Annotated in this window: 50 protein-coding genes, 1 tRNA gene and 1 pseudogene; 30 read left to right on the top strand and 22 right to left on the bottom strand. The window is 67.8% G+C overall.

The annotated features are described in order from the left end of the window. The first annotated feature begins 23 nt into the window (after positions 1-23). Together ACFYTS_RS25945 and ACFYTS_RS25940 are read left to right on the top strand one after the other, a co-directional pair. Positions 24-1,160 (top strand): CapA family protein, encoded by a 1,137-nt coding sequence (locus ACFYTS_RS25945; protein ID WP_387307758.1) that lies wholly within the window; start codon positions 24-26, stop codon positions 1,158-1,160. A 163-nt stretch (positions 1,161-1,323) separates the two neighbouring features. Next, positions 1,324-1,869, top strand: a complete 546-nt coding sequence (locus ACFYTS_RS25940; protein WP_387307756.1) for a hypothetical protein — start codon at positions 1,324-1,326, stop codon at positions 1,867-1,869. A 54-nt stretch (positions 1,870-1,923) separates the two neighbouring features. Here the strand turns inward: ACFYTS_RS25940 and ACFYTS_RS25935 are convergent, their stop codons facing one another. Then, the gene (locus ACFYTS_RS25935; protein ID WP_387307754.1) at positions 1,924-3,114 is read right to left on the bottom strand and encodes a Fic family protein; all 1,191 of its coding nucleotides are present in this window, start codon (positions 3,112-3,114) and stop codon (positions 1,924-1,926) included. A gap of 290 nt (positions 3,115-3,404) precedes the next feature. Here ACFYTS_RS25935 and ACFYTS_RS25930 point away from each other — a divergent pair, with 290 nt between their 5' ends. The 5 genes from ACFYTS_RS25930 (at position 3,405) to gcvT (ending at position 8,972) form a co-directional block, all read left to right on the top strand. Continuing rightward, a complete protein-coding gene (locus ACFYTS_RS25930; RefSeq protein ID WP_387307752.1) occupies positions 3,405-4,949 on the top strand; it encodes an alpha/beta fold hydrolase in 1,545 nt (514 codons plus the stop codon). A 357-nt stretch (positions 4,950-5,306) separates the two neighbouring features. After that, positions 5,307-5,930: a hypothetical protein gene (locus tag ACFYTS_RS25925; RefSeq protein WP_357286437.1), complete on the top strand. Its 624-nt coding sequence runs from the start codon at positions 5,307-5,309 to the stop codon at positions 5,928-5,930. Between the two features lie 291 nt (positions 5,931-6,221). Next, positions 6,222-6,761, top strand: coding sequence for a hypothetical protein (locus ACFYTS_RS25920; protein WP_387307750.1), 540 nt, complete (start codon positions 6,222-6,224; stop codon positions 6,759-6,761). A gap of 2 nt (positions 6,762-6,763) precedes the next feature. Then, a complete protein-coding gene (locus ACFYTS_RS25915) occupies positions 6,764-7,849 on the top strand; it encodes an exonuclease domain-containing protein (protein ID WP_387307748.1) in 1,086 nt (361 codons plus the stop codon). A 22-nt stretch (positions 7,850-7,871) separates the two neighbouring features. Further along, a complete protein-coding gene (gene gcvT, locus ACFYTS_RS25910) occupies positions 7,872-8,972 on the top strand; it encodes a glycine cleavage system aminomethyltransferase GcvT (RefSeq protein ID WP_357286445.1) in 1,101 nt (366 codons plus the stop codon). Between the two features lie 78 nt (positions 8,973-9,050). Here gcvT and ACFYTS_RS25905 read toward each other — a convergent pair whose 3' ends face one another. After that, positions 9,051-9,887, bottom strand: coding sequence for a hypothetical protein (locus ACFYTS_RS25905; protein WP_387307746.1), 837 nt, complete (start codon positions 9,885-9,887; stop codon positions 9,051-9,053). A 100-nt stretch (positions 9,888-9,987) separates the two neighbouring features. Here ACFYTS_RS25905 and ACFYTS_RS25900 point away from each other — a divergent pair, with 100 nt between their 5' ends. Further along, positions 9,988-11,088 (top strand): branched-chain amino acid aminotransferase, encoded by a 1,101-nt coding sequence (locus ACFYTS_RS25900; RefSeq protein WP_387307744.1) that lies wholly within the window; start codon positions 9,988-9,990, stop codon positions 11,086-11,088. Between the two features lie 318 nt (positions 11,089-11,406). Here ACFYTS_RS25900 and ACFYTS_RS25895 read toward each other — a convergent pair whose 3' ends face one another. The 3 genes from ACFYTS_RS25895 to ACFYTS_RS25885 all read right to left on the bottom strand — a co-directional run bounded on the left by ACFYTS_RS25895 (position 11,407) and on the right by ACFYTS_RS25885 (position 13,743). Next, entirely contained in the window at positions 11,407-12,123 is a 717-nt protein-coding gene (locus ACFYTS_RS25895; RefSeq protein WP_379107653.1) for an MBL fold metallo-hydrolase, read from the bottom strand. A gap of 169 nt (positions 12,124-12,292) precedes the next feature. Then, positions 12,293-13,264, bottom strand: coding sequence for a carbohydrate kinase family protein (locus tag ACFYTS_RS25890; RefSeq protein ID WP_357286456.1), 972 nt, complete (start codon positions 13,262-13,264; stop codon positions 12,293-12,295). 128 nt (positions 13,265-13,392) lie between these two features. Beyond that, the gene (locus tag ACFYTS_RS25885; RefSeq protein ID WP_040815950.1) at positions 13,393-13,743 is read right to left on the bottom strand and encodes an iron-sulfur cluster assembly accessory protein; all 351 of its coding nucleotides are present in this window, start codon (positions 13,741-13,743) and stop codon (positions 13,393-13,395) included. Between the two features lie 321 nt (positions 13,744-14,064). Here ACFYTS_RS25885 and ACFYTS_RS25880 point away from each other — a divergent pair, with 321 nt between their 5' ends. After that, the gene (locus ACFYTS_RS25880) at positions 14,065-14,712 is read left to right on the top strand and encodes a DUF3043 domain-containing protein (RefSeq protein ID WP_357286458.1); all 648 of its coding nucleotides are present in this window, start codon (positions 14,065-14,067) and stop codon (positions 14,710-14,712) included. Positions 14,713-14,715: 3 nt separating this feature from the next. Here ACFYTS_RS25880 and ACFYTS_RS25875 read toward each other — a convergent pair whose 3' ends face one another. Beyond that, entirely contained in the window at positions 14,716-14,946 is a 231-nt protein-coding gene (locus ACFYTS_RS25875; RefSeq protein WP_387307741.1) for a hypothetical protein, read from the bottom strand. Next, complete coding sequence (locus ACFYTS_RS25870; protein WP_379107649.1) at positions 14,943-15,065, bottom strand: hypothetical protein; 123 nt, start codon at positions 15,063-15,065, stop codon at positions 14,943-14,945. The genes ACFYTS_RS25875 and ACFYTS_RS25870 overlap by 4 nt, the downstream gene beginning before the upstream one ends. Positions 15,066-15,151: 86 nt before the next feature. On the opposite strand from ACFYTS_RS25870, the gene ACFYTS_RS25865 reads away from it, so the two are divergent. From ACFYTS_RS25865 to ACFYTS_RS25840, 6 genes are all read left to right on the top strand, one after another. Continuing rightward, positions 15,152-16,120, top strand: coding sequence for a helix-turn-helix domain-containing protein (locus tag ACFYTS_RS25865; RefSeq protein ID WP_357286467.1), 969 nt, complete (start codon positions 15,152-15,154; stop codon positions 16,118-16,120). Positions 16,121-16,149: 29 nt separating this feature from the next. Next, positions 16,150-16,422, top strand: a complete 273-nt coding sequence (locus ACFYTS_RS25860) for a hypothetical protein (protein WP_387307738.1) — start codon at positions 16,150-16,152, stop codon at positions 16,420-16,422. A gap of 65 nt (positions 16,423-16,487) precedes the next feature. Further along, positions 16,488-18,461, top strand: a complete 1,974-nt coding sequence (cobT, locus tag ACFYTS_RS25855) for a nicotinate-nucleotide--dimethylbenzimidazole phosphoribosyltransferase (protein ID WP_387307736.1) — start codon at positions 16,488-16,490, stop codon at positions 18,459-18,461. Positions 18,462-18,464: 3 nt separating this feature from the next. Beyond that, positions 18,465-19,211 carry an adenosylcobinamide-GDP ribazoletransferase gene (locus tag ACFYTS_RS25850; RefSeq protein WP_387307734.1) on the top strand — a complete coding sequence of 249 codons (747 nt, stop codon included), beginning with the start codon at positions 18,465-18,467 and terminating at the stop codon, positions 19,209-19,211. A gap of 145 nt (positions 19,212-19,356) precedes the next feature. After that, the gene (locus tag ACFYTS_RS25845) at positions 19,357-20,160 is read left to right on the top strand and encodes a DUF4239 domain-containing protein (RefSeq protein ID WP_387307732.1); all 804 of its coding nucleotides are present in this window, start codon (positions 19,357-19,359) and stop codon (positions 20,158-20,160) included. Between the two features lie 78 nt (positions 20,161-20,238). Then, positions 20,239-21,150, top strand: coding sequence for a hypothetical protein (locus ACFYTS_RS25840; RefSeq protein ID WP_387307730.1), 912 nt, complete (start codon positions 20,239-20,241; stop codon positions 21,148-21,150). Between the two features lie 17 nt (positions 21,151-21,167). Here the strand turns inward: ACFYTS_RS25840 and ACFYTS_RS25835 are convergent, their stop codons facing one another. After that, entirely contained in the window at positions 21,168-22,580 is a 1,413-nt protein-coding gene (locus tag ACFYTS_RS25835; protein ID WP_387307728.1) for a DUF1254 domain-containing protein, read from the bottom strand. A 74-nt stretch (positions 22,581-22,654) separates the two neighbouring features. Then, positions 22,655-24,622, bottom strand: coding sequence for an asparagine synthase (glutamine-hydrolyzing) (asnB, locus tag ACFYTS_RS25830; protein WP_387307726.1), 1,968 nt, complete (start codon positions 24,620-24,622; stop codon positions 22,655-22,657). A gap of 568 nt (positions 24,623-25,190) precedes the next feature. On the opposite strand from asnB, the gene ACFYTS_RS25825 reads away from it, so the two are divergent. The 3 genes from ACFYTS_RS25825 to ACFYTS_RS25815 all read left to right on the top strand — a co-directional run bounded on the left by ACFYTS_RS25825 (position 25,191) and on the right by ACFYTS_RS25815 (position 28,475). Next, positions 25,191-26,189 carry a cytochrome c oxidase subunit II gene (locus ACFYTS_RS25825; protein ID WP_357286709.1) on the top strand — a complete coding sequence of 333 codons (999 nt, stop codon included), beginning with the start codon at positions 25,191-25,193 and terminating at the stop codon, positions 26,187-26,189. A gap of 12 nt (positions 26,190-26,201) precedes the next feature. After that, complete coding sequence (locus ACFYTS_RS25820) at positions 26,202-26,618, top strand: cytochrome c oxidase subunit 4 (RefSeq protein ID WP_379171300.1); 417 nt, start codon at positions 26,202-26,204, stop codon at positions 26,616-26,618. A 1,716-nt stretch (positions 26,619-28,334) separates the two neighbouring features. Beyond that, on the top strand, positions 28,335-28,475 hold the full coding sequence (locus tag ACFYTS_RS25815) for a cytochrome c oxidase subunit 4 (RefSeq protein ID WP_387307797.1): 141 nt from the start codon (positions 28,335-28,337) through the stop codon (positions 28,473-28,475). A 669-nt stretch (positions 28,476-29,144) separates the two neighbouring features. On the opposite strand, the gene ACFYTS_RS25810 is transcribed toward ACFYTS_RS25815, so the two are convergent. Further along, the gene (locus tag ACFYTS_RS25810; protein WP_387307723.1) at positions 29,145-29,588 is read right to left on the bottom strand and encodes a hypothetical protein; all 444 of its coding nucleotides are present in this window, start codon (positions 29,586-29,588) and stop codon (positions 29,145-29,147) included. Positions 29,589-29,773: 185 nt separating this feature from the next. On the opposite strand from ACFYTS_RS25810, the gene ACFYTS_RS25805 reads away from it, so the two are divergent. Both ACFYTS_RS25805 and ACFYTS_RS25800 read left to right on the top strand, forming a co-directional pair. Then, positions 29,774-30,991, top strand: a complete 1,218-nt coding sequence (locus ACFYTS_RS25805; RefSeq protein WP_387307722.1) for a helix-turn-helix domain-containing protein — start codon at positions 29,774-29,776, stop codon at positions 30,989-30,991. Positions 30,992-31,038: 47 nt separating this feature from the next. Beyond that, positions 31,039-31,126 (top strand) — tRNA-Phe (locus tag ACFYTS_RS25800). Positions 31,127-32,094: 968 nt separating this feature from the next. Here ACFYTS_RS25800 and ACFYTS_RS25795 read toward each other — a convergent pair. From ACFYTS_RS25795 to ACFYTS_RS25770, 6 genes are all read right to left on the bottom strand, one after another. After that, complete coding sequence (locus ACFYTS_RS25795; protein ID WP_387307720.1) at positions 32,095-33,189, bottom strand: hypothetical protein; 1,095 nt, start codon at positions 33,187-33,189, stop codon at positions 32,095-32,097. Continuing rightward, entirely contained in the window at positions 33,186-35,828 is a 2,643-nt protein-coding gene (gene cas3u, locus ACFYTS_RS25790) for a type I-U CRISPR-associated helicase/endonuclease Cas3 (protein ID WP_387307718.1), read from the bottom strand. The genes ACFYTS_RS25795 and cas3u overlap by 4 nt, the downstream gene beginning before the upstream one ends. Further along, entirely contained in the window at positions 35,825-37,396 is a 1,572-nt protein-coding gene (gene csb2 / locus ACFYTS_RS25785; RefSeq protein ID WP_387307716.1) for a type I-U CRISPR-associated protein Csb2, read from the bottom strand. Before csb2 ends, cas3u begins: the two co-directional genes overlap by 4 nt. Then, entirely contained in the window at positions 37,393-38,589 is a 1,197-nt protein-coding gene (locus tag ACFYTS_RS25780; RefSeq protein WP_387307715.1) for a type I-U CRISPR-associated protein Cas7, read from the bottom strand. The genes csb2 and ACFYTS_RS25780 overlap by 4 nt, the downstream gene beginning before the upstream one ends. Before the next feature lie 208 nt (positions 38,590-38,797). Then, positions 38,798-39,613 (bottom strand): SDR family NAD(P)-dependent oxidoreductase, encoded by an 816-nt coding sequence (locus tag ACFYTS_RS25775; protein WP_387307713.1) that lies wholly within the window; start codon positions 39,611-39,613, stop codon positions 38,798-38,800. Positions 39,614-39,735: 122 nt separating this feature from the next. Beyond that, positions 39,736-40,995, bottom strand: coding sequence for an FAD-dependent oxidoreductase (locus ACFYTS_RS25770; protein ID WP_357286495.1), 1,260 nt, complete (start codon positions 40,993-40,995; stop codon positions 39,736-39,738). A gap of 55 nt (positions 40,996-41,050) precedes the next feature. On the opposite strand from ACFYTS_RS25770, the gene ACFYTS_RS25765 reads away from it, so the two are divergent. Continuing rightward, entirely contained in the window at positions 41,051-42,247 is a 1,197-nt protein-coding gene (locus tag ACFYTS_RS25765; protein WP_387307711.1) for a hypothetical protein, read from the top strand. Positions 42,248-42,399: 152 nt separating this feature from the next. Continuing rightward, positions 42,400-42,954: an NADAR family protein gene (locus tag ACFYTS_RS25760; RefSeq protein ID WP_357286501.1), complete on the top strand. Its 555-nt coding sequence runs from the start codon at positions 42,400-42,402 to the stop codon at positions 42,952-42,954. Here the strand turns inward: ACFYTS_RS25760 and ACFYTS_RS25755 are convergent. Further along, the gene (locus ACFYTS_RS25755) at positions 42,895-43,788 is read right to left on the bottom strand and encodes a M50 family metallopeptidase (RefSeq protein ID WP_387307709.1); all 894 of its coding nucleotides are present in this window, start codon (positions 43,786-43,788) and stop codon (positions 42,895-42,897) included. The two genes, ACFYTS_RS25760 and ACFYTS_RS25755, sit on opposite strands and share 60 nt — an antisense overlap. Positions 43,789-43,853: 65 nt before the next feature. Here ACFYTS_RS25755 and ACFYTS_RS25750 point away from each other — a divergent pair, with 65 nt between their 5' ends. Continuing rightward, on the top strand, positions 43,854-44,396 hold the full coding sequence (locus ACFYTS_RS25750; RefSeq protein WP_387307707.1) for an NUDIX domain-containing protein: 543 nt from the start codon (positions 43,854-43,856) through the stop codon (positions 44,394-44,396). Between the two features lie 388 nt (positions 44,397-44,784). On the opposite strand, the gene ACFYTS_RS25745 is transcribed toward ACFYTS_RS25750, so the two are convergent. Then, the gene (locus tag ACFYTS_RS25745) at positions 44,785-45,534 is read right to left on the bottom strand and encodes an SDR family oxidoreductase (RefSeq protein ID WP_387307705.1); all 750 of its coding nucleotides are present in this window, start codon (positions 45,532-45,534) and stop codon (positions 44,785-44,787) included. Positions 45,535-45,618: 84 nt separating this feature from the next. On the opposite strand from ACFYTS_RS25745, the gene ACFYTS_RS25740 reads away from it, so the two are divergent. After that, entirely contained in the window at positions 45,619-46,446 is an 828-nt protein-coding gene (locus tag ACFYTS_RS25740; protein WP_357286516.1) for a helix-turn-helix transcriptional regulator, read from the top strand. A gap of 112 nt (positions 46,447-46,558) precedes the next feature. Then, positions 46,559-47,731: an FAD-dependent monooxygenase gene (locus tag ACFYTS_RS25735; protein ID WP_387307703.1), complete on the top strand. Its 1,173-nt coding sequence runs from the start codon at positions 46,559-46,561 to the stop codon at positions 47,729-47,731. 864 nt (positions 47,732-48,595) lie between these two features. Here the strand turns inward: ACFYTS_RS25735 and ACFYTS_RS25730 are convergent. After that, positions 48,596-48,700, bottom strand: a pseudogene (locus ACFYTS_RS25730) (helix-turn-helix domain-containing protein); the annotation flags it as partial. Between the two features lie 396 nt (positions 48,701-49,096). On the opposite strand from ACFYTS_RS25730, the gene cysD reads away from it, so the two are divergent. From cysD to ACFYTS_RS25705, 5 genes are read left to right on the top strand one after another with little or no spacing between them, the layout of a single operon-like run. Continuing rightward, on the top strand, positions 49,097-50,002 hold the full coding sequence (gene cysD, locus ACFYTS_RS25725; protein WP_357094822.1) for a sulfate adenylyltransferase subunit CysD: 906 nt from the start codon (positions 49,097-49,099) through the stop codon (positions 50,000-50,002). Further along, positions 50,002-51,864, top strand: a complete 1,863-nt coding sequence (cysC, locus tag ACFYTS_RS25720) for an adenylyl-sulfate kinase (RefSeq protein ID WP_387307701.1) — start codon at positions 50,002-50,004, stop codon at positions 51,862-51,864. Before cysD ends, cysC begins: the two co-directional genes overlap by 1 nt. After that, a complete protein-coding gene (locus tag ACFYTS_RS25715) occupies positions 51,864-53,060 on the top strand; it encodes a hypothetical protein (protein ID WP_387307699.1) in 1,197 nt (398 codons plus the stop codon). Before cysC ends, ACFYTS_RS25715 begins: the two co-directional genes overlap by 1 nt. Beyond that, positions 53,057-53,854: an SDR family oxidoreductase gene (locus ACFYTS_RS25710; RefSeq protein ID WP_357286530.1), complete on the top strand. Its 798-nt coding sequence runs from the start codon at positions 53,057-53,059 to the stop codon at positions 53,852-53,854. The genes ACFYTS_RS25715 and ACFYTS_RS25710 overlap by 4 nt, the downstream gene beginning before the upstream one ends. 12 nt (positions 53,855-53,866) lie before the next feature. Then, positions 53,867-55,006 (top strand): sulfotransferase family protein, encoded by a 1,140-nt coding sequence (locus tag ACFYTS_RS25705; protein ID WP_387307795.1) that lies wholly within the window; start codon positions 53,867-53,869, stop codon positions 55,004-55,006. Positions 55,007-55,057: 51 nt separating this feature from the next. On the opposite strand, the gene ACFYTS_RS25700 is transcribed toward ACFYTS_RS25705, so the two are convergent. The 3 genes from ACFYTS_RS25700 to ACFYTS_RS25690 form a co-directional block, all read right to left on the bottom strand. Continuing rightward, the gene (locus ACFYTS_RS25700) at positions 55,058-55,540 is read right to left on the bottom strand and encodes a hypothetical protein (protein ID WP_387307697.1); all 483 of its coding nucleotides are present in this window, start codon (positions 55,538-55,540) and stop codon (positions 55,058-55,060) included. Positions 55,541-55,584: 44 nt separating this feature from the next. Further along, positions 55,585-56,052 (bottom strand): hypothetical protein, encoded by a 468-nt coding sequence (locus ACFYTS_RS25695; protein WP_387307695.1) that lies wholly within the window; start codon positions 56,050-56,052, stop codon positions 55,585-55,587. 120 nt (positions 56,053-56,172) lie between these two features. Further along, a complete protein-coding gene (locus tag ACFYTS_RS25690) occupies positions 56,173-56,322 on the bottom strand; it encodes a hypothetical protein (protein WP_387307693.1) in 150 nt (49 codons plus the stop codon). Positions 56,323-56,438 lie beyond the last annotated feature (116 nt).

Genomic DNA, 56,438 nt, shown 5'->3' with positions numbered 1-56,438 from the left:
CATTACAAGCCATGAGATAAACGATGACGCATACGAGCGGTCCACCGAAGCAGAGTCCGATCACCGTGCTGCTGGGCGGTGATGTGATGCTCGGTCGCGGCGTCGACCAGATCCAGCCGCATCCAGGTGATCCACTGTTGCACGAACCGTGGGTCGATGACGCCCGGCGCTACGTCGAGTTGGCCGAGAAGACGAACGGGCCGATACCGTACCCGGTCGACTTCGACTGGCTGTGGGGCGACGTCGGGCCGATGCTCGACCAATTGGCGCCCGAGGTCCGGCTGATAAACCTCGAAACCTCGATCACCGCCGACGGCGTATTCGCGCCCGCCAAGGGCATCCATTATCGGATGAACCCCGCCAATATCGCGACGCTGAAAGCGTTTCGGCCCGACGTCTGCGCGTTGGCCAACAACCACATCCTCGATTTCGGAAACCGCGGTCTGCGCGATACGTGCGCCGCGCTCGACGCGGCGGGCATCGGCACAGCCGGGGCGGGAACGAGCATCGACGCAGCCTGCCGCCCGGTGGTGGTGGTGGAGTCCGCCCCCGGGCTGCGGGTGGTCATCGTCTCGGTGGCCTGCACCAGCAGCGGCGTGCCGCCGGCGTGGGCCGCGCAGCATGATCGGCCGGGAGTATGGCTGTTCGGTGATCCGCCGGGCCGTGACATTGCCGACCATGTCGCGGCGCAAGCGTTGGTGCACAAGCATCCCGGCGATATTCTGATCGTGTCCGTGCATTGGGGCCCGAACTGGGGCTACGGGATCGGGCGGAGCGAAATCCAGTTCGCGCGACGGCTCATCGACGCCGGCATCGACATCGTGCATGGGCATTCATCGCACCATCCTCGCCCCGTCGAGATCTACCACGGCAGGCCCATTTTCTATGGCTGCGGTGATGTCATCGACGACTACGAAGGCATCCCCGGATATGAGTCCTACCGTCCCGAACTGCGGCTGCTCTACCTGATTTCGGTCGAGCCCGGCGGGCAGCCGACCGGAATCCGGATGTTGCCCATGCGGATACGCCGCATGCGGCTCGAACATGCTTCCCGGGCCGATGCCGATTGGCTGGGTAAGACGCTCACGCACGTCAGCCGCCGGTTCCACACCCATATCGACCGCGGAGCGGACGACCTGCTCGAGATCCGCTGGGGCTGAGCCGAACTCACGCCCATAGCCGACGCTGATCTACAGTCCAGGGCCTGCGCTCGCCGCAGCGGCACCGAGCCGTCGGTTTCGACGAGACGGTCAACTCGTTGCCTACGGCCGGCTCGAGATGTCGAGCCTCGGCAGTTCGGTCCGCTGTTCACGGGACGAGGTCATGCCGGAGCTGGAGGGAATTCCCGGTTGCATCGGGCTTTCGTTGCTGGTCGATCGGAAAACCGGCCGGTGCATTGTCACGACCGCGTGGGATTCCGAGGAAGCGCTGAGGGCGAGCGCCGAGCAGGTGATCCCGATTCGCAATCGCGCGGCTGAGAAATTCGGCGGTAGTCCGATGGTCGAGGAATGGGAGATCGCGGCCATGCATCGCGCGCATCTGGCGCCGGAGGGTGCGTGTGCGCGCGTTACCTGGGTGAAGACCGATCCCAGCAGGCTGGGCAGCGCCATCGAGGTCTATCGGGACCACACCTTGCCCGGTATGGAGCAGCAGCTCGATGGATTCTGCAGCGCGAGCCTGATGGTGAACAGGTCCTCGGGTCGTGCCGTCTCGTGCAGTGTCTATGACAATGCCGAGGCGATGGAGAGTAACCGGATCGCGTCGGCCGCGCTGCGCGTGGACGCCGCCCGGCAGGCGCGCGTCGAAGCCGTCGACGTCCGCGAATTCGACTTGGTATTGGCGCAATTGCGCGTCCCGGAACTGGTCTGACCCAGGCCGGTTCTACGCGCCGGCGGCGGACCTGAATCCGTCAGCTACGGGCGGCTACAAAAGCTCGATGGTGCGTCGCCCGATGGCTGCGCTCAGCGCATCCAACTCTGCGAGCACGTCGGTCGCGGCCCAGACGCGATTGCGCTTGCTCTCCGAGAGAAGCTCGAGGATCCCTGCCTCGGTCAAACGTCCCAGTGCGCGGTACGTACTGGCGTCCGTGGTGCCGGCAATGCCCTGCGCGGTGTCGATGTTGAAGATCGGGGTCTCGAGCAGCGCTGCGAGGATGGCCTCGTCGGCGGAGTTCGCCCGCGGGCGTGCGATGTCGCGCCAGCGACTCGGCAGGTCGGCGAGAGCCATCGCCGAGTCTTGGGCGGCCTCGCTGGCGTGGATCGAGCCGACTGCCAGATACTCGACGAACGCGTCGACATCGCCGCTGCGAAATCGGTTGAGGTGCATGAAGTATCGACCGGTGTCGGCGAGCATGACCGAGGCAAGCGGAACGGTCACACGGCGGGTGAGGCCGCGGCGGCGCAGCACGGCGCTGATCAGTGCCCGCCCGATGCGCCCGTTTCCATCGGTGAACGGGTGGATGGACTCGAACTGGGCATGGGCGATGGCGGCCTGCGCGAGGATCGGCAGATCGTCCCGGTTGACGAAGACCAGTAGATCGGCGATCAACTCGGCGACCAGCTCGGGGGGCGGTGGCACATGAGCGGCATCGATTGGCGTGTAGTCGCTGCCGCCGACCCAGTTCTGAACGTCTCGCAGTTGCCCCGCATCGCGGGCGGTGTAGTAGTCGGTTGCCATCAATAGCCGATGAGCTTCGAGGAGGTCGTCGAGCCCGATGTTGCCCGAGCCGGCCGCGTCGACCATCGCGATCAGGGCCTTGACCGCGGCCAACTGTGACTTTGCCTCGTCGCTGGCCTTGCCGCCGACGACCGCCTTGCCGAAGGCTCGCCAGCCCGCATCGATGTGTTCGATCTTCGAGGACGCGACGGACTCGCTGCGCAGCAGGAAGTCGGCCAGCGGTGCCAGATGCTCGCCGAAACCGGCTTCGAGCCGGGCGATCGCGATCAATGCGGCTTCGTGGGCGCGGGCGACAGCCCCGGTCGGGTCGTAGGCGAGCTCCCCGATTCGGGGCGGGATAGCGACCGTGATCCGATCGAGCGTCCGATCCGCACGTGAACCCTGACGCTGACGCGAGGTCCAGACTCGCTGTTCGCTCCGGTGTGGTGGCCAGTTCACGCGGTCTCCTCTGGAAAAGTTGACCAAATCCGCTCTTACTCTACTTTAGAGCCAGAAAACGCAACTAACCACGATACTGTTGTACTTTCTCCGTCAAGCATGTCGCTTGCGCAGATCTGTGGGTCATTCGGCTGTTGATCGATCCGGCCTGCGCGGCGTACTACAACAGCCTCGGAGTGTGGTGGCTGCCCTGGAGTGGACCCGTTGCCGCGCCGTGGCACTTCCCCCGGTTCAAGGCTGTGACCAGCTACGATTCTGATCCGATCGAGCATTGTTGACTTCGGACAGGAATGTATTCGATGAGCGCACCGCGAAGCTTGCTCGCCACGGCAGTGTTCGCCGCGGTTTCTGGCCGGGTCGATCCAGTAGGGGTGGCGCCTCTCGTGCGGGCCGCACCTACGTGTGATCGGGCGCCGACGGGGGTCGAGGCGTCCGACTACAACCTGGATTTTGTGGTTCCGCCGCACCTGATGCCCGATACGAGGTTCGACGGGCGGCCCGCCACAATCCGGGTGCATCGTGTGGCGCCGGCCTACGCGCACGGTAGGTGCCCCGGTGTGCAGACCACGGCGATGGTGCTCGTGCACGGTCGCTCGATCCCCGGATCGGCCACCTTCGACCTGCGTCACCCGACCACGCAAGATCCCGGCGGTGGGGCCATTAGCCTCCAGGAAGCGCTCGCTCGGTCCGGGATCGACACCTTCGCGCCGGACCTGCTCGGCTACGGCAAGTCGACCCGATTCGCCGATGGCCTCGACGATCCGGCCAACGCCAGTCTGCCGGGGTTCGGAGCCGACAACAGCTGTGCGACACCGGAAGTCGGGTGTGGCCGGACCAGGAACGCTGGCATCTTCCCGCTCAACCAGCAGGCGCGTTATCTCGGCGACGGCAAGAATCCGCCGGTCGATGGGCTCGGCGTGAATCCGCTGCACGGCGAGTTGCGCAAGCACACGAGCGGCCATTACTTCGCCACCGCCGACGTCTGGGCGCGCGATATCCTGCAGGTCATCGATGACGCCATCGCCAAGGCTCGACCGCGGGCGGGCAAGGTGGCCGTGCTGGGCTATTCACTCGGTGGGGCGCGCGTCGCCCGAGCGTTGTACCGCCTCGGGGAGCACGCCCGCCGCAAGGTCAGTCGAATCCTGTTGCTGGCCTCGGTTTTCAACCGTCTGCCCGGTGTGCCCGGCGATGTCAACCTCCCCACTGAGGAGGCCGACCTGCCTGACGTGGAGAAGTCCACGTCGTTCCCTCTCGCAATCGGTCGCACCGGCGGCGGGGACGGCGTGCCGCCGGATCGTGAGTCCGTCTGCACCGGCCGCGTGCCGGTCGGTGGACCCCAGGATCTGCAACGGCAGGTGCTCGACCTCGATCCGCTCGGCAAGTCTTGGGGCGGAAGCGATTCCGCCCACCCGAGCGGGGTGTTCCGGCTGCCGACGTTCACCAACTACGGCTGGAATCCCGCCGTCGCCGCCACCTTCACGGTGCCGACGCTGATCCTGCAAGGCTCGGACGACCTGGCCAACCCACCGGCCAACGCCGACAACATCTTCGACTCGCTCACCGGCGTCGCGAACACAGTGATGGTGAAGATCGAATGCGGCGGCCATTTCATGCACAGCGAGGGCTGCGCCGACGCCCGCTGCGACGACCACAATGATGCGACCATCCCGTATGGGCAAACCGCACAGACTTGGCTCGGCCCGCACAGTACCGTCGCGGCAGCACTGACCGAATGGGTCGAACACGGCACCTTCGATCGCGAGGAATGCGGCCGATTCACCTTCAACGCAAGCGGAATCGCTGCCCAAGGGGCCACGGCAGGGTGCCCGGCGTGACGGCCTCGGGCAAGGAATTGCACGAAGGGACGGCCATGAATCCTCGCACCGCGGCGTTCTGGGATGCGCATCTGGGAGCGACGGCTGGCGACCGAGGTCGTCGGTCGTGGCCCATGCGCGGATGTGTCAGCGACGGTAGCGACGAATTCGATCGGCAGGTCAAGGGCCTCGTCGATGCTCGATCCGCAATTTCGAGGTTCTTGGCGGCGCTTTGATTCGCGGCGGAAGTGCCGGTCGGGTCATGGCCGATTGCTGTGGAATAGCCACAGGCTATTGCCCTGGTGATCGGGAGGGAGGACTGTGAAATATGCCGGTGGCGCCGCCGGGCGCTGCCTCTGTGCAGAAAGGAGGTGGGTCGTGTACGCACGGTCTACCACGCTTCAGGCGCAATTATCTGCTTTGGAATCCGGGATCGCGCATGTGCGGGACGAGGTCATGCCGGGGCTTCAGGGGATTCCCGGGTGTGTCGGGCTTTCGTTGCTGGTTGATCGGCACACCGGGCGGTGCATCGTGACCAGCTCGTGGGAATCCGAGGAGGCGTTGCGGGCGAGCGCCGCGCGGGTGAATCCGATTCGCAATCGTGCGGCGGAGATATTCGGTGGGAGTCCGGTCGTCGAGGAATGGGAGATCGCGGCCATGCATCGGGCGCATATGACGCCGGAGGGTGCGTGTGCGCGGGTCACCTGGGTGAAGACTGATCCCAGCAGGATCGACAGTGCGATCGACGTGTATCGGGGGCATACGTTGCCCGGTATGGAGCAGCAGCTCGATGGATTTTGCAGTGCGAGCCTGATGGTGAACAGGGCGTCGGGGCGTGCTGTCTCGTGCAGTGTGTACGACAGTGCCGAGGCGATGGAACGCAATCGGATGGCGTCGGCCGCGTTGCGGGTGGATGCCGCCCGGCAGGCGCGCGTCGAGGCTGTCGACGTTCGCGAATTCGAGCTGGCCTTGGCGCATTTGCGGGTTCCCGAACTGGTTTGACCTCGGGCTGGAGTTGGCGGAACGGCTCATCGAGGCACGGCCGCAGGGCGCGGCCGTGCTCGGTCGGCCGGCGGCGAATCGGGCATTGATCCTGCTGCGATCGGGGGCCGCGGTCCACGCAAGCTGATTCACCTGGGAGGTGGGGTCGGGCGCGCGGCGAGTTGCGTAGTGGAACACCGGTCGGTCGGAACTGTTTGGCTCCGTTGATGATTCGCGTGGGGGTTTACGGAAATCTGTCGGCGGGATGCTCTAACGTAGCGCGGGACCTGTTCGCCGCGACCGTGGAGCGTTATGGCTTCCTCCTCCGACCTTCATTCCCTCGTGGTGCTCGGCGCGGCCGGGGAACGGATGGTCATCTGGCATGTGAATGTGGGCGCGGCGGTGGGGGAGTCGCGGCTATCGGGCGCTTGGGTGCTGGATCGGTCGTGTGTGGCGGAGATCGAGAGTCTCACGGCTGGATATCCCGTCGTGGTGGCAAAGGGCGGCGCAGCGGATGCCGGGAGTGCGCGGATTGTCGACATCGACGCGACAGTTGAAACCGTCCGCGCGGCAGTCGAATCCGCGGATGCGCGGTTCACCGAGCACCAGGACGCGGGCGGAAAGCTGACGCGGCCGCAGTGGCCGGTGATCGCGGAGGCCGGTGGGGTGCCGTTGAGGCGGTACCAGGTCGATGTGGTGGACGACCATATTCGGCCGGTGCTGACGTTGGCGCGCGAAGTCGCGGAATTGGCCGATGCCTGGGCGGCATTCGAGTCGTTGCGGCTGGCTCGGCCGTTCCTGGTCGAGCTCGGTGGGCCCGAGGCGCGGTCGCTGCCGCTCGCGGTGCGGTGAGCATGGCGGGACTTTCGTTCGCCGCCATCGATGTCGAGACCGCCAACTCCTCACGGGGGAGTATCTGCGCGGTCGGAGTCACCGTCGTGCGGGACGGTCGTCGTGCCGAGGAGGCGGCGTGGCTGTGCCGGCCGCCCGCGGGGCTCGACTTCTTCAACTGGCACAACATTCGCGTGCACGGGATCTCGGCGGCGATGGTCGCCGACAAGCCGGAGTTCGCGCACCGGTGGCCCGAAGTGGTGGGCCTCATCGGTGACCTGCCCGTTATCGCCCACAATGCGGGTTTCGACAGCGGCGCGATCCGGGAAGCCTGCGCCCGCAGTGGGATTCACCCGCCCACGTGGACCTACAGCTGTAGCCTCGCGCTGGCCCGCCGCCACCTCGCCCTCGACAGCTACCGCCTGCCGCATGTCGCGGACGCCCTGGGCATCGACTTCACCAACCACCACGACGCGGCCGCCGACGCCGCCGCGGCCGCCGACATCGTGATCGCCCTGGCCAACCGGGTGGGTACCGACTCCCTCGCGGCCCTCGAACGCATGATCGTCGATCGGCCGCTGCGGACGGAACGGACACCTCGGCCATTGCGGACCGAGCCCATCGCCGCCGAGCGCGCGCCCCGTCGATCCTGGTTCGCGCGTGAGGAATTGGTGCTGCCGACGGTCACCGGCACCGACCCGTCCCACCCGCTGTACGGCGAGGTCATCGTGTTCACCGGCGATCTCGCGGCCATGACCCGCCAGCAGGCGTGGGACGCCATCGCCGCGTGCGGGGCGACCCCGGCCCGCAACGTCACCCGGCGCACGACCGGGCTCGTGATCGGTGACGGCTTCCGTGGTGGCGACGCCGCCGCGTTCACCACGAGCAAGGCCCGGCGGGTCGCCGAATTGCGGATACGCGGGCAGCGAATCGAGGTGATGGATGAGGCGGTGTTCGTCGCGAGCCTCGGCGCACGGTCCGGCCCGGCAGCCGCGGCAATCTCCGAACCCCCGGCAACAGCCGCGATCGCATCAGAGTCGCTGACCGGTGGCGATCCGGCGTTGCAGGCGGTCGGTTCCGATGTCACCCGGCTATCGGCGGACGGATAAGCCGGACGGATAAACTGCCCCGGTGACCGACGAGAAGCTGCTGCAGGGACCCATCCACGCCGTCCATGTCGAGCTGGGCGCTACCTTCGCTCCGTTCGGGGGGTGGGAGATGCCGGTTTCGTACGCGGGGACGGTCGGCGAGCACACCGCCGTGCGCACCACCGTGGGGCTGTTCGACGTCAGCCACCTCGGGAAGGCGACGGTCAAGGGCGCGGGGGCCGCGGCGTTCGTGAACTCGGCGCTCACCAATGACCTGAACCGGATTCGGCCCGGCAAGGCGCAGTACACCCTGTGCTGCACGCCCGAAGGCGGGGTCATCGACGACCTCATCGCCTACTACGTGAGCGACGACGAGATCTTCCTCGTGCCGAACGCGGCGAACACCGCCGCGGTTGTGGCCGAGATGCAGAAGGTCGCGCCGGAGGGGCTCACCATCACCGACGAGCACCGCGGGTACGCCGTGTTCGCGGTGCAGGGGCCGCGGTCGGCCGAGGTGCTGGCCAAGCTGGGGCTGCCCACCGACATGGAGTACATGGCCTACGCCGACGCCGAGTGGGACGGCCGACCGATCCGGGTGTGCCGCACCGGCTATACCGGCGAGCACGGCTACGAGCTGCTGCCCCGCTGGGAGGACGCCGAGGCCGTGTTCCGGGCGCTGACCAGCGAGGTGCAGGCCGCCGGCGGCCAGCCCGCCGGGCTGGGCGCGCGCGACACGCTGCGCACCGAGATGGGTTACCCGCTGCACGGACACGAACTGTCCGTGGACATTTCGCCGCTGCAGGCCCGTACCGGCTGGGCGGTCGGCTGGAAGAAGCCGGAATTCTGGGGCAAAGAGGCGCTCGACGCCGAGAAGGCCGCCGGTCCGCGCCGAACCCTGCTGGGCCTCAAGGCCATCGACAAGGGTGTGCTGCGTCAGGGCCAGGCCGTGATGCGCGGTGACGAGCAGGTCGGCGAAACCACCTCCGGCACCTTCTCGCCCACCCTCAAGGTCGGCATCGCCCTGGCCCTGCTCGACACCGCCGCGGGCCTCGAGCCCGGCGACCAGGTCGAGGTCGACGTCCGCGGCCGTCGCCTGCGCTGCGAGGTCATCCGCCCGCCGTTCGTCGAAACCCGCACTGCCTGAAGGAGCTTCGCTCGTAGCGATGAACGCCGCAGTCGAGACAACCGGCTGCGGCGTTCATCGTTCGGCGTCCGGGTGAACTCACCCGCACCAGGTGCCGACGACCTCGTTGTCCTGCTTGCAGTCCGCGACGGCCAGTCCGGCCGGACGGAGCGTGTTGTACATCTGCCGAAGGGTGTCGTCGGTGACCGCGCCGTCGACGTTCTGGTCGGCGTAAATGACCATCACCACGGATTGGCCCTTGTTGCCGGGGACAGCGATGGTGTGGACGACTGACGCTGCGGGGTGGGAGCAGTCGTTCGGGCCCGGATTGGCCAGGGTGGCGGTGACGTGGGCGGCGGGTTTGCCCTGGACGGTGAGGGTTTCGGCGGGGGAGAGGGCGTAGGTGGAGTTGGGGCGGTCGTCGTTGGAGGCCGCGACCTTGGCCCAGCTGGTCGCGATGTCCTTGGCCGCGGCGGCGGTGTCGCCCAGTTTGGAGCCGGTCACGCCCGCGAGGGCCATGGTGTGATGGCCGTCGCAGGACTTGGGTTGCCATTCCGCCGCGCCGCTCATGACCACGCGGCCGCCGCCGCCCTCGTAGCCGACGATGGTGTCCGGGCTCGGGACCGTCCAGTTCTGGGGTGTGTCGTAGCCGGCGTTGCGGTTGATGGAGTAGGCGGTCTGCCAGCCGGGGGTCAGGGACGCGATCTGGGGTTTGGCGGCGCCGGTCGTGGTGGTGGTCGGCGCGGTGGTGTGGGTGGCGGTGTCCTGGGGGCCGTAGTCGTCGGCGGGCAGGGCGGTTCCGGGGATGGTGTGGGCGGGGGTGAGGGCCGCGACGACGAGGATGGCGACCAGGCCCAGCACGCTGACGGCGATCAACGCGATCACCAGGGGGCGGTTCGAACGGGGCGGCTGCGTCAGCGGAGGCTCCGGATACACGCCGCCCACCCTAGCCAGCGGCCTGGGCGACGGCGGGAGGGTGAACGGTCCGTAAGGGCCCGCACCGGCGTGTCGAGGGCGGCGAATTAGACTCCCGGTCATGACACTTGCCGCGCAATTCACCCGTGTCCCGCATCCCGCGCCCGTTTCGGCGCAGCGGCGCCAGGAGATTCTCGCGGAGCCCGGGTTCGGGCGGTACTTCACCGATCACATGGTGTCGCTGGATTATGTGGACGGACAGTGGACCAACGGTCGCGTCGAGCCCTACGGGCCGATGGCGATGGACCCGGCCACCATGGTGTTCCACTACGGCCAGGCGATCTTCGAGGGTCTCAAGGCGTACCGGCAGGCCGACGGCTCCATCGCGACCTTCCGCGTCGACGCCAATGCCGCGCGTTTCCGCCGGTCGGCGGCCCGCATGGCGATGGCGGAGCTGCCCGAGGAGCTGTTCGTCGAATCGATCCGCCAGCTGCTCGAGGTGGACGGCGACTGGGTGCCCGCCGCGGGCGGCGAGGACGCGCTGTACCTGCGGCCGTTCATGTTCTCCACCGAGGTCGGCCTGGGCGTGAAGCCCGCCTCCGCCTACAAGTACCTGCTGCTCGGCGGCCCGGCCGGCGCGTACTTCCCGCGCGGGCTGAAGCCGGTCAAGGTGTGGCTGTCCACCGAGTTCGTGCGCGCCGCTCCCGGCGGCACCGGCGAGGCCAAGGTGGCGGGCAACTACGCCGCCTCCCTGCTCGCCCAGCAGCAGGCCTCGGAGAAGGGCTGCGACCAGGTGGTGTGGCTGGACGCGTGTGAGCACCGCTACGTCGAGGAGATGGGCACCAACAACCTGTTCTTCGTCTTCGGCAGCGGCTCCGACGCGCGGCTGGTGACCCCGGAACTGTCCGGCTCCCTGCTACCCGGCATCACCCGCGACTCGCTGATCACCCTGGCCGCCGACTCCGGCTACAAGGTGGAGGAGCGCAGGATCTCCGTCGAGGAATGGCGCGAGGGCGTCGAATCCGGTGAGATCACCGAGGTTTTCGGCTGCGGCACCGCCGCCGTCGTCATCCCGGTCGGTTCGGTCCGCTCCGCCGAGGGCGAATTCACCATCGGCACCGGCGAACCCGGCGAGGTCACCATGGCCCTGCGCGACACCCTCACCGGCATCCAGCGCGGCACCTTCGCCGACAGCCACGGCTGGCTGCGCACCATGGCATAGCTCGGGCGCTGCCCGAACGGACGAAACACGCCCGCCCCGAAAGAGTTTCGGGGCGGGCGTGGTGCATGAGGGGCTATAGCGGCAGTGCCCGCCGGGATGTCGGTCGGCGCTGGAGCGAGTCGCCGGCTGCGCGCGAAGGCCACCTGCGGTGGTTGCGCTGCATGATCGACGACTCGAGATGCTCACCGACGAACGCGAATCCGGACAGCAGCCGGGCGCGGGCCACGACTCGCCGACCGCGCACGAACAGGCTGCTGTCGGCGGCCCATGGAGCCCGTTGGCCGGGGGCGCGACAGTGCCGCCGATCGCGCGCCGAGCTCAGCTGGGCATGAACATGTGCCACTGCTCCAGAGTCTGGGGGCGCATCACGTAGTTGTGGTCGCGGATGTGCGACAGCGAGGCGCTGGGTTCCTCCGAGTACCAGTGGCCCGGGAAGACCGTCGGGTTGGATTTCAGGTCCGCGAGGTAGCGCAGGCTGCGGAACATGGCGTCGGAGTCGCCGCCGGGGAAGTCGGTGCGGCCGCAGCCGTCGACGAAGAGGGTGTCGCCGGCGATGAGGCGGTCCTCGAAGAGGAAGCACTGGCTGCCGGGGGTGTGGCCGGGGGTGTGCAGCAGTTCGATCTCGAAGCCGCCGACCGCGACCTTGTCGCCGTGGGAGTGGCCGGTGAGCTCGGAGGGGGCGATGCCGGTGACATTGGCCACCCACGGCAATTCCTCGGCATTGACGTGGACGGCCACGTCGGTCTTCTCCAGCAGCTCCTTCACGCCGCGCAGGGTGAAGCCCATCATCGAACCGCCGACGTGGTCGGGGTGGTGGTGGGTGGCCAGGACTCCGGTCAGGCGCATGTCGTCCGCCTCGGCGATCTCCACCAGCTGCGCCGCCTCGTAGGCGGGGTCGACGACCACGCATTCGCCGGTATCCCGATCCCCGATCAGGTAGGCGAAGTTGCGCATCTGGGTGGCGATCGGGTCGCCCACGGCCCAGTCGCGGCCGGAGAGCAACTGGCGGAAGTACAGACGGTCGTCGGAGGACATGCCTCACAGCGTATTGCGGGCGACGCGTTCGTCCGAACCCGGACCGGCTTCGTCCGAACCCGGACCGGCAACGGGACCGCGGCGATCCGGAACGGCGGCCGGTAGCGCGGAAAGCCGCACGCTGATCGGATCAGCGTGCGGCTGTCGGTGTTCGGCGGCGCAGTGGCCGTCAGCGCAGAATGGGCTCGATCTCGTTCGCGGCCTCGGCGCCGTACGCCTCGCGCAGGCGCTTCATCGCCACATCGTGGTCCAGGGTCCAGTCCTGCGGCCCAACGGTTTCCAGCACGTGCACCGCGACCAGCGAACCCAGCTGGGCCGAGCGCTCCAGGGACAGGCCCGCGGAGCGGCCGGTCAGGAAGCCCGCGCGGAAGCCGTCGCCGACGCCGGTCGGGTCCTCCTTGGCCATGTCGGGGACCACGTCCACGAACAGCTCGGAGCCGTCGCGGTCGACGATCTTGGCGCCCTTCGCGCCCAGGGTGGTGACGCGGATGCCCACGCGCTCAGCGACTTCGGCCTCGGACAGACCGGTCTTCTGGAGCAGGATGCCCCACTCGTACTCGTTGGTGAACAGGTAGTCCGCGCCGTCGATCAGGCGCAGGATGGTCTCGCCGTCGAGGAAGGCCAGCTGCTGGGAGGGGTCGGCGGCGAACGGGATTCCGGCGGCGCGGCACTGGTCGGTGTGGGCCAGCATGGCTTCCGGGTCGTCGGCGCCGATCAGCACCAGCTCCAGTTCGCGGCCGGCGGCCAGCTCGGTGATGTCGATCTCGCGGGCCTCGGCCATCGCGCCGGGGTAGAACGACGCGATCTGCGCCATGGTCTCGTCGGTGGTGCAGACGAAGCGCGCGGTGTGCGCGGTCGTGGACACGCGGACCGCGGAGCAGTCGACGCCGTTGTCCTCCAGCCACTTCCGGTAGTCGCCCCAGTCCTGGCCGACCGCGCCCACCAGCAGCGGGGTGCGGCCCAGCACGCCCATGGCGTAGCTGATGTTGCCCGCGACGCCGCCCTTGCGGATCATCAGATCATCGACGAGGAAGCTGAGCGACACGTGCTGCAGCTGATCTGCCAGCAGCACATCGGAGAACTTGCCCGGAAAGCGCATGAGGTGATCGGTCGCGATGGACGCGGACACGGCGATGGTCACGGGTGAATCCTTCGAGTGGGGGAGGCGTCCCGAAAATGGTCCGCACCTATGAAAATAACCGGACACGCGACAGCGCGGAACATCCCGGGAGATGTTCCGCGCTGCGCGGTGCTAACTCGGGAGCTAGCTCAGTTGAAGCTGTCGCCGCAGGCACAGGAGCCGGTGGCGTTCGGGTTGTCGATGGTGAAGCCCTGCTTCTCGATGGTGTCGACGAAGTCGATCGAGGCGCCCTGGATGTAGGGAGCGCTCATGCGGTCGACCGCGAGCTTCACACCGTTGAACTCCACGACCAGGTCGCCGTCGAGGGTGCGGTCGTCGAAGAAGAGCTGGTAGCGCAGGCCCGCGCAGCCACCGGGCTGAACCGCGATGCGAAGGGCGAGGTCGTCGCGGCCTTCCTGGTCCAGCAGCGCCTTCGCCTTGAGGGCGGCGGCCTCGGTCAGAGTCGCACCATGGGTGGTGGTCTCGTTCTCAACAGTCATGAACTCTCCTAAGGGACCCATTTGTGGTGGCGTGTGGGCCAGCCCGTGAGGGTATGGCTCGAAGCCTGTCAACACCCGTCGGCGGGCGACTATTCCCTATCGTACGCGGCGCTTATTCGCCGGAACGGTCAGGCTGCGTCGTCGCTGACAAATAGCTCCGGGGTGTGCCGAGGTGACAACTGATTTCGGGTGGCGAGGGCAACTCGCCGGGGATGTCCAGAATCGGGTCGGCTCTCGACCGCCGGCCCGCATGCATGCCGGAAAACGGCTCTCAGCTGGGCGCTGAAGACTCGGGAAGGCGGGATTGTTAGCCTGGTCGGCGTGAAGTTCCTGCGCCGTGGCGAGTCCACCCCCACCTCCGACAGCACCAGCACCGACGCCGGTGCCGCGGTGGCGGACACGACCGTCACCCTGGGTAAAGGGCGTCCGACCCCGACGCGCCGCGAGGCGCAGGGTCGCCGCCGCGGTCCGGTCGCGCCCGCACCCAAGACCGCCAAGGAGGCCCGGGCCCGCCGCAAGGCGCTGCGCGGCACCAAGGAGGAGCGCAAGGCGTCCTCGGCCGAGCGTCGCGCCGACGTCAACAACCGCCGCGCCCGCATGCTCGCCGGTGACGAGCAGTACCTGCTCCCGCGCGACAAGGGCCCGGTCAAGAAGTACGTGCGCGACATCGTCGACGCCCGCCGCAACCTGCTCGGCCTGTTCATGCCGCTGGCGCTGGTGCTGATCCTGAGCATGATCCTCTCGCCCGCGCTGCAGGCGATCGTGACGTTGGCCATGCTGGTGATGATGCTGTTCATGATCATCGAGGGCGTGGTGCTCGGTCGGATCGTGAGCAACCGGGTCCGGGAGCGTTTCCCGGACAGCACCGATTCCTCGTTCTCGCTGGGTTGGTACGCCTTCGTGCGCGCCTCGCAGGTGCGGCGCATGCGCGCGCCGAAGCCGCAGGTGAACCCAGGCGACGCGGTCTAGCGATCAGTTGTGCTCTCGGTGGGCCGAGAGCGCGCGCAATTCCTGGGCGACGCGGGCGTGGTCGCGATCGACCACATTCGTCGAGCCCGCGAATTCCCAGGTGTTCTCGCGGTGCAGCGGGACGGCGCGGCCGGCCGCGGCGAGCAGGGCGGTGATCCGGCGGACGGCGAGGCCGACGCGGGCGGTGGCGGTCGCGGAGCGGTAGTGGCCGTGTCCGGAGGTGATGGCGGTCATGCGCGGGCCTCTTCCTCGTCGAGGTGTGCGGTGGTGTCTGCGGCCATGAGGCCGAAGGTCAGGGTGCCGAGCGCGGTGATCGCGGTTCCGGCTGCGACGATTGCGGACAGTGCATCCATGGCAGTAAGTTTCCTGTAGGGAACTTTCGGCCAACAGTGGCTGTTCTGACATAGTTCGCAAAAATCCGGCCAGATGGGATCGCGACATGCTCTCCAAGGTCGCCGTCGTACTCAACGACAACCTCGCCATGTTCGAATTCGGTGTGGTCTGTGAGGTTTTCGGGCTCGACCGCACCGCGCAGGGCCTGCCCGCCTTCGACTTCCGGGTCTGCGGCCTCGAACCCGGGAAACCGCTGAAGTCCAGTTCACCAGGCATCCACGTCACCCCCGACTACGGGCTCGAGGAACTGCGCGACGCGGATCTGGTTGCCATTCCGGCCTTTCCGATCCGCGACGGCGCGGCGAAGATCGACGCCCGGGTCATCGACGCCGTGCGCGACGCCGCCGCGGCCGGGGCCACCGTGCTGACCGTGTGCTCGGGGGCGTTCCTGGCGGGCGCGGCCGGACTGCTCGACGGGCGCACATGCACCACCCACTGGCATTACGTCGACCTGCTGGCCGAACAGTTCCCGCTCGCCACCGTCGACCCGGACGTGCTGTTCGTCGACGAGGGCAATCTCATCACCAGCGCGGGCACCGCCGCGGGCATCGACGCCTGCCTGCACCTGGTGCGCCGCGAACTGGGCAGCAGCGTCGCCAATGCCATCGCCCGGCGCATGGTGGTCCCGCCGCAGCGTGACGGCGGACAACGGCAGTTCATCGAGCGGCCGGTCGTGGCCTGCGAATCCGAGGGTCTCAGCGAGACCCTGCACTGGATGGGCGAGCACCTGGACCTGCCGCACTCGGTGGAATCGCTGGCGGCACGCAGTTCCATGTCGACGCGCACCTTCGCGCGGCGCTTCGCCGCCGAGACCGGGACCACGCCGGTGAAGTGGCTGACCGGGCAGCGGGTGCTGCTGGCCAAACAGCTCCTGGAAGACACCGACCTGGACCTCGAATCGCTGTCCCACCGTTGCGGATTCGGGTCGGGGGCGCTGCTGCGGCATCACTTCCAGCGGTTGGTGGGGATCGCGCCGGTGGAGTATCGGCGGCGGTTCGGCGCCAGGGTCTCCTGAGCGGGCCCGGGCCGTTACGATGCGCACTCATGCGGTGGGCAGTGATGATCGCGGCGGTGCCGCTGGCGGTGCTGGCTGTGTCGGCGACGGCGGGATGCACGGATCCGCGCACCGCGGTGGGGGAGTGCATCGTCGGCGGTTCGACCGGTAACCACGACACGGTGGTGGCCTGCTCCACGCGGCACGACGGCAAGATCATCGCCAGCGTGGCGCACGGCTCGGACTGCCCGCAGGGGACCGATTGGTCGTACACGGCCGAGGACCTGAAGGTGCAGTGCGTGCACAACGAGAAGAACTACTGACGCCCGCACACGGGATGGCCGTGCCTACTCGGCCGGAGCACCGGCACAGTTGATACCGTGCTGACGTGTCGCACAGTGCTCAGACAACCGATCGGCCGCTGCGGACCCTGGTGCTCGGTGGCGCCCGGTCCGGCAAGTCGGCCTTCGCGGAACAGCTCGTCGCGTCGGAGGCGGTGCGGTACGTCGCCACCGCCGCGGTCGACCCCGCCGACGCCGACTTCGCCGAACGCATTGCGGCGCACCGGGCCCGACGGCCCGCGACCTGGACCATCGTGGAGGGCGATCCGATCGCCGCGCTGCGCGAGCCCGCCTCCGCCACCCTCGTCGACGACCTCGGCACCTGGCTGACCGGGCGCATCGATGCCCGCGCCGCCTGGGAATCGCCGCGCGGCACCGTCGCCCCGGACATCGACGCGCTCGTCGCCGCTGTCTCCGGCTATGGGCAGCGGTTGATCATCGTCAGCCCCGAGGTGGGGCTCGGCGTCATTCCCGCCACCGCCTCCGGGCGTCTGTTCCGTGACGAGATCGGGACCCTGAACCAGCGCCTCGCCGAGGTGTGCGACGAGGTCTTCCTCGTGGTCGCCGGGCAGCCGGTGCGGGTCAAGCCCGACCGCGCGGTCGTCTCCGCCGCCGCGCTGTCGGATGCCGCCGGAACGGATTCATCACTCGCCGTGGCGACTTCGTCGATCAACAGAACGGATCCGGTTGCGGTGGAGCCCGTTTCGGCGAACGTCGTCGGTTCGGCCGCCGCTGACGGTGGGTCCGTCCGACGGGAAGAAGCTGTCGAAAGTGGAACCGGCGGTTCGGAACTCGGCTCGGCGAGCGCAGCGTCTCCGGCTGCCGGGACTGCCGCCGTCGCTGCTGCGGCCGCCACCCCGGGCGCCGCGTCCGCTGACGGCGAGACCGGTGACTCGGCGGTCGCGGGCCCGGTGGACGACGGAGCCCAGAGCGCGCCGGTGCTGACCAAGCCCGCCCGCATCTCGTTCGGACCCGTGACCGGACCCGATCCGCTGGTGTGGGCCGCCGCCGAGGAGCGGCAGGCGCAATTGACCAAGCCCGCAGGGGCATTGGGCCGGCTGGAGCAGCTGGCCAACTGGGTCGCGGCGTGCCAGGGCGTGTGCCCGCCCAAGCAGTTCGAGCGGGCCCGCGTGGTGGTGTTCGCCGGGGACCACGGCGTGGCGCAGCACGGTGTGTCGGCGTACCCGAGCGAGGTGACCGGGCAGATGGTCGCCAACTTCGTGCACGGCGGCGCGGCCGTGAATGTGATGGCGCGCTTGGCCGATGCCACCGTGCGGGTGGCCGACATCTCCGTGGACGGCGACACCGCGCCGGAGATCTCGCGGCACAAGGTGCGGCGCTCCAGCGGCTCCATCGACCGCGAGGACGCGCTGACCGAGGCCGAGGTGCAGGCGGCGCTGGCGGCCGGCGCGAGCATCGCCGACGAGGAAATCGATTCCGGCGCCGACCTTCTCATCGCCGGCGACATGGGCATCGGCAACACCACGCCCGCCACCGTGCTGATCGCGGCCATCACCGACACCGAGCCGGTGGTGGCGGTCGGCCGCGGCACCGGCGTCGACGACGCGGGCTGGATCCGCAAGACCGCCGCCATCCGCGACGCCATGTGGCGCGCCCGTCCCGTCCTCAAGGACCCGGTCGCCCTGCTGCGCACCGCCTCCGGCGCGGACCTGACCGCCATGGCGGGCTTCCTGGCCCGCGCCGCGGCCCGTCGCACCCCGGTCATCCTCGACGGAGTCGTGGTGACCGCCGCCGCCCTGGTCGCCGACCAGCTCGCCCCCGGCGCCCGCGCCTGGTGGGTGGCGGGCCACCGCTCCAGCGAGCCCTCCCACACCATCGCCCTCAAGCGCCTCGACCTCGAGCCGCTCGTCGACATGACGATGCGCCTGGGCGAGGGCTCCGGCGCGGTCGCCGCCCTCCCGCTGCTGCGTGCCGCCGTCGCCACCCTCGGCGAGATGGCCACCTTCGCCGAAGCCGGAGTCAGCACCGCCGACGCCGACGCGGAAGCCGCTGAGGCCTGATCTGTGAACGGGCTTCGGCTGGCGGTGTCCTGGCTGACGGTGCTGCCGGTTCGAGGGCCGGATGAAGTCGACCGGTCGGTTGCTGCTGGGGCGATCGGGTGGGCTCCGGTAGTCGGGGTGTTGCTCGGCGGCGGGGCGGCCGGATTGCTTTGGGGGCTCGGCGAACTCGGGGCCTCGGGGCTGTTGGCCGGGTTTGTCGTGGTGGCCGGGCTCGCGTTGATCACGCGCGGGATGCACGTCGACGGGCTGGCCGACACCATGGATGGGCTCGGGAGCTACGGTCCGCCGGAGCGGGCTCGCGAGATCATGAAGAGTGGCGGGGCGGGGCCGTTCGGGGTGGCGGCGTTGGTGTTCGCTGTTGCCATTCAGGCGGTTTCGCTCGGGGCGCTGGCCGAGCAGGGGCGGTGGGCGGCGGTTGTCGTGGCCGTCGCCGTCGGGCGGGTCGCGGTGGTGCTGGCGTGTCGGAGGGGGATCGAGGCGGCGCCGGGGGCCGGGTTCGGGGCGTTGGTGGCGGGGACGCAATCGCCGGTGACAGGGTATGGGTGGGGTGTGATCGCCTGTGTCGCAGCGGCGTTCGCGACCGGCGATCACTGGCAGGGGCCGGTGGCGGTGGTGCTGGGGCTGGTGGGGGCCATGGTGCTGGTGCGGCATTGTGTGCGGCGGTTCGGGGGGTTGAACGGCGATGTGCTCGGTGCCGCACTGGAATTGAGTGTCACCCTGGCCGCGGCGGTGTTGTCGTTCGGTCGCTGAGCGTGGGCCGAACAACGCGTTCCGGCCTTGGCGGGGTTGGGATTCGGACACTCGTATAACAGTTCGTCCTCTGTTCACAATCCGACCGACCCGTGGCCGCGAATACCTTCTGATCGGATCCACCCGGCCGGAACGGAGTCGCGAAATGCTCGGAATTCTGTTGCAGCTGGGGGTATTGACACTCTTCGCGGGCATCGCGGTGGGGATCCTGGTGCTGGGGGACCGGGTGCGCCCGAGGTCCTGGCGGCACAGCGACGATTCCGCCGCGGGCTCCATGACCTTGGACATGGTCAACATGTTCTTCGCCGCGATCGTGGCCTTCGTGGTGGTGATCCTGTGGCAGCAGTACGACACCTCGCACGCGCACACGGTGGCCGAGGGCAAGGCGCTGGTCACTGTCTACGAGACCGCCAACGGCATGCCCGAACAGGACCGCAAGCAGATTCAGGCCCTGGCGACCGCCTACGCCAAGCAGGTGATCGGCGACGAGTGGAAGGTGATGGACGAGCAGCGCCGCCTGAGCCCGGCCGCGCAGTCCACCCTGGACGATCTGCGCGAGGCCGTGGACGCCGTGCCCGCCACCGACCCGGCCGCCAAGGCCACCCAGGACAAGGCGGCCACCGCGGTCGAGGCGATCACCGACGCCCGCTACGACCGCGGTTTGGACGCGGGGTACCGACTGCCCGGATTCCTTTATGTGGCCCTGTGGTTCGCGACCGGCATGCTGCTGTTCGGCACCGTGTTCTCCGGTGTCGTCGTCACCAAGCGCAGCATCCTGATGACCGGTCTGTTCGGTCTGGTGATCGGCGCGGTCATCGTGGCCGTCTATCAGCTCGATCGGCCCTTCTCCGGCGGCAATCACGTCGCCAAGGACGCCTACGAACTCGCCCTCGCGCGCTTCCAGCACATCGCCGCGGAAACGCCGTCCAGCGGCGGCAGTCCCCGCTGACCGGCGCACCCGCGTAACCCGCCCGGCTTTTTCGGAGGCACCGTGAACGGAAACCGAAGAACAGCACGAGGATTCGCGGTGGTGACGGCGGTCCCGGTGGCCGCGGCCCTGCTCGCCCTCCATCCCGACGTCGCCGCCGCCGACCCGGGGCCGTCGATCGGGGAGATCATCAGCGGCAGCGCGGGCGGGGGAGCGCCGGAACCCGGCGACACCGCCGCGCCGATCGACGCCCCCACCGGCAGCGCGCTCGGACTCGGCACCGGCAGCAGCTATTCCGGCACGCAGGGCCCGCCGGGCGGCCGCATCGCGACGGGCAACTCCGCAGGCCCGAATCCGCTGACCGCACTGGACCTCGGCAGCAGCAGCCCGGACATCCCACGCGAAACGACTGCGGGGGCACCGGATCTCGCGTCACCCGCACCCGAAGCGCCCGCAACCCCGATCGCCATCCCCAACACCCTTGGCGGCCTGCTGGGCCTCGACTCCGGCAGCGTCCTCACCGCCTGCGCGGGGAGTGCCGTGGTCGGCAGTGCCGCACTGGGGTTGGGCATCCTCACCGGCAGCGGTATGGGTTCGGGCCTGATCGGCCCCGGCTTCATCCCGGGCTCCAGTGGACTGGTCGGTCCGGGTTCGGCCGGGGCGGGCAGCGTGGTGGTCGGCAGCGCCGCCACCGGCAGCGCCCTGCTGACCTGCATGCTGCTGCTGCCCGTCCCGATGGCGCCGGAACCCGGTATTCCCCTGCTGATCCCGCCGGCCGCGCCCGCGGTGGTCCCCGCCGCCGCGCCCGTCGTGGCCTCCCTGCCCGAGGCGGTTCCGCCCGCGCCCGCACCGATCCCGCCGCCTCCGCCCCCGCTCGAATTCGTCGCGCCGGAGCCGCCGCAACCGGCGGTCAGCCTGACCGCGCTCCAGGTCATGACGGTCATGATCATCACCATCATCGCGGGGGCGCGCGCCCGCCTCGCCCGCGCCCACCACGCGCCCGCCGGCTGACGACGGGCGCGCCCGGGTCAGGACAGCTTCTCCAGCTTCGGGACCTCCCACTTCCCGTTCAGCACGCTGTCCTTCGGCGCGTACAGCCGCAGCGTGAGGGAGAACCGCCCGGACTCCGGGATCGGCAGCCAGTGCCCGGCCGGAACCTCCGGGCCGGGTTCAGCGTTCTGCACCGCGATCGTGATGGTGCCGTCCTCGGCCGGGGAGAGCGGGACCAGATGACCGACCGAGTAGATGCGCGCGGAATTCTGCACCAGGTAGGACTCGCTGTCGTAGGCGGTGAGTGACCAGAACGCCCCCACCGGTGGTAGCTGATCCTGGGCGAAGGTGACCCGGAACCGGCTGTCTCCGTCCGCATTCCCGTCGATCGTGGGATACACCGCGTCCCGGGGCAGATTCGCGCCGAGGCCCAGCGCGGCCACCTGCGCGCGCAGCGGATAGTCGGTGCCGTACGCGCCGACCTCCAGATTGAAGAGCCACCCGTTCTGGTACTGCGACTTGGGATCCCGGTACTCGGTGAGCGCGCGCCGGCCGTCGGCGAGGCCCGCGTTGAGCACGTCCGCGGGCACGGTGGCCGCCCCGCCCGGGGTGATGCCGATGGTGGCGAAACGCTTCATGGCGTCGACGTCGTCCTCGTGGGCCGGATTGGCCGCCATGACCGCGCACATGCGCGCGAAGAACGTGGGCCCGTCCATGGCCCCCACCATCTGGGCGGGTGCGCTGCTGCTGGCGGCCAAGGCGCCCGGACCGCCCTGCACCCCGTCGGAATTCCAGACGCTGAGCGGGGCCAGCTTCAACCGGTGCTGGATTGCCCGCACATGCTCGATGTCGGCCTCGCCCTGGTATTCGATGCGGCCGAGCAGCCAGGTGGTGCCGGTCGGCATGGCCAGCTGGGTCATGCCCTCGGGCACGGTTCCCTTCCAGCCGGGTCCGGTGACGAGATAGGTGTAGGGGGGCTGCTGCGGCGCGTTCTTGACGCGCGGATTGGTGCTGGCGGGATCGTGCACCGTATTGGACCAGGCGTCGAGGAACTGCATGAGCCAATATCGGCCGGTCTCGATCGCGGGCACCTGCAACACCATCGGTTCCGGCCGCAGATCCAGCCAGGCCTGCGAGTACAGGGTGTCGAGGTTGAGCCGCACCACCTGCCTCACCTCGGGGGTGGGCGGGTTCTGGTGCACGAATTGGTTTGCCGGGCCCCCGGTTTCGCGGGTGACGTCCATCAGGACCAGCGGGTAGCCGAACACGTAGGCGTCGGCGGCGATGTCCTTGGCGTCGTTGGAGGCCGGGGTGGTTTCGGTGGCGTCGGATCTGTTGTCCGAGGTGCCGCAGGCGGCGAGTCCGAGGGCGGCCGCGGCGCCCACGCCGAGCGTCCGGGCGCCCAGTGCGAGCATCCGGCGACGCGAGCGAGGTGCAAACGGGTAGCTCATGGCCAGCACCGTACTGCGACGACGCGGCCCGGAGCGCCCCTCACGGGCGTGGCGCTCCGGTGTGTCGCATGAGGTCAGAGGTTGACCGGGTAGGTCGGCTCCTGGATCTCGGGCTTGATCCGGTTCTCCACGAAGATGCCGTGCCAGATCATGAACACGATCAGCGTCCACAGACGGCGGCTGTGGTCGACCGGACCGGTGCGGTGCGCCTCCAGCATGGCCAGGATGGCCTGCTTGTTGAGCAAGTGGTCGGTGCCCGACTCGGTGATCTGGGCGCGCGCCCAATCGTAGAGCTCCGGGCCGCGCAGCCAGTGCCGCAGCGGCACCGGGAAGCCCAGCTTGGCCCGATTGAGCACGTGCGGCGGCACGATGTCGGTGAGCGCCCGGCGCAGCGCGTACTTGGTGGTCTCCTTGGTGATCTTCTGGTCGACCGGGATCTTCTCGGCGACCTTGAACACCTCGGGGTCCAGGAACGGGACGCGCAGTTCCAGCGAGTTGGCCATGGTCATCTTGTCGGCCTTGACCAGGATGTCGCCGCGCAGCCAGGTGAACAGGTCCAGGTGCTGCATGCGCGCCACCGGATCCCAGTGGTAGCCCTGCATGGCGTAGATCGGGGCGGTGACGTCCTGATGCGTCCACTCGGGCCGGAACTCGCGCAGCACCGACCGCAACTGGGCGTCGTTGAAGCTGCGCGCGTTGCCGTAGTAGCGCTCTTCCAGGGTGAGCGAGCCGCGGTGCAGCAGGCTCTTGCCGCGGGTGCCCTCCGGAATCCGGTCCGACACCTTGCCCGCCAGCTTGCGCAGCGGCTTGGGCAGGTAGTCGAAGGGCTTGAGCGACAGCGGTTCCCGGTAGATGGTGTAGCCGCCGAACAGCTCGTCGGAGCCCTCGCCGGAGAGCACCACCTTGACGTGTTTACGGGCCTCCTTGGCCACGAAGTACAGCGGCACCAGCGCCGGATCCGCGACGGGTTCGTCGAGGTACCAGACGATTTCGGGAATGGCGGCCGCGTACTCCTCGGGGGAGACCATGCGGATGTAGTGCTTGGCGCCGATGGCCTCGGCGGTCTCCGCGGCCACGTCGGCCTCCGAGTAGCCCTGCCGCTCGAACGCCGAGGTGAAGGTCAGCAGGTTCGGGTTGTGGCGGATGGCCAGCGCGGCGATGGCGGTGGAGTCGATGCCGCCGGACAGGAACGCGCCGACGGTGACGTCCGCGCGCATGTGCTTGGCGACGGAGTCCTCGAGCGCCTCGGCGATCTCCTTGTAGCGCTTGGCCTCCGAGCCCGCCGCGAACTTCTGCACCCGGAACTGCGGGTTGAAGTAGCGGGTCACCTGCGGGGCGCGGCCAGGCTCGACCCAGGCGTAGCAGCCCGACTCCAGGCGGCGGATGTCCTTGTGCAGGGTCTCGGCCTCGGGCACGTACTGCAGCACCGTGTAGTGCTCGAGCGCGCGCGAATCCAGGGCGTCGGTCAGCTCCAGCTCGGCGAGCAGGCCCAGCAGGCTCTTCTTCTCGCTGGAGAAGGCCGTGCCGCCCGCGCCGGTGGCGATGAACAGCGGCTTGATGCCGAACGGGTCGCGGGCCAGGAACAGCTTGTTCAGCTCGGTGTCCCAGATGGCGAAGGCGAACATGCCGCGCAGCCGGCTCGCGGCCTTGGCGCCCCAGTAGTGGAAGGCGGCCACGATGGCCTCGCCGTCACCCTCGGTGCGGAACATCGGCTGGTCGCCGAACTCGGCCTCGTGGGCTTCCTTCAGCTCGGCGCGCAGCTCCAGATAGTTGTAGATCTCGCCGTTGAAGGTCATGGCGTAGCGCTCGGGGTTCTCCGGCGGACCCCAGCGCAGCGGCTGGTGCGAGTGCTCGATATCGATGATCGACAGGCGGTTGAAGCCGAAGATCATGCGCTCGTCGTTCCAGGTGCCGCGCTCGTCCGGGCCGCGGTGGCGCTGGCAGTGCAGCGCCTCGTACACCTGTGCAGCGGTGGTCTCGACCGTCCGCCCGTCCGGAGTAGTAGCCGTGCCAGCTGTCAGAAATCCGAGCAGACCACACACTGCGCCGAGAACCTCTTTCCGGAGTCATAAGGATTGGGGCGTACCCGCACGGGCACGCTGCACGCGAAACCTACTGCCCGAGTATGCCTGACTCGGCCCGATCACGCTCAGACCCTATCCAACACTTCGAAGTTCGCAGCCCGCCTCGGTCCGGACCGCGCTCCGCCTCCCCGCGCTGGGAGCGGAAACGGGAGCGAAGCGGAGGAGCGGAGGAGGGAAGACCGAGGTGACGGGGCTGCGAACAGCCGACGCGGAGCGGAGGCGAATGGGGTGCAGCGTGTCGGACAGGACCCCGTCGCAACGGGGGGCCATTGTTGGTCTACGCTGCGTAGTACTTGGGAAACTCTCAGGGTCGGTTGCGCGTTCGCGTGTACCCTTCCCCGAGCTCCCGAACTGTGCTGATTATGTGTCGTCCGGCGGAAGGGAGCCCGGGCGGCGCGGTGTCGGAATGACGACCAGGAAGGCGTTGAGCGTGGCGCACAAGGCGAGCGAGGCGATAGGGGCACGACCCGCCCAGGGTCGGCGGGGCCGCATCCTTCGGCGGGCCGGGCTGGCGGTGTCCTTGGGGATGACCGCGATGCTCGTCTCCGGCTGCTCGATCGACAACGTTTGGCTTCGATTCGGCTGGCCCTCGGGCATCACGCCGCAGGCCACCAGGATGCGCGAGCTGTGGACCTGGTCCGTGCTCGCCGCGCTGGCGATGGGTGTGCTGGTCTGGGGTCTGACCTTCTGGACCATCGCGTTCCACCGCAAGAAGGCGAACTCCCCGGAGTTCCCGCGGCAGACCGGTTACAACGTGCCGCTGGAGCTGAGCTACACGGCGATCCCGTTCGTGATCATCGCCGTGCTGTTCTACTTCACCGTCGTCGTGCAGAACTACGTGCATGAGAAGGTCGAGAACCCGGACGTCGTGGTCGACGTGACGGCGTTCCAGTGGAACTGGAAGTTCGGCTACCAGAAGGTCGACCTGAAGGACGGCTCGCCCGTCTACGACGGTGTCGACGCTGAGCGTCAGGACATGAACGAGGACATCAAGGATCGCTACAAGGAAGCGACCAAGGATGGCCACCCGCAGCCGGGCCCGAACAACGGCCTGCCCGCGAACGACATCTCCTACCTGCACTACGACAAGGTCGAGACCGTTGGTACCTCCAACGAGATCCCGGTCCTGGTGCTGCCCTCGGGCAAGAACATCGAGTTCCAGCTGGCCGCGGCCGACGTCATCCACTCGTTCTGGGTGCCGGAGTTCCTGTTCAAGCGCGACGTGATGCCGAACCCGAAGCAGAACAACTCGGATAACGTCTTCCAGATCACCAAGATCGAGAAGGAAGGCGCGTTCGTCGGCCGCTGCGCCGAGATGTGCGGCACCTTCCACTCGATGATGAACTTCGAGATCCGGGTCGTCTCGCCCGACGACTTCAAGAAGTACATGGACGCGCGGATCAAGGACCACAAGACCAACGGCGAGGCGCTCTCCGCGATCGGTCAGTCGCCGGTGGCGACCTCCACCAAGCCGTTCAACACCGACCGCAAGGCGCGCGGCAACGAGCTCGCCGACGCCAAGTGAGGATGAACTGACATGAAGGTCGAAGCTCGCATCTTCGAACTGCTCACGGTCTTCTTCGTGATCGTGGCCGTGATCTACGGCTACTTCACGGGCCAGTCCCGCACCGGCGTCGAGTGGGCGGGCACCACCGCCATCGTGCTGACCGGTGGTCTGGCCCTGATCGTGGCCACCTACTTCCGCTTCGTCGCCCGTCGTCTGGACCTGCGTCCCGAGGACTACGAGGAGGCCGAGATCGTGGACGGCGCCGGCGACCTGGGCTTCTTCTCGCCCGGTTCGTTCTGGCCCATCCTGCTGGCCGCCGCGGGTTCGGTCACCGCGCTGGGCCTGGCGTTCTTCCAGTTCTGGCTGATCGGCATCGGCGTCGTCTGCGTGCTCGCGGCCGTCGCCGGCCTGGTCTTCGAGTACCACCTGGGCCCGGAAAAGCACTGAGCTGAAGCAAGACCCGAAGCGCCCCATCCCAATCCGGATGGGGCGCTTCTGTGTTGATAAGCGCCGAGCTTTGCGAAAGGCTCCTCGATGAAAGGCAGCTCGCGGACGAGCTGCGGCCTGCATCACCACCTGGCTTGGCCCGAAGTTGCATTCGCCTCGATGAAGAGCTGCTCCGCGAGGAGCTGCGGCCGCTCGTCCACACCCGACCCGAGATCGATGGAGTTGCCTTGATGAAGAGCAGCTCCTGGAGGAGCTGCGGCTTGAGATCATGGCCTCGATGAATTAGGAGAACCACCCTCGATGAAGGGCAGGTCGCGGACGAACTGCGGCCCCGCCGCGATGCGTGACGAGCTCCCCGAGATCCTCAACGAGCCTCGATGAAGAACAGCTCGCGGACGAGCTGCGGCAGGGGGTGAGAGCGCGGCTGAGCGCCGCCTTCGATCTGCCTCGATGAAGTGCCGCTCGCGGACGAGCTGCGGCAACGGGGCGGTCGAGCGGGGGGTGCCAGCGGGTGCGCGGCCTCGATGAAGGGCAGCTCCGCGAGGAGCTGCGGCGGCGAACCAGCGGCAACTGACTGGCCCCAAGCCCGCTCGCCTCGATGAAGAGCAGCTCCGAGAGGAGCTGCGGCGCTGCACGCCTTCGGTGACGACGCGACGTGCGTCGACATCCCTCGATGAAGTGCAGCTCCCGAAGGAGCTGCGGCGGCAACTGCTTCTGCGTTCGCGGTGGTGCGTTCGGGTCGCCTCGATGAAGAGCATCTCCCGAAGGAGCTGCGGCTGCTTGGACAGCGGGATGCCATTGAGAGCATGGTTGCCTCGATGACGGGCAGCTCCGGGAGGAGCTGCGGCGCTGACCGGCGAGCTTTTCAACGGCCACGCCCCCTGGCGGCCTCGACAAAGAGCAGCTACCTGGAGGAGCCGGGGCGGTGACCACTCCCGGGCGCGAGCCCCGGACCGATCCGCGCCTCGATGAAGAGCGTTCGCGGACGAGCAGCGGCCGTTACCGCAGGTGGAGTCGAACTGACGAATGGCGTTGCCTCGATGAAGAGCAGCTCGCGGCGGAGCTGCGGCGGCTCCCAGTGCAGTTCGACCTTGGACACGCGGTCCATGCCCCGATGAAGAGCAACTCCCGGAGGAGTTGCGGCGGATCTCGCCTGGTGCCAGGCGGCGAGGGTGTCCCAGCCTCGATGAAGTGCAGCACATCGACCAGCTGCGGCCACTGCACTATCTTCGATGAATGCACGACCGGTGATGTCAGCTGGATGAAGACTGCTCGTAGACGAGCTGCGGCAGGGGTGTCGAAATTGCTTAGTGACCTGCTCGTTTGTGGGTGTTCGCGAGCGGTGCCATGTTTGGGGTGTCCACTTGGTGTTCTACCGTACACTGTCAGCCCGTGAAACCTGTTGCTGCCAGGTGGTTTTTGCTGTGAGAGCTGGCGGAGTTTCGGGTCGAAACGAAGTTCGCGCGCAGGTGCCGGAATCCGATACGCCTTCCGCAACGGGGGCCCAGTATGGGGAAGTCTGCGAAATAGCGTGCGGCTGCGTCGCCCTCGTACCCGAACAGCGCTCCGGAAGTCATCGTCGGGGAGGCTTTGGTTGCGTTCGCAGTGCCGAGATTGTCCCGGCGGCATCACAGTTTCAGCGAAGTGGCCCTGATTGACGATCTCTGCGGTGATGGAACATTTTGCGAGATAGAGGTTTCCGGTCGATGAGGCCTCCTGCTGGCTGGCGCGGGTATCATTGCCGCCCTCGGCCTGGCGTTCTTCCAGTTCTGGTTGATCGGTATCGGCGTGGTCTGCGTGCTCGCGGCCGTCGCCGGCCTGGTCTTCGGGTACCGCCTGGGCCCGGAAAAGCACTGAGCTGAAGCAAGTCATCGCCTTGATGAAGAGCAGCGCGCGGACGAGCTGCGGCGCAAGGCAACGCAATCGTCTTTACCAGCAACAACGCGCCTCGATGAAGTGCAGCTCACGGACGAGCTGCGGCCCTTGCGTATCGCCCCATCAATGTCAGAGACGTGTCCTCGATGAAGAGTAGCTCCCGGAGGAGCTGCGGCAAAGATCGGGCAGCGCATCGCTCGGCGCTTCCGGATGCCTCGATGAAGAGCAACTCCCGGAGGAGCTGCGGCCTCGATCCAGCGGGCGGCCTCGGCAGGGTCGATGGTCCCGCCTCGATGAAGTGCAGCTCACGGACGAGCGGCGGCCTTGCGCACCAGGACAGCCGAGCAATCGCAGTGATCGTGGCCTCGATGTAGGGCAGCTCGCGAGGAGCTGAGGCGGCCCGGTCGAGGATAGTAGCGCAAGCTGAACTTTCCGCTGCGGTCAACGGCATCGATTGCGTCGGCGCGACCTATAACGCCCCAACCAACGTTCGTTGAAGGCTTCGATTGCCATCCAGGACCTTTTGATCAGAGCGGCGAAACATGTTGCTAGGCACGTGAAGACCCCAGCCCTCCCCTGCGGCTGGGGTCTTCGGAAGGCGCTGGCACGGTTGCAACGGTCCACGCCTTCGCGTGAAGCGCTCTCGGTCGCCTATCGCCTCGCCCCGTCCTCGGCTTCCCGAGCTTCGGAGTGGCTTTCGGGTTCCAGGGCTGTGGACAGCTCATAAGCAGACTGCAGGGTGCGCCAGGGGTGGCGCTCAACAGGACTGACCGTTTGGAGGTCCGCGAAAGCGGTTACGCGCCGCGCATTTCCGCCCACGTGCGCCAGGTTCGGGGTGATAACCACGGCGCAATCGATCTCACGGAGCAGCCGGTACAGCATCTCCATTCGATCGGCATGCGAGTTGTCGACCACGAGGACCTGTGCCACCCGCAGGTTGAGCTGGTGCGCGCATTGCCTGGCGTGGAACTCAGCCCAATCCAGGTCCGCCTTTGTGGTCAGCAGCGGCCGGAATAAATAGATCACGGCCTTGTTCCGGGAGTCGGAGCCACTCAAGCTGTCCAGGCCCGCTGGCATTTCGACGGCGTTGTCCATGGTCCTCCCTCTGGCGGGTAGCCGGAGACGGCTACCCGACGGAAGGGTTATGGATCGGGCATCCCGTCGGGGCCGCCTGTGGCCATCGGCCACATGATCAGAGTGCGGCAGGACCCCGGGGGTGGACTCGTACACTTTGTACTACCGCCTAGCCGCCAGAATCTATTGGGAATTGAGGGCTTGCGATGATCGAGGATTCGGCCGGCGTCGCTGCGCGCGTTGCCGAGGCGAGGAAGCTGCGCGGATGGTCTCAGCAGCGGTTAGCCGCTGAGACTCGCGGCGCTGGTACCCCTGTGTCCCTTGGGCTCATCCAGTCTGTTGAGCAGGGTAAGCGAGCCGCGACGCCTGCGTTTGTCGCGGCGTGCGCGAAGGCGCTGCGAATAACGGCTGCCGAGCTACTCGGACAGCCGTACATGCCGAGCACCGCCGAGGACCGAGAGGTGCACGCCGCGATTGCGCTGCTGCGCACTGAGATGGCCGCCTGGGATATGGAGGACCCCGACATCGCGGTCCGGCCAATTGCGACGCTCTCGCGGGATGTTCTGGCGGCGCGCAAACTTCGGCGTGACGCCTCCTCTCCGAAGTTGGCGGCGGTCCTGCCGTCGCTCATGACCGAGACCCGCACCCTCATGTATCGCAGCGTTGGCAACGATCGGGAACAGGTTGGCGCGCTGCTGGCCGAGCTGTACTACAACGCCCGATCGATGGCGCATAAGCTGGGATACCCAGATCTCGCGGCAATCGCCGTCGACCGGATGACATGGGCGGCCAACGAGTCCGGCGACAACCTGTGGATCGCCGCCGCGCAGTTCCATCGGGCATCTCTGCTCACCAGCGGCGGCGACTGGAAGACCGCGATGACCTACCTCGAGCGGTGTCGCACCGAGTTTGAGAACCGCCTGGGCGTCGGCGACGAATCCGACCTGATCGCATGGGGCGGTTTGCATCTGCAATCCGGACTTGCCGCCGCCCGGGGAGGTCGGCGCGATCTCGTGGACATGCACTTGATTGAAGCAACCGAGACCGCGGATCGCCTTCGTAGCGGGGACAGCGACGAGATCCTTGTGTTCGGTCCAACGAATGTCGGCATCTGGGGTGTGGCGCTCGCGGTCGAATCGCTCGACAGTGCTACCGCGATCCGTCGCGCCGACAAGCTGTACATCCCCACCGAGACTCCGCGCTCACGCTCAGGCCATCATTACATCGACCTCGCGCGCGCCTACCAACTCCAGGGAAGTCGGGACCGGGTTATGGGCTCACTGATGACCGCGCGGGCACTGGCCCCATCGATGGTTCGGTTCCACCCGATGGTTCACGAGACGGTGAGGATGATGGCGCGTGAGGATGCTCGACGCACCGACAGCGTGAGGGGCTTCGCGGCCTGGTGTGGCATCGCGTTGTGACAGAGGCCGTGGCCTACATAGTCTCCTCAATCCTTGGATTGCAAGTGCGCCACGTGCATTTATGAGGTGTCAAGCCCCTGGATGGCCCGCCTGAAAAGCGGAAGGTCGCCGCTTCAAATCCGGCTTTGGCTACCAGATCGGGGAGCCCTTCTCCGTGTGCGGCGCTTCGCCGTTGTTTTCGAAGGGCAGCGCGCGGTGGAGCGCGCGACCTTGAGGATTGACGTGCAAGCAGCCATGCCCGTGCGCGCCTCGATGAAGGGCAGCTAGTGGACGAGCTGCGGCACGGTCGCGCCTTGGGCGCGGTGGACGGTGCAGGCGCCTCGATGAAGAGCAGCTCAGGGAGCAGCGGGCGACGTGGCTTGGCTCGGAGGTGAGCCTGAGGGAGCTGCGCCCTCGATGAAGGGCAGTTCGCGCGGCGATTTTCGCAAGATTCCAGGCAGCGAGGGTGTCCCAGCCTCAATGAATAGCGGCTCGCGGAGGAGCTGGGGCCGTCCAAAATCACTGCAACCCTATCGATTCCGGGCGAGTGACTCGATGAAGAGCAGCTCACGAAGGAGCCGCGGCTGGCCTCGTAGGAGGCGATGCCCTGGCCGGTCACGTAGCCTCGATGAAGAGCAGCTCCTGGAGGAGCTGCGGCGGTGTTGGACGCCATCTTCGGGTCCGTCAACGACCCGCCTCGATTAAGTGCAGCTCGTGGACGAGCTGCGGCGCCCGCGCTCCAGAGGACGACAGGGCCGGGTCGGCGTGGCCTCGATGAAGGGCAGCTCACGGACGAGCTGCGGCCGATTATCCGGTTGCCTTCCATGGGCAGCAGGGATCCGGTGCCTCGATGAAGAGTAGCTCGCGGAGGAGCTGCGGCACGTTGACCGAATTCAAGTTGACGAAGCAGCCGACCATGCCTCGATGAAGAGCAGCTTGCGGACGAGCTGCGGCGGGCCATCGGGTCGTAGGTTGTGACGACGGTGAAGCCTCGATGAAGGGCAGCTCGCGGAGGAGCTGCGACGCGGAGACCAGCACGCCGGAGTCGAACATATGCCCGGCTCGATGAAGAGCGGCTCGTGGGCGAGCTGCGGCGATCGATGAGTGTGCAGCGGGCAGGTAATTCACCTCGGGCCTCGATGAAGCGCAGCTCGCGGGTGAGGGGTGGGTGGATCAGACCGAGGGCTTGGGGCCGGGGGGAGGGTTTCGATTCGGCCTGTCAGGATGAGGCGCTGGGGGGCGCTGTCACTACCTACCTTATGGATGGGGAACAGGATGACTGCGTTGACTTGCCGTGCCTGGAGCCATTTTCCGGCCGCCTCGGCTGCGGCGGCGTCTGGTGGGGTGGTGCCTGGTTGTCGGGTGAGGAATTGGGTGAGTGTGTCGAGGGCCTGGGAGACGAGGATGGTTCGTAGTCTCGCGGTTGTGATCGGGTTGGTGACGATCGGTAGCGCCAGGATTGTGGGGTGCAGCACGCGTCCGGGAAAGGCGGACGGTGTGCGGGAGAGAATTGAAATGTGGTGGGCGATAGGGAAATTAGTGATTCCCCAGAGGGCACACCAGGCTAGGGCGCAGTCTGTGGGGGCGGGGCGGGTAAAGCCTGTGGAGGTTTGGGACTCTGGTTTTCCGCCGCCGAGTTCGTCGGTGAGGGTGGTGCCGAGTAGGCCGGTTCGGATGGTGTCGGGGGTTCGGGCGGCTAGGGCTTCGGCCATGGGGAGGAGGCGGTGGGTGACGAATTCTTGGCCTTTGTTGCGGGCCTTCATTTCCCATCGGCTGGCACCGTGGTCGGGGCGGCGTTCCTTGCGGTCGAACCGCCAGTAGGCGGGTTCGCCGAGGCTGCCGATCATGGCGAGGTCGAGGGGGATGTCCTTGTCGAGGAGAGCGTCGAGGTGGGAGTGGCGGAGTTGTTGCAGGGCTCGCCAATCGGCGTCGGTGCTGGGGGTTTTGATGCGGGGGCTGAAAGCGGCTGGACCGGTAGGGGTCAGTTGTGCACGCAGCCAGGAGGTTTCGGATGCGCAGCGAGTTGCGTGGGCGTGGACGGCTCGGGCGACGTCGTGATCGTCGATGGCGTCCGTGTTCAGTTCCGCGGTGCGGGTGTTCGGGTTCCAGTTCAGGAGGACAGGGTGGCCGGTTTCGGATTCGATGATGTTCGCCAGGCCGTAGAGCGCGAAGTGGGTGAGTGCGCTGGTGTCCGGGCCGGCGAGGGGGAATGTGGTCATGATCCTTCTCGGGAGCATTGGCCGTCGGCTGAGCGGAGCAGGGCTTCGAGGTAGCAGGCTCCCCAGACGCCCCATTCGGTGTGGGTGCGTTCGATCAGGCTGTCCCATTCGCCGGTGTCAAACAGGATGCGGGCCAGCCGATCCGTGTTGTCAGGGATGAGATCGGCTGCGGTGTGTGGGAATCCGGGGCGGCCGCGGCCGTGGCTGGTTCCGACGAGGCGGAGCACGAGGTCACGGAAGCCGGGGCCGGCGTTGATGGTGGCGTCGAGGGCGTGGGCGGCGTCGATGACGGATCGTTGTTCGTGACGCCAGCCGGTGGGCATGCCGGTGACGGCACGGGCGCGTTTGGCTTGGAATTCGGTATGCCTGCGGCTTTTCGCCAGTGGCGGGTCGTCGGTGCGGCGGCCCAGGAGGCGTTGGAACCAGTCTGTTTGTTTGCCGAGGTCGTGGTACATGCCGGCGAGGCGTAGGGCTTCGGGGAGAGGTTCGGCTAGCCCGACCTGTCGGGCGACGTGATGCGCGCGGGTAGCGACGGCCTCGGAGTGCACATCCAGGGTGATGGGTCCTTTGGAGGTCCATTCCTGCTGGGTCTCTTCATCGATGCCGCGGTGCTTGGGTTCACGGATGACGATCCACGACAGAGCGGGACGAGCCGAAGCCGGGTCCAGTGGCCCGGGCACGAGTTGCCCGGTGCCGCCGCCTTCCTCGTAGGCGAGTTGCATATCCTCGTCGGACAATTCGGCGAATTCGGTGAGAGCCTTGCCCGCGTACTCGATCGTGAGCACGCCCGGCAAACGTTCGAACGGCACCGTATGGGCGCGGTGGGTAGGAGGATCGACGATGACTCCCTCGGTGTGCACAAGATGGCAGTCGTCGACGACGACCACATCACCGGGACGGAGTTTGCCCTCGGGGTCGTCGAGGAAGCGGTCTTCGCGCCACACGAAGACCCGGGGGCGTTCCGAATCCGCGCGGACGCGATCGATCAGAGCGGCCGCGTCGGTGAGCGTGCACGGGAATGCCTCGATGTCTGCCGGTGGCACGGCGTTCAGCAGTGCGAGCGCCAAGGTGTCGTCGTCGGGCAGGTCGGCCCGGACGACGACCGCCGCCATGGCACGTTCGGGTTCGAGGTCGTCGCGCAGCCACAGTTCGAGGTCGGGCTGGTCGAACAGATCGTCGTTGGTGCGGGCCAGTAGTTGAGTGTCGTAGGTCTCCAGGCGTTGCCAGAGAGTGCGCCGGGGTTGTGATGCTGGTGCCGGGTCTTTGCTGATCGTTTCTGGGGCAAGGCCATTCGGATCGTTCGCGCGGCGCTGAATCCAGTGGTAGGCGGCTGTCAGTTCATCAGCGGTGTAGGGCGGCAAGTCGGCGAGATTCCCGGGCTCGGCCGGGCCGACGACGACGATCTCGGTGCTTTCTGATTTGCCAACGCGGTTGACCCGGCCAGCGCGCTGGCTGAGTGCTGATCCGGGTGCCAGTTCGGTGATCATCGCGGCCAGGTCGATGTCGACGCCGACCTCGATGGTCTGGGTGGCGATCAGTACATCGGTGGTGCCGTCACCGGTCGAGGTGAGAAGTCCAGGCTTATCGGAGAGCACTTGTTGGAGGTCGTAAGGGCGCATGCGGCCGACCTTCACCTCGACCCGCAGACCGTCCTTCCGCAGCTGTGCAGCTAGCCGCACTGCGGTGTCGACCCGGTTGACGACGCAGCCGACTGTCCGGCCTTCGGGTACGCCTCGGCCAAAGGCAAGGTGGTGAGTTTGGACCAGGGCGGCAAGGTCATCGAGGTACCGAGCGTTTGGCGCTCGGCCGCTCCAACTTTCGGCACCGTGCCAACGGACCGGTTTCGGTCTGCAGAGACGTTGCGCCAGAATCGGTTCGTTCTCGAGATCTTTGGCGCTGACGCCAGCGGCAGTTGAATCGATGCTGGATTCTGCTGGAGTCGCGGTGGTTTCAACCGTTTGCAGAGCGGTGACGCCGAGGCGGCTTGCGGTCGGCGCGGCCAATTGCCCGACGCGGCGGGCGGTGAGCAGCAGTTGCCGGTTGAGGTGGGCCTCGTCGATGACAAGCGCCGAGTCGTAGGCGAGTAGACCGGCCTCCCGGGGGCGGGCATACCGGGTCGACCCATAGCCGCGCATCAGCAACCGGCTGCCCCACATATCGGGTGTTGCGCACAGGATCGTGCAGCAGCCAGGGTCGTCCAGCCACCGCCGGTCGGTCGGGATGCCACCGCGCAGCGTGGCGAGTTCGAAAGGCCCGTCGTCGTCGATATTGTCTCCGGTGCGCAGCGATCGCAGCGCTGCCGCGATCTGAGCGTCGAGCGTGCCTTCCTCAGCAGTGCTGAGCCGGGAAGAGAGTGCGTGCGCGTGGATCGCGTGCTGGTCGACCAGGCCACGACGGTTTACCACGACCGACAGTCGCCGTGGCACCCGTGCCCCGCCGCCCGCGGCGTGAAGCGCGTTGGCGAACAAATGAATGTCCACGACACTTGACTTTCCAGCACCTGTGGGTGCCGCGATTTGATCTGGCCAGCGTCCGGTCTGACACAACTGCTCCGCCATGCGGGTTTGCCAAGCGAAGGGCTTGTTGCCGTTGTGGGCATGCGCGAAGAAGTCCTCGAAGTCGCTGAACTGCAGGCTCATCGAGTCGCCTCGAACATCAGGTCGGCCGCATCAGGCGGAATGTCCAGCGGCACCAGTAGTCCGCCGCCGAGATGGCGGGTCTGCCCGATCGCGACCATCGTCCGGTCCCCGGCCAGCGAGCCGAGGTCGATAGTCGTCCGGTACGGCTGTACCGCAACGCCTTCAGGCATCTTGTGTGCATACTTCGCCGTGTTGCGTGTCACGAGGGTCGGCGAGAAGGCTTGCACGCCTCGTGATTCCACTGCGCGTACGAGCCCGCGATAGTCGCGCGCGTCCACGTCCATGAACTCGCCGCGCCAGACAAACCCGGTCGACAGCAGCGCCGCATCCACGAGCGACCACGGCCGCTCACCGCGCCGTTGCCGCCGCGTCTCCGGCATCACCGCTGGATGTGTTCTCCACAGCCGCCGATACCCTGGTTGCGGAGCCGGCCAGAACGAGGTGGCTTCGACTGTTCGACCGGCGGACGACAACCGCATCCGGCCGTGTGCGGATCGAATCTCCTTCAGATCGCGCAGAGCCCCGCCGAGCGACAGAAGATCTTGCACTGCAACATCATCGGGAAGCATTAATGCGAAGGCACGACCGTCCAGCCCTTGCGCGGCGGTCGCTGACGGATCGAGCAGCTGGATCGCCAACCGGTTCACCGGAGGCGTACCGCCCTTCTCGTACTTACCGGTGATCAGGGGCGGAGCGCCAAATCCGATCCGCGCGATAAGCGCCCGATGCAGTGTGACGCACCACATCAGGTGGTCCTCGGGTGCCACCGTGCGGGCCCGCTGTTCCGTATCGAGTTGCGCCTCAACCAGTAGGACGTGCCGCCACGGAGCGGCCGGTGGCTCGACAATCTTCGACGCGTAACGGAGTTCGGTGAGTCCCTCGACTGGAACCGGGGCCGGTGCGGGACTGTCGGTACTCGTGTGGCGGTCACTGGCCTGGCTTGGTGGTTTGGCTGGTCGCGCCGCAACGTGTGCGCGGGTCAGTGCGTCACTGCGGCCCGGCGCCGCCGCCCGTACTCGGCGCCCGCCGGCCTGATACGGGCTCAGATCGTGGCGCAGCACCTCGGTGGGTTCCACCTCGCCGATCTCCAGGATGACCGGACTGGTCGCCTCGCCCAGGCACGAGACGTCAGCGGCTAGATCCGCCAGCGTGGTCGCGACCGTGGCGGGGACGTCCACGCCGTCCCATGACCATCCGAATTCACCGTCGAGAGCGACCCCGTCGGAGAAGGCCCGCTGCGTCTTCTTGTCGACCCAACGTCCGCCCTCCTTGCGTACGACACCTTCGGCGCGATACGCGATCACCGGTTGCGGTGCCAGTGGTGTCATCTGCGGGAACCGGATACCCGTGGGTGGATTGTTCTCCAGCCAGGCCAGCGCCACCGTCGCTGCGTCGCTGGGCCGCATGTGCTCTCCGTCGACCGTAGCGGTCGAGCCTTGACCGGCGGCGTTCATCAATGCGGCATGCAGCCGGGCGGGATCGGGAAACGGGTCCTGGGTTCCGTCGGATCGATGCCCGATATACACACCCAGTGGGAACCGGGCGCGAATGCCGAACCGTCCGGTCACTCGTCCGACTCCTCGATCGCGCCCCGCAGCACCACCGGGTTGCCGACGACCTCGAAAATCTGGCCTTCCCAACGAATCCCAGCCTTCTTGGCGGCCTGCTCGATCGCAGACTCCAGCAGCGCATCAGCTTCGGTGATCGTGAGCGGCTCCAGCTCCAGGTTCTTGCCATACCGCTGGTCCAGCAGCACCGTTGCCGGACCCAGCTCAACGAGATCGCAATTTGCCCGCAGGCTCAGCTCGGCGTCCGAACGGGCGAGCCCGTTCAGCGCCAGCGCTGCCAGCAATGATCGGCACGCCGCATTCCCGGCCTCGTCAGCACCGAACCGCAACTGTCGCAACGCACTGAAACTCAGCACGTGCGTTCGCGTGATCCGTCGGCACGCGACTGCGCCCAGCGCGTTGAGCGTCGGAGGGATGCCACCGAGTCCCAGCGGTGATGCCGACAGCGGCTTGGTTTTGGCCTTCTTGACGTCCTCGCGGATACCGTTGATGTTCTTGCTGCTGAGCTCGGACTCCTGCGCCTTCACGAGCTTCTCCATGTCGGAGCCGGACAGCTGTACGCTCATCGCCACCGGATCGACACGCGCGCCGCCACGCAGCGGAGGCGTCTTCGCGTCAGGGCCCTGATCTGCCAGTACCCCGACAATCTCGCCGACCAGTGCGCTGCGATAGCGCCCCTGATGCGTTCGCCGCGACGAATCCCATGCTCCGAGAACAAGACTCACCGGACTCATTTCGAGTAGTGCTCGCGCATCGCTCGGCGAAGCATCCCGTGCCGCCCTGTATGCTGCGTGGTCGGTCACAGGTTTGCCGTCGACGGACCCCGCCCGAATGTGTCCGTCGAAGCAGCGGTGGGGCAGCTCGATATCCGTGTAGCTCTCGTTGTCGTAGGAGACACGGATCCTCGGGATGCGACTCAGAACCGGGTGACCGTCGACTACCGCGAACGAGATCGGCTGCTCGACCCGATTGAGCTGCGACGACTTGGAGTCGATCACCACAGCTACAAGCGGTTCACCGTCGATATATCTTGTCTCATAAGCGAATACGGAGTTCGTGCCCACTACGAACTTCGCCGGTGCCACTGCGGCGTGAGCGCCGCCTGCCGGTGCCAGCTCGGTCACCGATGTGAGGACCGACGCTCCGCCAGGCGAGCAAGCCTCAAGCAGCTGGGTATAGATCAACTTCGTCACGAAATCTCCTCTAGTGCAACCGGAAACACCATCGGTACTTCATTCAGCGTTAGGAGCGCCACCATACTGACCGCCACCGACAAGTAGCTCGGTTTAGGTGGCAGCTACCATTGTCGACGGCGGACGTTCCGGCGTGGGCCGTCCGCACGACCTCCGGATGCCCGCTTTCGCCTCATGGGTGATTGCTGTGGGAGGGGGTGTGCCGGGGTCAGATGCCCAGCGCGTGCTTCAGACGAGTGGTGCGAGGCGACATTGACGCCAGTCCAAGTAGAGCCCGTGGGAACCGCGGCTGGAGCTGGCTGGGCCGGGTGCGGATGGCGGTTTCGATCCAGCGTGCGGCCTCGGCCGGGTCCGGCGTCGCGTCCTCCACTTGAGTGCGAGATGCGGCAGCGTCGTTGAAGATCGGGTACTGGACCGTGGAGACGTGGATGCCGCGCGGGGAGAGCTCGGCGTCGGCGCACTGGCCGAAGGTGGTCCAGGCGGCCTGGGCGGAGGCGTAGGAGGCGAAGTTCGGCGCGGCCCCGGTCTCCGGGCTCCACGGGCCGACGTTCACCACGTGGCCGGAGCCGCCCGCGAGCATGGCGGGGAGCAGGCCCAGGGTCAGGCGCAGCGGGCCGAAATAGTAGGCGGACATCATGCGCTGGTAGTTGCGGAACCGGTCCAAGGATTGCAGGACCGGGCGGCGGGCGGGGCGGCCGGTGTTGTTGACCAGCACGTCGACGGTGTCGAATTCGGTGAGCAGCCACTCGACCAGCTGGTCGACATCGCCGAGGGCGGCGATGTCGCAGCGGTACCAGTGGGCGCGGCCCCCGGATTCGATGATGGTGGCGCAGTCTTCGACCAGCTGGGCGCCGGTGCGGGCGACCAGGATGACCTCGGCGCCGTGAAAACCGAGTAGTCGGGCCGTTTCTCGGCCGATCTCGGAGGTGGCGTTGGTGATGACCACGCGTTTGCCCTCGAGCGGGCGTTCGCCCTCGGGGGCACCGGCGGTACGGGGGCGGCGGGCAGCACGGAATTCGATCATGGGACAGGCAACCTTCATCTGAGGATTGAGCATGAACCATGCACCGGCACCCCGCCGACAGTGCCGATACCGCCGCGTCTCCCGGCTGCTAACCGATAGCTGGCAGTGCGGCGGAACACATTCTATTCGGTCGGGTCATAACGCCGGGCGCGTTCGGCCACACAGATCTCGTCGATTCCGGACACGATGTCCCGCAACAGTTCCGAGGGCAGCGCCGCCGGGCGCAACCGGCAGGTGAAGGTGATGAAGCCGTGGTCCTCGTCATCGAGTTCGCGCAGGTAGCGGGAGCGCACGCCGTAGGTCATGGCCGAGATCACGGTGAAGCAGCCGGTGCGCTCGCGATGCCCGGAGAACAGGTCGTGCAGGCCGTGGAAGACCCGCGCGTAGTTGGACATGGGCGCGAAAAGCGAGATGCGGTAGGCCGGTCCGCGCTCCGAGGAGCTGATCACGGTGTCGGCCAGGTACTCCGCGTCGCGCAGGGTCAGCACCTTCGGAGCGAACATGAGCGCGCCCGCCGCGGCATTGCGGACCGGCATGCCGGCGCGGCCGCCCGCCGAGGCGGCGATGGCGCCCAGCGACTTCCGGGCGCGCGCACCCACCTCACGCCGGGCGCGCAGCGACAAATTGGGGGTGGTGGGGTGCAGGCTCGACCACTGGCCGAAGCGGACCGTGCCCAGCTGCACGGTGCCGGTGCCCACCGGACGCGCAACCTTCAGCGGCGCGGTGTCGATCCAGCGGCCCACCTGCAGCATGGAGTCGCCCGGGGACTGGATCTCGCGGTAGGAGTGCTCCACCCAGGTGTCGAAGTCCAGGAAGCGGTGCGCGTCGGTGGTGAGCCAGGTGCGGTCCTTGTCCACGCCGGTCACCTCGAGGGTGAGCGCGGTGATGATGCCGGTGCGCCCGCCGCCGCCCAGGATCTTGCGGAAGCGCTCCGTGTGGTGGGTGCGCCCGCAGGTGCCGAAACGCCCGTCCTGATCGACGTATTCGAGCTCGGCGACATTGTCGGAGAACATGCCGAAGCGATGCGACGCCGCCGACAGCCCGCCCACCGCCGCGAACCCGCCCGCCGTGATGTCGCGATGGTCACCCACGATGGGCAGCCCGAGCCCGTGCGCGCCCAGGGTGCGATCGATGTCGGACAGCCGTGCCCCCGCCTGCACCCGCACAGTCCTGGCATCGGCGTCGACCACCTGCACGCGGTTCATCTTCCGCATGCTCAGGGTGGTGCCCTGCACCGGCAGTCCGAACTCCTCGTCCGGACGTTCCCCACCCCGGATGATCAGCGGTTTCGTCGAACGACGTGAATCCCGAACGGTCCGAACCACATCCGCGGTGTCGCGGGGCAGAAACTCGTCGGGGTGGGTGGAGACGGGCGTGCTCATGGCGCTACAGCTAACCACAACCGCGCGAATTGCGCTCGCGCGTAGAGTCCGGCCCATGAGTTTCCTGGGTGGGGTTTTCGGGTCGCCGCGAAATCGGTTCGGCAAGAAGATCTTGGAGCAGGTGCGGGGGTACGACGCGGTGGAATTCGCGCAGTTCGACGTGGAGGCGTTCGAGATCGCCTACCGGCTGACCAACGGGTACGCGGCGAAGCTGAATCTGGACACGCTGTATCGGCGGTTCGACGGGAAGATCAGCGCCGAACTGTTCGAGGCCGTCGATACCCTGCTGCTGCCGCCCGACGCCCCCGAGGGATGGGACGAGGTGTCGCCCAAGCTGCGGCCGGTGCTGCGGCGGACCGGCTACGGGGCGGTGCACGTCGCGGGGGTGAACGGCCGCGATCTGGTGCTCACCCGGCCCGCGCTGCCGTACCTGTCGGAGCTGGTGGTGATCGATCTGCCCAGCACCGTGCAATTCGTGACCCGGCAGGATCTTTCGCGCTGGGGCGTGGACGACGAGCAGGTGTACGCGGTCGCGCACGCCAATCTCACCGAGCTGGCCATGAGCACGCTGACCGCCTTCGATCCGGGGCAGGGTGTGCGGGTGCTGGACTTCGCCGACGACGCCGGTGAGAACTACGTCGGCTCCCTGCCCCTGGTGGCGGGCTGGCTGGCGGGGGTGCGGACCCGAACCGGCGGCACGCCACTGTTCTTCCTGCCCGGCCATCTGGGCATGCTGGTGGTGCTGGGGGCGACGCCCGAGGCGCTGCCGCAGCTGCTGGCGCTGGCCGCCGAACGGCACGAGGCCGCGCTGCGCCCGCTGTCGGCGGTGCCCTACACCGTGGACGACAACGGCGATCTGATGCCGCTGCGGGTGGACGAGGACCATCCGGCGTACGCGGAGATCCGGCACGCGCAGGCGCAACTCGCGGTCGGCGCGTACCGGTCACAGACCGAGAAGCTGCGCGCCGAGGACGACCGCGAGGGCGCGATCATGGAACTGCTGCACGTGCGCGCGCCCGACGGCAGCGAATACACCATGACCTCCTGGACCGACGGCACCACGAATCTGCTGCCCGCCGCGGACTTCATCTGCTTCGTCACCGGCGAGGGCGATGTCTTCCGGGTGGCCTGGGACGACGTGTCCGGGCTGGTGCCACTGGAACTCGCCGACGAGTACGACCCGCCGCGCTTCCGCGTCCACGACCACCCGCCCGCCGAGGTCATGACCCAACTGCGCGGGCTGGCCCGCTGATTCGCGCGGGGCGCGACGGACGCGGCAGGACCACCGTCCCGGCGACGAACAGGTCGGCGCGAAGGTGCTCCGCTCGGCCACGGCCGCGGCGCGTCGCCGGTGTGGCGGGATTTCTTCACGACTGTGTCATCTGGGTCGGCTAGGGTCGCGGCGTGGACAGGGCGCAGCTGACAGCGGATATGGCGGCCGGAGCGAGACCGGAGTTCCTCTTCTTCTGGGGGCACACCCGCACCCCCGGGCACGAGGTCGGCAAATGGGTGCTCAGCCAGTGGTGGCCCGTCGACTTCACCGTGGACGGCCAGACCTACTCCAGCGCCGAACATTTCATGATGGCCGAGAAGGCCCGTCTGTTCGGCGACGAGGCCATGCGCACCCGCATCCTCGCCAGCGACACCCCGGCGGACGCGAAACGCCTGGGCCGCGCCATCTCCGGCTTCGATCAGGACACCTGGGAAGCACATCGCTTCGACGTCGTGTTTCGCGGCAGCATCGCCAAATTCGGCCAGCACGACGCGCTCCGGGACTTCCTGCTCGCCACCACCGAGAAGGTCCTGGTGGAAGCCGCACCGCGCGACACCATCTGGGGCATCGGGCTGGGCGCGGAGAATCCCGACGCCGCCGACCCGTCACTGTGGCGCGGCGAGAACCTACTCGGCTTCGCCCTGATGGACGCTCGCGACGCGCTGGCTCCCGCCCGCCAGCTCTGACGCGGCGCCCACGCGCCGCTCGTAGAGCGCGAGCACGGCCTCGACCTGCGGTGTGCGCGGGGCGTTCTCGGCCAGCCAGGCGATGCGGGTGCCGGTGAGCTCCAGCTCGGCCGCCGAGAGATCGGGTTTGGTGAGCGCGATCTCGCACAGCGCCCGGACCGTTCCGGCAGCCCGCTGGAGGGTCTCCGCGCTGTCGGCGGCCGGTTGCGGATCGGGCAGCGGAGGGCTGTCGAAGGCGAGTCGAGTCTGGTCGGACAGCGACGGCACGCTGTCCGGCGGGACGCTTCCGAAGAGGCGCACGCCGTCACCTCCGAAGAGGCGCGCGCCGTCGCTGTAGCTTCCCTCACGTGTCCGGAACGGCACCAAGTTCACCAACCCCAGCAGTGCCGACATCACCGTGAACGAATACCCCACCAGTAGGGGCAGTGCCCAATACGCCCAGACCGCAGCGGATATCCCTGCGAAGATCAGGTTCGCGAGTGGACCCGCGGCAACGGTCAGCCACTGGCCCCGCGGTCGCGGCTGCACCGACCAATGCACCTGCCCGACCGGATAGAAGCCCAGCCGCACTGTCACCGAACCGAATCGCAGACCACCGGTGCGGCGGCGGTTCCCGATACTCACAACCAGGGGATAGGCGCCGAAAAGCCGCCCTACCAGCAGGTGCCCGAGTTCGTGCACGAGGATGGCCAGCATCAGCGCGGCGTAGAAGTACCAGGGGAACAGCGCCATCAGCGGATGGTCTCGCCAGTAGACCGCCGTGAACCCCGCCGCCAGGCCGGCCGCCGCGACCACTGCCGCACCCTCTGTCACCCGCTTGCCTCCCACACGCACGGCCGGATCGTAGCGCGATTTCCGCACGCCGCTGATCTCGGTCCGGATGGGGCAGGATCGGGGGCATGGAGACGGTGAGTGGTCGTGAGGTGTATTCGAATCGGTGGATCACGCTGCGCGAGGATGTGGTTCGGCAGGCCGATGGGGAGGAGTCGATCTATGCCTTCATCCGGAAGGCGGACTTCGCGATCGTGATTCCGTGGGATGGGGAGCGGTTCCATCTGGTGGAGCAGTTCCGGTATCCGTTGCAGCGGCGGTGCTGGGAGTTCCCGGGCGGGGCGGTGGCGGGGGAGAGTGATCCGGTCGCGGTGGCTCGGCAGGAGTTGCGGGAGGAGACCGGGTTGCGGGCGGGGGAGTTGACGGTGCTGGGGAAGGTGGCTCCGGCTCCGGGCACCAGCACGCATTACGGGACGGTGGTACTCGCGACCGAGTTGACCGAGGGGCCGCACGAGCGGGAGCCGTCGGAGATGGACATGGAGTCGGGGCGGTTCACCCGCGACGAGTTCGAGGACATGATCCGGGCGGGGGCGATCGTGGATGCGCAGACCATTGCCGCGTATTCGCTTCTGCTGCTGCACGAGAAGGCGACCGGGCGTCCAGTCGGATAGACGGTTCATTACGTTCGAAAGCGGAGGATCCGCCGAAAGTGGATAGCGGTGGCCCTTGCGGCGTGACGCGGGCGGCGTTCAATGGTCGTCGCGGTCCACGCCCCGAAGGGCTGGGGGAATGGTCATGGATCGTATTGGTGCACTCCGTAATACGAAGAAGTGATCCTATGTTCGGAAGAACTCCCGCAGCCGCGCTGGTGGCCGTGCTGGTGACGGCGCCACTGATGACGGGCCTGACCGCGGCCCAGGCCGCACCGGCGACCAGGGCGACGCCTGGTTCATCCACCACTGCAAGCAACAGCACGAATGGTGGCTGCCGCGCTGCATGCGTGACCGCAACGATATGTGGCACCGCGGCGACCCGCCGTCGACCGGCAGCCGGTAGCGCTCACCAATCCAGGCGCGCGGACTCCTCGCTACCGAAGATGTGCCCCCAGAAGGTGCCCGTGGGTCCGTCCGCGGGCAGCGTCGCGAGGTACACGCTGGGTTCCGCGCCCTGTTCGGGGGTGCGGAAACCGCTGTGGCCGTTGAGATCCGTGGCGGTGTAGCCGGGGTTGGCGGCGTTCACCTTGATCGGGGTGTCCTTCAGTTCCTGCGCGTAGAGGACCGTCACCATGTTCACGGTGGTCTTGGACGCGGTGTAGGGGATCGCCGACGGCATCTGTGACAGCGGGCTGTCCGGATCGGTGCGCGCGGCCAGGGAGCCGACTTCGCTGGACACGTTGACGATTCGCGCGGCCTCCGCGCGCCGCAGCAGCGGAAGCAGCGCGTTGGTGACCGCGATGAGGCCGAAGACGTTGGTGTCGTACACGTGTCGCAGCGTGGCCAGGGTGCCCGAGGACGCCTTGCCGTCGCCTTCCAGGCCGCCGGTGATGGCCGCGTTGTTGACCAGCACGTCCAGCCTGCCGAACTCGGATTCGATGCGGGCGGCGGCGCGGGCGACGGAATCCTCGTCGGCGACGTCGATCTGGATGAAGTGGGCGTCCGCGCCCTCGGCCCGCAGCTTGTCCGTGGCGGCCTGCCTGAGTCCGGGGTCGCGCGCGCCGATCAGGATGGTCAGGCCGCGCGCGGCCAGCTGCCGGGCGGTCTCGTAGCCGATGCCCTTGTTGGCCCCGGTGATGAATGCCGTTTCGCTCATGCGAAAAGCTTCGCGCGGCAGCGGATTCCGAGGGAGGACCGGTTTGTACCACCCTGGACGGGAATACCGGCCCACACTGGAGCCATGGCTGACCGTAGCGAGCTCGCGGCCTTTCTCAAGGCCCGGCGCAACCGGCTCACACCCACCGATGTCGGACTGCCTCTGGGCCTCCACCGCCGCGCGCCCGGCCTGCGGCGCCAGGAGGTGGCGCAACTGGCCGGGATCTCGGTGGACTACTACATCCGGATGGAGCAGGCGCGCGGCGCGAAACCGTCCCGGCAGGTGCTGGCCGCGCTGTCCCGTGCGCTCATGCTGACCGTCGACGAACGCGAATACCTGTTCCGGATCGCGGGGGAGGCGCCGCCGGTGGCGGCGGGGCCGAACAAGACGGTGCCACAGGCCGTCCGGACCATCCTCGACGCGCTCGCCACCCCGGCCTACGTGGTCGACGCCACCTACGACGTGCTCGCCTGGAACCGCGCCGCCACCCCCTTCGTCGGCGACCTCGACACCGTCCCCGGCCACGAGCGCAACATGATCCGCTGGATGTTCCGCGAGGCCGCCGACCACCCGCAGTGGGCCGAGGCCGACACCCGCGACTTCGCCCGCGCCCTCATCGCCGACCTGCGCGCCGCCTACGCCCGGTACCCGGGACATCCGGCACTCGCCGCACTGGTCACCGAATTGCTGGGCACCTCACCCCGTTTCGCCGACATGTGGGGTGCACACGACGTGGAAGTGCGCCGCACCCACCGCAAACGCATCCGCCATCCGGAACTGGGCCCGCTGGACTTCCAATGCCAGGTACTGCACATCTCCGACACCGATCAGCGGGTGATCGTCTACTGCGCGACCCCGCACAGCCGCACGGCGGCCATCTTCCACTCCCTGTCCGCGGCGACCGACCGCTGAATGTTTGCCAACAATCGTTGGCCAACAAGTGTTGACATAGGGCTGACCGGGTCGTACCGTCTAATTCAACAGACGTTGGCCAACAAGTGTTGGCAGAGATTCGGGAGATGTCATGAACGCAGTGCCCGCTACCGCTCAGGTCGTCATCGTGGGTGCCGGTCCCGCCGGTATGACCGCTGGAATCGTGCTCGCCGACGCGGGCGTGGATGTGGTGCTGCTCGATCGGCTGGCCGAGGGGGCCAATACCTCGCGCGCCGTGGTGGTGCACGCTCGCACGCTGGAGGTGCTCGAGGAGTTCGGGGTCACCGCGCGGCTGCGGGAGCAGGGGCTCGTGGTGCCGAACTTCGTGATGCGCGACGGTGACTGGGCGCTGGCCCGGGTCTCCTTCGCGGGGCTGCCCACCGAATACCCCTACACCGTGATGATCGGTCAGGAATCGACCGAGGCGATTCTGCTGGCGCGGTTGGAGAAGGCGGGCGCGCAGGTGGTCCGGCACGCCGAGGTCACCGGGCTCACGCAGGAGGCGGACGGTGTCACCGTCGAATTCACCGATGCCGACGGGGTGGCGAATTCCGTTCGCGCGGACTGGGTCATCGGGGCGGACGGCATGCACAGCAAGGTGCGCGAGGCGGCCGGGATCGGTTTCACCGGCGCCACCTACCCCGAATCCTTCGTGCTCGCCGACGTCCGCATGACCTGGCCGGAGCCGCGTGACGAGGTCTGTCTGCAACTCTCGCCCGAGGGCGTCACCGTCATTGCCCCGCTGCCGGACGCGCGGCCCGACCGCTTCCGCATCGTCGCCACCGTCGCCGAAGCCCCCGAGCATCAGGATCTCGCCTACGTGCAGGCCCTGGTCGACGCCCGCCGCCCGGGCGCGCACGTGAAGGTCGAGGAGATCATCTGGAGCTCGCGCTTCCGCGTCCATCACCGCGTCGCCGACCACTACCGCGCCGGCCGGATCCTGCTGGCGGGCGACGCCGCTCACGTCCACAGCCCGGCGGGCGGCCAGGGCATGAACACCGGCATCCAGGACGCGGTCGTCCTCGGCCGCCTGCTGGCCGCCGTGGTCGCCGGCGCCCCCGCCTCGCTCCTCGACGACTACGAGAAGACCCGCCGCCCAGTCGCTCTCGGCGTCGTCGCCTTCACCGACCGGGTCACCCGCATGGCCACCCTCCGCGCTCGCCCCGCCCGCATGATCCGAAACCTGGTGATCAGCACCCTCGCCCGCATCCCCGCGTTCCGTTTCAAGCTGGCCTTCCAGCTCTCGGAACTCGTGAATCGCTGACTTCTGCAGTCCGACTCGACGGCCCGCACCGACCCGGTGTGGGCCGCTGTGTCGATCGCGCAAGGAGATCCGCGGCCCGACCTTTCAGCTGCGCAGGGAGGTGGTGACGGTGTCGGCGGCGGCGATGGTGGCGGCGGCCAGGTCGTGCAGGCCCGTGGCGGAGAGGTTGGTGTCGGGGCACGCGACGATGGAGGCGATGACGGGGCCGTCGGGGGAGAAGATGGGGGCGGCCACGGAGACTACGGCGTTCTGGTCGCCGAGTTCGTCGGGCAGGTAGTCGATGGTGATCAGGTCGGCGATCATCGCGCTGAGGCGGTGGCGCAGGGGGTCGGTGACGGGGGAGTGGCGTAGGGCGCCCAGCGCTTCCAGCATGGGGGCGGAGTCGTCGGCCAGGCGTTCGACGGAGTAGCCGCGGGAGGCGATGGCGTCGAGGACGGCGGCGAGGCGGTCGCGGTGGGCGGGGTCGGCGGCGGCCAGCCAGGCGGCGCGCTCGGATTCCGGTGCCCAGGCGACGAATTCGCGGCAGACCGGCGGGGCGAAGGGCATGCGGCGGGCCGGGCGGATCCAGGGGGCGGAGGGAGTGCCGAGAACCTCGGTGATGACGATCGTGTCCAGCGCGGCCTCGCCCGCCGCGGCCTGCGCGGGCTTTGCCGCCGCGGCGGTGCGGGAGCCGCCGTGGAACTCCCGCTCGGCCAGGAACACCGGTACGCCGCTGTCGGCGGCGAGGGTGTGCATCGCACCGAGGGCGAGGCTGCGGACGGGGAATGCGGTGTCGGCGCGGCGGGCCACGGCGACCAAACCCAGGCCGAGGCTGTAGTTGCCCTCCGGGTCGCGGACGGTCCAGGCGTCGGCGCACAGCTGGGTGAGCACGGCGTGCGCGGTGGCGCGGGACATGCCGGTGGCTCGGACGATCGCCGCCAGGGACAGGCGCTCGCCGGAATGCCGGGACAGCAGTTCGATCGCCTGCACGACGCGGTGGGTCGGGGGCGACGCGCAGGGTTCGGTCACCGTCGCGGGGGTGGAAGCCACTGGTGCGGTGGTGGATTCAGGCAAGTCGATTCCTGCAGGTGTCGGTCCCGCGGTGCGGGAGGGGCGCGCGGAAAGCGTATCGGTCGGTGTATCGGTCACTCACGGCGGAGTGACCCTGACCGGGCCGGTCCGGGCGGTGTCGCGGGCCGATCCCGGCTGGGCGGCGGCCGATTCCGGCGATGACGGTGCGCGCCAATTCGGGCGTGGGTATTGACCGTCGCCCGGTACCGACTTATCGTCGGTGTCACATTATCGAACAATAGCGTCGAATATTCGACACCGCAAGGGTTGGCAAGAACCCGGCCGGTTCGACAGACGCGGCGAATGGGACGAGAGATGCGCACGGGATATGAGCTGTCGCACCTGAACGCCTTGGAGGCGGAATCGGTGCACATCATTCGGGAGGTGGCGGCCACCTTCGAGCGGCCGGTGCTGTTGTTCTCCGGCGGTAAGGACTCGGCGGTCATGCTGGAACTGGCGCGGCGGGCGTTCTGGCCCGCGCCGCTGCCGTTCGCCCTGCTGCACATCGACACCGGGCGCAACTTCGACGAGGTCATCGACTTCCGGGACCGCACGGCGGCGCGGCTGGGCGCCCAGCTGCTGGTCGGCAAGGTGCAGGACGATATCGACGCGGGCCGGGTCACCGAGCGTCCGGGCGAGACCCGCAACCGGCTGCAGACCGCCACCCTGCTGCGCAGCATCCGGGAGCACCGCTTCGACGCGGTCTTCGGCGGCGCGCGGCGCGACGAGGAGAAGGCGCGCGCCAAGGAGCGGGTGTTCAGCTTCCGCGACGAGTACGGCGCGTGGGATCCGCGCGCGCAGCGGCCGGAGGTGTGGAACCTCTACAACGGGCGGCACCGGAAGGGCGAGCACATTCGTGTGTTCCCGCTGTCCAACTGGACCGAGCTCGATATCTGGGAGTACATCGACCAGGCCGAGGTGGAACTGCCGTCGCTGTACTACGCGCACCGCCGCACCGTGGTGGAGCGCGACGGAATGCTGCTGGCGGAGAACCGATTCCTGGAATTCGGCGCGGACGAGCGGCGATTCGAGGCGACCGTCCGGTTCCGCACCCTCGGCGACGCCGACTGCACGGGCTGTGTGGAATCCGGCGCGTCCAACCCGGTCGAGGTGATCGCCGAGACCGCCACCACCCGCCTGACCGAGCGCGGCGCCACCCGCGCCGACGACCGGATCTCCGAGTCCGGCATGGAAGATCGCAAGCGAGAGGGCTACTTCTGATGCGCCGCAACCTGTTACGGATCGCCACCGCCGGCAGTGTGGACGACGGCAAGTCGACCCTCATCGGGCGGCTGCTGTTCGACTCCAAGAGCCTGTTCAGCGATCAGCTCGACGCCATCGAGCGGGCCAGCCTCTCGCGCGGCGGCGACGGGCCCGACCTGTCGCTGGTCACCGACGGCCTGCGCGCCGAACGCGAGCAGGGCATCACCATCGACGTCGCCTACCGCTACTTCACCACGCCGCGACGCAAGTTCATCATCGCCGACACTCCCGGGCACGTGCAGTACACCCGGAACATGGTGACCGGCGCGTCCACCGCGGACCTGGCCCTGATCCTGGTCGACGCGCGCAAGGGCGTCTCCGAGCAGACCCGCCGCCACGCCTTCCTGTCCTCGCTGCTGGGCGTCGGGCACCTGGTGTTGTGCGTGAACAAGATGGACCTGGTCGACTGGTCCGAGCAGCGGTTCGAGGAGATCCGTTCGGAATTCGCGGATTTCGCCACCAAACTCGATGTCGGCGACCTGAGTTTCGTGCCGGTGTCGGCGCTGCACGGCGACAATGTGGTCGATTCCTCGGCCAACACCGCCGATTGGTATCCGGGGCCGCCGCTGCTGCGGCACCTGGAGGAAGTGCACGTCGCCTCCGACCGCAACCTGATCGACAACCGGCTGCCGGTGCAGTACGTGATCCGGCCGCACGGGGAGACCCAGCGCAGTTACGCGGGCACCGTGGCGGGCGGCATCTTCAAGCCCGGCGACGAGGTCGTGGTGCTGCCCTCGGGACGCACCAGCCACGTCAACCAGATCTGGGGGCCGGGCGGCGGCAAGGTGGACGAGGCGTTCACCGGTATGGCGGTCTCGCTCACCCTCGACGACGAGATCGACATCGGCCGTGGCGATATGCTCGCCCGGCCCGGCAACCAGCCGCACACCGATCGGGAGCTCGACGCCATGGTGTGCTGGTTCTCCGACGACACCGAACTGCGCGCGGGCAACTCGTACTCGATCCGGACCGCCACCCAGACCTCCAAGGTGGAGGTGACCGACCTCGACTACCGGCTCGACGTGAACACCCTGCACCGGCAGACCGACGCGGAATCGCTGGGGCTCAACGACATCGGTCGGCTCACCCTCGAGAGCCGGCAGGCGTTGCTGTTCGACCCCTACCGCGAGAACCGCGCCACCGGCAGCTTCATCCTCATCGACGAGACCACCAACCAGACGGTGGCCGCGGGCATGATCACCGGACGCTCCACCGGTGCGCCGAAGATCGGGCACAAGGCCTCGAACGTGGTGTGGCACAGCTCGGCGGTGGAGCGCGGGCAGCGGCTCAGCACCGGCGCGACCGTGTGGCTGACCGGGCTGTCGGGCTCCGGGAAGTCCACCATCGCAGTCGAACTGGAGCGCCAGCTCATCGCGTCCGGGCAGCCTGCCTATCTGCTCGACGGCGACAATCTGCGGCACGGGCTGAACAAGAACCTGGGCTTCACCGACGAGGACCGGCGCGAGAACATCCGCCGCGTCTCCGAGGTGGCGGCGCTGTTCGCGGACGCGGGCGTGGTCGCCATCGTCTCGCTGATCAGCCCGTTCCGGGCCGAACGCCGTGAGGCTCGAAAACTGCACGACGACAAGAACCTCCCGTTCCGGGAGATCTTCGTCGATACTCCGCTGGACGAATGCGAACTGCGGGACCCGAAGGGCCTGTACCGGAAGGCCCGCGCCGGGGAACTGCCCGAATTCACCGGTGTCAGCTCGCCCTACGAGCGGCCGGAGTTCGCCGACCTCACCATCACCCCCTCGGACGGGACGCCGGCCGAGATCGCCCATCGAATTCGAGAGACACTAGGGATCGCTGACAGCTGATGACAGACATCGACAAGGCCGACACGCCGCTTACGGAACCGTTCCTGGCGGCCGTCGCGGAGGCCGAGAAGCTCATCGCCGGTGCGGATTTCATCCGCGACCCGCACGACCTGGCCGAGGGATACGACTATTTGCAGGCCGGTATCGCCGCGGTGCTGCAATTGTCCCGGGCGCACGGCACCTCGCACCCGTACCTGGTCACCGCGACCGGGCCCTACACCAAGATGGGCCTGGATAATCCGGACACGCTGTACTACAGCGCCAATATCGAGCCGGGTGCGGAATACCTGCTCACCGGCGTGCGCGGCAGCACCGTCGACCTGAGTTTCCAGGTACTCAAGGGCGATTACACCGCCTCCGATGTGCCCAACGGCGACGACGCGTTCGACGACCGGCGGCTCGAGATCAATGCGGACGGCAGCTACCAGTTGCGTTTCGGGCCGCCCAAGGAGAACCCGGAGCCGAACTACTTCGTGCTCGCCGAGGGCGCGTCCATGCTGGCCGTGCGCGAGGTATACGGCGACTGGAACGCCGAGCGCAAGGGCACCATTCGCATCGAACGGGTGGACACCATCGGCACCGCGCCGGTCGAAGCGGGCGTGGAACAGCTGCGCAAGCGGTACCGGGCGGCCGGGCGCATGCTGCTGACCCGGGTGCACACCTGGTTCAATTTCCCGAAGTGGTTCTACCTGAACCTGCCGGTCAACACGCTGACCGAACCGCGGCTCACGCCGGGCGGGCTGAGCACCCAGTACTCCTCGGTCGGGCACTTCGAGCTCGAGGACGATCAGGCGCTGATCATCACCGTGCCGAAATCCGATGCGCCGTATCAGGGATTCCAGCTGGGCAGCCGCTGGTACATCTCCCTCGACTACGTCAACCACCAGACCTCGCTGAATCACCGGCAGGCGCAGGTGGATCCGGACGGGATGATCCGCATGGTCGTGTCGGCGCGGAATCCGGGCGTCGCCAACTGGATCGAGACGACCGGGCGCAAGCTGGGAATTCTCCAGTTCCGCTGGCAGCGGGTCTCGCGGGCGATGACGCCCGAGGACGGGCCGACCATCGAACTGGTGCCCTTCGACAAGGTGGCGGAGAGCCTGCCGCACCATGAACTCAATCGAATCGACGAGGCCGGCTGGCGTGAGCGGATCGCCGCACGCCAGCGCGCCTTCGCGGAAAGGATGCTGGGATGAGCCGTCTGAAGACCGGACTGCTGGACGGCAAGGTCGTCGTGGTCAGCGGAATCGGCCCCGGACTGGGCCGTTCCATCGCGTTGGAGGCCGCCGCGGCCGGCGCCAAGGTGGTGCTGGCGGCGCGCACCGAATCGCGGTTGAAGGAGGTCGCCGACGAGATCGCGGCCGAGGGTGGTGCGGAAACCCTGTGCGTGCCCACCGATATCACCGATGAGGCGACCGTCGAGAACCTCGCCAAGCAGACCATCGAGACGTTCGGCCGGGTCGACGCGCTGGTGAACAACGCGTTCAAGGTGCCGTCGATGAAGCCGCTGGCGCGCACCGACTTCGAGCAGATCCGCGAGAGCGTGGACCTGACCGTGCTCGGCAATCTGCGGATGACGCAGGCGTTCACGCCCGGGCTGGCCGAGACCAAGGGGTCGATCGTCATGGTCAACTCCATGGTGCTGCGGCACAGCGAACCTCGCTACGGCAGCTACAAGATCGCCAAGGCGGCGCTGCTGGCCATGTCCCAGACCCTGGCGACCGAGCTGGGGGAGAAGGGCATTCGCGTCAACAGCGTGCTGCCCGGCTACATCTGGACCGACCAGCTCAAGTGGTACTTCGCGGAGATCGCCAAGAAGTACGGCATCACCGAGGAGCAGGTCTACCAGCAGACCGCCTCCAAGTCCGACCTGAAGCGGCTGCCGCTGCCCGACGAGATCGCGCAGACCATCGTCTACCTGACCTCGCCGTTCGCGAACGCCGTCACCGGGCAGACGATCGATGTCAACTGCGGCGAATACCACGTCTGAGCAAGGAGTTTCATCACCATGACCGGACGTACCAACGTCGGCACCGTCGAGGATCTGCACGCCTCGGCCACCAAGGTCTGCGGGCTCACCGACTTCGGGTCCGACGACCACCACGAGGCTCTGGGCGTGCTGCTGGACTCCTACCAGCGCGACGCGGGCCTCACCGAGATCGGCTCCAAGATGAGCCGCTACTTCCTGCGCGGCGCGCTCGTCGCCCGCGCGCTGAGCGAAGCCTCCTGGAAGGCGAACCCGGCGTACGCCGAAACCAAGATCACCCGGCCGATTTTCGTCACCGGCCTGCCCCGCACCGGCACCACCGCCCTGCACCGTCTGCTCGCCGCCGACCCGCAGCACCAGGCCCTGGAAATGTGGCTCGCCGACTTCCCGCAGCCGCGGCCGCCCCGCGACACCTGGGCCGACAACCCCGTCTACCAGGCCGTCGACAAGGGCTTCGCCCAGCACCGGATCGAGAATCCGGAATTCATGGGCGTGCACTACATGACCGCCGCCGAGGTGGAGGAGTGCTGGCAGCTGCTGCGCCAGACGGTGAAATCCATCTCCTACGAATCGCTGGCCTACCTGCCGACGTACTCGCAGTGGCTGCGCAAGCAGGACTGGACCGACGCCTATACCCGGCACAAGCAGAACCTGCAGCTGATCGGGCTCGGCGACGAACGGCGCTGGGTTCTCAAGAACCCCAGCCACTTGTTCGCGCTGGACGCGCTGATGAAGGTGTACCCGGACGCGCTGATCATTCAGACCCACCGCGACCCGGTCACCATCGTGGGCTCCTCGTGCAGCCTGTCCGAGCAGGCGACCGCGGGCTGGTCCACCACGTTCGTGGGCGAGAAGATCGGTTCGTCCCAGCTGGAGCTGTGGTCGCGCGGCCTGCGCGAGTTCAACACCGCGCGTGCTCGCTACAACCCGGATCAGTTCCTGGACATCGAATTCGACGAACTGCGCGCGGACCCGTTCGCCACCGTCGAGAAGATCTACTCGAAGTTCGGGTTGGACTACACCGACTCGGCGCGGTCCTCCATGACCACGCTCGACGAGGAGAGCAAGTCCGGCGACCGCAAGCCGGTCCACAAGTACTCCCTCGCCGACTACGGCCTCACCGAAGACCAGGTCCGGGCCGAATTCGAGCTCTGACCCGAGACAAGCCGCGGGCCGGACACGCTGTCGTGTCCGGCCCGCGGTGTCTCAGAGGCCGATGGCGGCGCTGCCGGTGCCGCTGCCCGTGGTGAGCAACTGCGACAGCTTGTCGCATCCGGTCGGAGTGGGCGGGGTCTTCGGTGTGGTGCCGGCCTGCGGGGGCTCCATGTCCACGGTGATGGACTTCGTCGTCTGGCCGTCGTCGGCGGTCAGGACGTGGCGGCCCGCGGTGGTCGGGACCCAGGTCATTCCCGCCATCGGGGTGTAGCCGGGCACCGAGTCCGTGCGGGTGCCTCCGATGCACACACCGTTGTCGGAGAAGATCACCCAGCGCGCTCCGGCCCCCTTCACGGTGGTCGCGTACAGGAGGTAATCGGTACCCGCATAGCGGGGGTAATTCGCGGTACCGACCCAGAATGTCTCAACATCGGCAGACGCGGTGGGGGCGCCGAAGGTGAGAGCCGCCAGACTCATGGCCAGTCCGGCTGTGCCCCAACCGATTCGGCGGCCGTAGTTGGTTTGTGTTGTCATTGTTCTCCTGGCATGGGGCCCGGGCGGCGTGCTCGTTCGGCGGTTTAGCCGCTGCCGGAGTTGAGGAAGCGCTCCAGCGGACTGCAACCGCTGGGTTGGGCGGGTGTTGCGGGAACGGTTCCCGCGGGTGTGGCCAGGACGTCGACCTCGAACGTCTTGCTGGTCCGGCTGTCGGCGGCGGTGAGGACGTGGTGGCCCACCGTCGCCGGGACCCAGTTCAGTTTTGCGACCATATTGACGGAATCGACATTGTTGACCGGCTTCGACCGCATGCCGCCGAGGCACTGGCCGTTGTCGGACAAGGTCACCCATCGCGGCCCTTCCGTCGGCGCGGTTGTGGAGACCAGTTGGTAGGAGCCTCCGACGTAATACGTTTGACCGGTGGGATAGATAGCGAGGGTGTGGACATCGGCGGACGCGGTGGGCGCGCCGACTGCGACGACGGCCATAGTGACGGCCAGTCCTGTTGTGGCCCAGCCGATTCTGTGGCCGAGGCGGGTACGCGTGGTCATCGTTCTCCTGGTTCGGATCCCGAGCTCCGGGGTCGCCGAACGCTACCGTTCGCAACGAGTGAAACGTGGTGATTTCGGTATCTGGGTCTGCCCCGAATTGCCGGGGGTTGCCCTCGGCATTCAGCCTTTGCGGCGCAGCGTGCGGTCGTAATCCTCGAAGCGAGCCTTGGTGATCACCGAGCGGTCCGGTGTGCGGAGCGCGATGCCCTCCGGCCCGCATCGGAGCGTCCGCTCGTGCCCATGGATCTCGACGAGTTCTGTGCTTGTCACTGGCACCGCAGCCCAGCGGAGTCCGCTCACGACCCCCGGCCGCGCGCCCTGCCTACATCGCGCGACTCTCGCCACCAGGCGCACCATAATCCCGCAACCCGCGCGATCCGCCGGCA

This window comes from Nocardia sp. NPDC004151 (assembly GCF_042874235.1).
Taxonomy (GTDB): domain Bacteria; phylum Actinomycetota; class Actinomycetes; order Mycobacteriales; family Mycobacteriaceae; genus Nocardia.
Note: the sequence above shows the minus strand (reverse complement) of the source record. Positions and strands in the feature narration are given on the sequence as shown.

What these genes read in the sequence shown, in the direction of transcription:
- ACFYTS_RS25715 (WP_387307699.1), top strand. Translation starts at nt 51,864, where the DNA reads ATGACAGACATCGACAAGGCCGACACGCCGCTTACGGAACCGTTCCTG.
- ACFYTS_RS25805 (WP_387307722.1), top strand. Translation starts at nt 29,774, where the DNA reads ATGATCGAGGATTCGGCCGGCGTCGCTGCGCGCGTTGCCGAGGCGAGG.
- cysC (WP_387307701.1), top strand. Translation starts at nt 50,002, where the DNA reads ATGCGCCGCAACCTGTTACGGATCGCCACCGCCGGCAGTGTGGACGAC.
- ACFYTS_RS25835 (WP_387307728.1), bottom strand. Translation starts at nt 22,580, where the DNA reads ATGAGCTACCCGTTTGCACCTCGCTCGCGTCGCCGGATGCTCGCACTG.
- ACFYTS_RS25740 (WP_357286516.1), top strand. Translation starts at nt 45,619, where the DNA reads ATGGCTGACCGTAGCGAGCTCGCGGCCTTTCTCAAGGCCCGGCGCAAC.
- ACFYTS_RS25745 (WP_387307705.1), bottom strand. Translation starts at nt 45,534, where the DNA reads ATGAGCGAAACGGCATTCATCACCGGGGCCAACAAGGGCATCGGCTAC.
- ACFYTS_RS25865 (WP_357286467.1), top strand. Translation starts at nt 15,152, where the DNA reads ATGCTCTCCAAGGTCGCCGTCGTACTCAACGACAACCTCGCCATGTTC.
- ACFYTS_RS25895 (WP_379107653.1), bottom strand. Translation starts at nt 12,123, where the DNA reads ATGTCCTCCGACGACCGTCTGTACTTCCGCCAGTTGCTCTCCGGCCGC.
- ACFYTS_RS25810 (WP_387307723.1), bottom strand. Translation starts at nt 29,588, where the DNA reads ATGGACAACGCCGTCGAAATGCCAGCGGGCCTGGACAGCTTGAGTGGC.
- ACFYTS_RS25940 (WP_387307756.1), top strand. Translation starts at nt 1,324, where the DNA reads ATGCCGGAGCTGGAGGGAATTCCCGGTTGCATCGGGCTTTCGTTGCTG.
- ACFYTS_RS25735 (WP_387307703.1), top strand. Translation starts at nt 46,559, where the DNA reads ATGAACGCAGTGCCCGCTACCGCTCAGGTCGTCATCGTGGGTGCCGGT.
- ACFYTS_RS25770 (WP_357286495.1), bottom strand. Translation starts at nt 40,995, where the DNA reads ATGAGCACGCCCGTCTCCACCCACCCCGACGAGTTTCTGCCCCGCGAC.
- ACFYTS_RS25930 (WP_387307752.1), top strand. Translation starts at nt 3,405, where the DNA reads ATGTATTCGATGAGCGCACCGCGAAGCTTGCTCGCCACGGCAGTGTTC.
- ACFYTS_RS25860 (WP_387307738.1), top strand. Translation starts at nt 16,150, where the DNA reads ATGCGGTGGGCAGTGATGATCGCGGCGGTGCCGCTGGCGGTGCTGGCT.
- ACFYTS_RS25795 (WP_387307720.1), bottom strand. Translation starts at nt 33,189, where the DNA reads ATGACCACATTCCCCCTCGCCGGCCCGGACACCAGCGCACTCACCCAC.
- ACFYTS_RS25700 (WP_387307697.1), bottom strand. Translation starts at nt 55,540, where the DNA reads ATGACAACACAAACCAACTACGGCCGCCGAATCGGTTGGGGCACAGCC.
- cas3u (WP_387307718.1), bottom strand. Translation starts at nt 35,828, where the DNA reads ATGAGCCTGCAGTTCAGCGACTTCGAGGACTTCTTCGCGCATGCCCAC.
- ACFYTS_RS25775 (WP_387307713.1), bottom strand. Translation starts at nt 39,613, where the DNA reads ATGATCGAATTCCGTGCTGCCCGCCGCCCCCGTACCGCCGGTGCCCCC.
- ACFYTS_RS25825 (WP_357286709.1), top strand. Translation starts at nt 25,191, where the DNA reads ATGACCGCGATGCTCGTCTCCGGCTGCTCGATCGACAACGTTTGGCTT.
- cysD (WP_357094822.1), top strand. Translation starts at nt 49,097, where the DNA reads ATGCGCACGGGATATGAGCTGTCGCACCTGAACGCCTTGGAGGCGGAA.
- ACFYTS_RS25875 (WP_387307741.1), bottom strand. Translation starts at nt 14,946, where the DNA reads ATGACCGCCATCACCTCCGGACACGGCCACTACCGCTCCGCGACCGCC.
- ACFYTS_RS25870 (WP_379107649.1), bottom strand. Translation starts at nt 15,065, where the DNA reads ATGGATGCACTGTCCGCAATCGTCGCAGCCGGAACCGCGATCACCGCG.
- ACFYTS_RS25695 (WP_387307695.1), bottom strand. Translation starts at nt 56,052, where the DNA reads ATGACCACGCGTACCCGCCTCGGCCACAGAATCGGCTGGGCCACAACA.
- ACFYTS_RS25820 (WP_379171300.1), top strand. Translation starts at nt 26,202, where the DNA reads ATGAAGGTCGAAGCTCGCATCTTCGAACTGCTCACGGTCTTCTTCGTG.
- ACFYTS_RS25710 (WP_357286530.1), top strand. Translation starts at nt 53,057, where the DNA reads ATGAGCCGTCTGAAGACCGGACTGCTGGACGGCAAGGTCGTCGTGGTC.
- ACFYTS_RS25765 (WP_387307711.1), top strand. Translation starts at nt 41,051, where the DNA reads ATGAGTTTCCTGGGTGGGGTTTTCGGGTCGCCGCGAAATCGGTTCGGC.
- ACFYTS_RS25920 (WP_387307750.1), top strand. Translation starts at nt 6,222, where the DNA reads ATGGCTTCCTCCTCCGACCTTCATTCCCTCGTGGTGCTCGGCGCGGCC.
- ACFYTS_RS25900 (WP_387307744.1), top strand. Translation starts at nt 9,988, where the DNA reads ATGACACTTGCCGCGCAATTCACCCGTGTCCCGCATCCCGCGCCCGTT.
- ACFYTS_RS25915 (WP_387307748.1), top strand. Translation starts at nt 6,764, where the DNA reads ATGGCGGGACTTTCGTTCGCCGCCATCGATGTCGAGACCGCCAACTCC.
- ACFYTS_RS25750 (WP_387307707.1), top strand. Translation starts at nt 43,854, where the DNA reads ATGGAGACGGTGAGTGGTCGTGAGGTGTATTCGAATCGGTGGATCACG.
- ACFYTS_RS25845 (WP_387307732.1), top strand. Translation starts at nt 19,357, where the DNA reads ATGCTCGGAATTCTGTTGCAGCTGGGGGTATTGACACTCTTCGCGGGC.
- ACFYTS_RS25945 (WP_387307758.1), top strand. Translation starts at nt 24, where the DNA reads ATGACGCATACGAGCGGTCCACCGAAGCAGAGTCCGATCACCGTGCTG.
- ACFYTS_RS25885 (WP_040815950.1), bottom strand. Translation starts at nt 13,743, where the DNA reads ATGACTGTTGAGAACGAGACCACCACCCATGGTGCGACTCTGACCGAG.